The organism is Metallosphaera tengchongensis (genome assembly GCF_013343295.1).
GTDB lineage: Archaea > Thermoproteota > Thermoprotei_A > Sulfolobales > Sulfolobaceae > Metallosphaera > Metallosphaera tengchongensis.
The window spans coordinates 477,501-535,171 of the sequence record NZ_CP049074.1 but is presented as its reverse complement, the minus strand read 5'-3'; the positions used below and the strand labels follow the sequence as shown (position 1 = coordinate 535,171).

The window sequence follows — 57,671 nt, the reverse complement described above, 5'->3', positions numbered from 1 at the left end:
AGGATCATGCGAGGTTAAGTCAAGCAAGGAAGTATTAAAAGGATTGGCTAACTCTTTCTCGTTTATTGAGTAAAAGAGATGTACCCCCTAGCCTAAAAGGGTAAGGTCTACCGTTATCTTATCAGGGAGGTAACTAGACTGGGGAGATAATTAGCTTGGCTAACCAGTCCTAGCTCCTAGCCTGCTCATGAACTTCTCCAGCTGGGTTAGAAGGTTATCCCTGTCCTCCTCTTTTAATCCAACCCTCAAGCTCACCACGCAACCCACAACAGCCTGGTACCCCCTGTACGTTCTCAACCATTTCAGCCTTTCCTTTACGTATGCTGAGTTGAACACCCCTCCAACCCCAGCTACTCTGGTCACCTCCCTTTTCATCCTTTCCAGGACTGCGCTGATGTATTCCACAGTCTCGTTCATGATTTGAACTGCTGTAGGATCTCCTTCCTTTGCTAGTCTATCCACTACCTTCGCGAACGAGGCTATCCTGCTCTTGTCCGGTCTCCTCGTAAACATCTCAATTATGTCCCTAATTTCCATCCCGTAAAACCGCTCCAGTTCTCCGGGTAACCTACTCTCCAAAAGGCCGTCCAACGCCCTAGTTGCCATGGTAATTGCCCTCTTGCCTATATAGGACGCCGAACCCTCATCCCCGAAGAACCACCCCCATCCCCCAAGCCTCCTCATTGACCCTCCCCTCTGGATATATCCTACGCTCCCGGTCCCAGCTACTACTGCTCCACCGTCCTCAAAGAGGTGGGCAAGCCTGACTGCAGCCTCACCGTCGTTCATGATAACAGCGCCCTCCCTTATGCTCTTCACAAGCTCCACAACTTCCCTCGTAAAACCGGGGGAATCCCCGACCCCAGCTAAGGCGAAGGCTGACTCCTGGACTTCCTCCATCGACGTAGAAGCTTCACTCAACGCCTCACCTATGGCCTCCCTCAAGGCCCTCTCAGCTCTGTCCCTTCCCACCTCTACCAAGTTGGAGGAGCCGGCCATGCCTACCCCTAATATTTCTACACCGTGGAACACGACTGCAATGGTCTTAGTTCCTCCACCCTCAACGGCCAATCCTTTGGGCAAGCCTCTTTCCCTCTGGGATCTTCGTTAGCTTCGAGGGATCTTCACCGAGCTTTTTAGCCAACTCTACTGACAGGAAACCGGCTACCTGAATTAGAAAGGACACGTCCCTCATCCCCGTCACCTTGAGGACAAAGGCGTTAATCAGCTCTGCAGTGACCTGGTCAATCTCGCTCCCCACCAGGACTATTGGGGCTATCCCCTCTCCGTGGGTGTAGCTCTCCACCTCGTTGTGGTTCACCTCCGGTATTTCCCCGAAAAATGCAGGGTACTTAGCGTTTTCGTTAATTTCCTGCTTGAACCTCTTAGCTACACCGAGGTACTTGCTTCCATAAAAGACCGGGATCCTGCCCCCTATAAAGTCCAGTAGTTCCTTAGCCACCTCCACTGCTCTGGCGTTGTCAACCCCGCTCACTACCTCAGGAATCAGGTCAGGCCTCAACATCTTTACCACAGGAAGGAAGAGGTAGGGAAAGGAATACCTTGGCTGGTTACCCTGCTTCACTAAGATGACCTCTCTGGTCAACTTGGAGAGCTCTCCCCCGGAGGTCACAGCTACAACCCTTATACCCTGGGACATGGCCTGCTTAGCCCTCTCCACGGTCTCCCAAGTGTTCCCTGAATAGCTAACAGCTATTAGCACGTCCGGATCGTCAGTCCTCAGGGGATAAAACGCCTTTACTACTTCACATACTACCCCACTGCCCCCCATCCCCGTACAGGAGACCTTTCCTGCAAGGGAGGGTACGGTCAGTCCCATGGCTTCCCGGTACTGATGGCCCCAGTCATCGTACAAATTTCTCGACCTCCTGGGAAGCTTCCTCCATGTCCTTGATAGAGTCTATGGACCTCCAGTAAGCATCCTTGAACTTCACAGCCTTTAATAGCCCTCTCTCCGCGAGGTTGGGGAAGGTAGTCTTTTCCAGGTCCCCCTTATCTGGTAGGTACTCAAAGACCTCGGGAGTGAGGTGATACACACCTGCGTTGATCCAATGCTCGTATAGGACTGGTTTTTCAATAAACCTAGTGACTTTACTGTCGCTGACCTCTACTACTCCGTAGGGGCTCTTAAGTGGGACTAGGGCGATGACGTTCCCCTTCCCTGAAAGTTGGTTTACGTCAAGGTTGGTCAATATATCGCCGTTCAGCACCAGAAAGTCCTCAGCCAGGAAGTTCTTTACCCTCTTGATCGCACCCCCTGTCCCCAAGGGTTCGTTCTCCACCCCTAACATCACGTTCACCCCCAACCTGTCTGCGTTCTGGGAGCTCCAGTCCACTAAGACCTCCTTCTTGTACCCTGCCAGGATAAGGAAGTTTAGAATCCCATACTTCTTCAACCAGAGTATTTGCCACTCTAGGATGGGCTTCCCTGCTATCTCCACAAGGGGCTTCGGTTTATCGTCAGTGAAAGGTCTCAGCCTCTTTCCGTAACCTCCAGCTAAGATTATGGCTTTCATATTTGAGAATGATAGTTTCTTTATAAAAGGTTTTAAGGGAATTGACTGAGCCACCCATACAACAACAGGATCGTATTCTTCTAAAAACCAAAAACATTAAAGAACGATCTTTTCCTTAGACTAACATGGACAGAATAGGATATGCTGTCATCGCGATTATCTTGGACGTTGTCCTAGGTTCTTCCTCATTTCTCGATCTAGGCAATCTAAAACTTTTCGCTATAATATCCCTTGTCTTGGCCCTTTACTCCATCCTCCCCATGAGGGAATTTACATTTACTGCTCCCGTATCTTTAGTCCCATCTCTCCTTCTAGGAGGATCCCCTACCCCCTTAGTTTTAGCCTCAGTCCTATCAGTTTTATCATATTACTTGAGGGAGCACTCAACTTCTTTTCTCCTAGCCCTTTCCCTATCCCTAGCACTAGTTAACTCTGGTGATGTATTACAAGTCCTAGGTTTCTTGGTACTAACTGCATCCGTCCTCTACCTGAAGTTGGACTTGAGAGGGGTTGTGGTCAATGGTGTTCTTCTCCTTACACTGGCAGCCCTGTTCTACTCCATTTCCCAGCCCTCTCTTATGAGCCAGTTCTCTAACGTTGCTTACTTCTCCCTCCTCTTCGGCGTCTTAGGAGTTGCCGTCGAGAGGACCAGTCTCCCCAAGAGGTTCCCAAGGATACCCATGTTGTTCGTCCCCTATGCTTTGCTAAGTCTTACCGTTGGTTTACCACAGGCTTATTACTGGTGGGACCCAAAATCCCTATTTTTCCGTACAAGTCCTCTCTCCCTTTGGGCTCCTCTAAAGTACTTTCCTCAGCTCAACGGACTAGCGGGGAGTTGGCCCCTTTCACACCTTACCTTGAGGTTGGGCGTCCTAGGGGTAGACGCTTACATAGCTGTGTTAGTTTATGTGGCAGGACTAGCCTCATTCCTCATGTTTACGGGACTGAAGATGAAATATGCGCCTCTATTTAGCCTCATCTATCAGGTCCTTTCCCCATTCGACCACCCTTACCTCTTATTGGGTTATTCCATACTCCCACTCACTGTCTGGCTGATGAACAGCAATTCTAGGGCGTACTTGAAATATCCCGCCATAATGGTCACTTCAGTGATAGGTTCCTCTTACTTCCTTTTCCCTCTTCAGGCTTCCCTTCTGGGAGGGGTAACGTCTAGGAGGGGAATAGGCTGGGCAGTTGTTGGGATGATAGGAGCAAACCTCTTCTGGATAGTACCCTACACCCTTTTAGGGTCGCCGAGCGTTGGGAGACTAGGTAACGTTGTACCACTAGCCCTTCTTCTTCCCCTAATGGTCTCGGTGATCCACTTTAACGGAGAGAGGAGGGCTGCCATTCTCTCCATAGCTTCACTGGCCTATATATCATCCTCCCTACCTTATACCGAGGCCCTCTACCCTGTAGCCATACTGTCAACGCTCTTAGCAGTTAACAAAGGGAAGACCTTGATAACAGCGATTACCCTATTCATTCTGCTGTCCTCGTCAACCTATCAGTTCATATCCTTTCATCCAGTGAATATCCCATCTCCTCTATTGAAAGCCCAAGACCAGGTCGAGAACGCTACCCTAGTTTGGTGGAACGACAGTTTTCCACTACTTTCCCCGGTTCCATCAAATTGGACTCAACTACCCTTAAACTCCATCCAGTATATAGTGACTAACAACACCGCAAAGGAGAACCCAGACTACACCGGTTTCCCCATGTCCATAAGGGTAATACTTCCCTCCACTTTCGTTAGGATTAACGGGTCTTGGTATCCAGAAAGCGCACCGGTCTTTTCGGTTGGCCCAGATAACTTCACATATTCCTATAAGTCTGAGAACCTTTCCCTAGAGCGTACCAACAGTTTCGTCTTGGTGGACTCCAGATCTGGGGTTCAGTACTTGGACTGGAAGTTCTCCCCAGGTAACTCTTCCGCCTTTTCGATCTCTATATCAGGAGACTGGATACAGCTCTTTCCGCAGGTGTACCTAGCAATCGCCTACAACGTCACGAACACGACAGGTTTTGCACCAATCTCCTTTAACGCCCTAGCCTTGACCTTAGGGAACAGGAGCCCGTTCTTCCAATTTTCCTCATCTAAGATAAGCCTGTTGGGCTTCGGAACCCCGCTAGACTTAACCAAGAACTTTAGCCTTACCCTTTACTTCCAAAACGCTAATGGATACGTAGAACTCTACGGGGAGCGGTTCAACGGAGAGCTCCACCAACTCTCCTTACCATCTAGATTCCCATGGAATAACGTAACCGACGTAATTCTAATACTCCCCCTGGACAATAGAGTGGAAATAAAGTCCTTCTCCATATCCACGTTACTCCCGTTGGACATAACCCAGAGCTGGGTGTCTTGGTACTCTACCTCAGCTTCAAATGTGACCTTCGTACCCTCTTCAACCCTGAACGGGACTGTGTACTTTTCCAGCCCGGAGCGGATTCAACTACACGCGCTCCTACTAAACGGGAGCTACCTCGACCTAAGATCTGGGGAGAGAGTGTCTGGGTTGAGGGAACTGACAGTATCTTCCCCTCCTGGTCTTGTCAATTTAACCTCTTTAGTAGTGTTAAGCAGTGAGATGGAGTACTACGTTGTAGGAAAGTTTAACGTATCTACTAATTACACGGTCAACCAAACTCTAGTTGCAGGGGGTATACTGGATAAGATAGACACCCCTGTGAAACTTAACGTTACGCTCCTCCCGTTGTCTGGACCTCTCAACTCCTCTGTCCAGTACATAGTTGACGGTAAGGTAGAGCACAACACCTCGATCATTTTACCCCCTGGCGACCACACAGTAATTATGTACTTCTTGGGACAAGGACTAGTCTATCCAAGCCTATACCTTTCAGTAATCTCATTCATCTTGGCTTTTGTTATCTCTGTTTTCTCCAAAAGGTTGGAACTAGTAGTATCTAGGATGGGTAAAGCTCTTGAAAAGTACGAAAAACCGGACCATGAGGCGGGGTAGCGAAACCGGTCTGCACTATAGTCTCCCCTTTGGATATAGTCGTTACTCCTCTTAAATAGACCTTAGGTAAGTCTCGTACTCGTTTGCAGTCCTATCCCAATCATAGTTCATGGATTCCTCCAAGGAACTCTTGGAGAGGCTTAACATGACGTCCTCCTCGAGCATGTACTCAAGTGTCTTAGAGGCCTTAACGTAATCCTTGTAGTCTATTAGGAAACCGTTTTTACCTTCCTTTATAATTTCAGGCATTGACCCAACGTTGTAAGCCAGTGCTGGTGTACCACAAGCGTTCGCCTCGACAATCGTCATACCCCATCCCTCAATAAACGAGGTGGAGAGTACCACCCACGCCCTCTGGTAAAGCTCTATCTTCTTTTGCTCACTCACCCTGCCTAGGTATTTTACGCCCAATGGCTCAGCTGCTCTCCTGAACTCGTTCTCCAGGTCCCCTTCACCTACTACCACCATCTCCGCCTTCTTGTTAAGCCTCTTAAATATCTCCACGGAGTCCAAGGGGTTCTTATACCTTTTCATCCTACCTACCCAGAGGACCAGGGGAGAAGAGGACTTCTTCCCGGGCCTATATTTAACGTGGTCTACCCCATTATGTATAACCTTGATCTTGTCTTCCTCCACCTTTATCTTCTTGACTAGATCCCTCTTGGTCGCATGTGAAACAGCTATGACATGGGAGTAATTCTTCAGATTTTTCTCCAAACTGCTTATCGCGAGTCTGGTAATTGGGTCCACCTCAAACTTTAGGACGTCCTGGTGAACATGGTGGACAAGAGCAACGCTTCTCTCGTTAACCAAATAGGAGAAGAACGGGACAGCGTGAGCTACACTATCTACGACTACCTCGTGACGTCTAGCTTCCAGCAACGAGAGAAGGTGAAGGGATATCCTGGTCCCTCTCCTTAGGACCCTGACCCCGTCTATTTCCTCCTCGTCACTCCTCCCCTTCACCCTCTCGGTAAGCCAAGTAACTTCGTTGGTCTTGGACAACCTTGTGGTAACGTGAAAAAGTACCTCTTCAGCGCCCCCAGCGTGAGGATGATAAATGTCCCTGTGGTTGACAAAAAGTAAATCCATCAGAAGAATAAATGAAAACCATAGATATATATTCAACGGACTGATTACATAACCGCTGAAGGAAGGGTTTCCTTCAAAAAGTTTTACTGTAAGAGACTTTAACGCCTACGTGCAACCCAAGGACATTTCGCTTTAAACAAGAAGCAGGTCGATGAAAACAAGTTCCCTCACCACTTGGAGTAGGAGCTACACTTAACGATAGAGTCACTCTAAGTATAAAGCTCTACCCTAGGTACGTCAATACAAACCTAGAAACAGAAAACTGTAGAATCCTCAGGTCCCAAGCGTTACGATAACCTTTAATCGCTCAGAGAATATTTCTGCGGGTATGGATAAACTAAACTACTACCTAACCTCTCTGCTGATAGACCTGACTACAGGAGTCCTTTCCTTGGTTATCCCCCTCCAGTACAGCTTCGGTCTGATAGCTCTCTCCTCCGCTGCCTTTTCCATACTCTCACCTGAGCTGTCGGTGACCCTTCCCCTCTCGCTATTGCCATATTCTCTAATTACAAAGAATTATTCAGTGATAGCGCTGTCTGGGCTGACCTCGATCACCTCCTACTACCTCAAGGAAAGGTCCACATCTTTCCTCCTCTTCTTTGCTATCTCCCTAGTGATGATGGACTTAAACGCCTACATGCAAGTCCTAGCCTTCGCGCTTGCCCTAGTCGCCCTCCTGTACCTGAAGCTCGATCTGAGGGGTGCAGTAATTAACGGGATATCCCTGCTCCTCACTGCCTCAGCGGTCTCCATCCAACAAGGGCTCTCGTCTCCCTTGGTCTCCTCGCTATCAGACGGGGCATTTTACAGCCTCTTTTTCGGTATAGTAGGGATGGCTATTGAGGGGAAGAGGTTACCTCGCAAGTTTCCTAGGACGCCCGTTCTCCTAGCGATATACCCTCTCGCCTCCCTCTCTCTCGGGTTACCTTACGCTTACTACTGGTGGTCTCAAAAGTCCTACCTCTTCAATGTAAGTCCCTTCAACCTATGGGTCCCTGTCAGGTACTTCCCTCAGCTGAACCAGGTGTTAGGTAGCTGGCCCCTCTCTCACCTGCTCTCCCATCTAGGCTACTTTGGTGTAGACGTTTACATTGCTTGCCTCTCTTACCTATCAGGGTTAGGAGCGTTCATGATGTTTAGGAAGTTGGGGTTAAGACATGTCCCCATGTTCTCCCTAGTTTATGAGCTACTTTCGCCCTTTCAGGACCCATACTTACTCTTCGGGTACGCTGTCCTACCTTTCATTATATCCTTGGTCTTAACTAGTCTGAGAAACTCCGTGAAATATCCAGCTGTTATGTTTATCTCCATCCTAGGTTCCTCGTTCTTCCCCCTGGTAGTCTCGGTAGCGTTAATGGGTCTTATCACGTACAGGAGAGGCTTAAGTTGGTTGGTCCTCTCCGTTCTGGGGGCAAACGCATTCTGGATAATCCCATATATACTTTACGGGACTCCTAATGTGGGCGAAGTTACTCCGTACATCACCTTTGTCCTCCTACTCCCAGTAGCTACCCTCCTTACTAAGTTTGGGGACAAAGCCTCTGCCATCATCTCGGTGATTTCCCTCGCGTTCCTAGTGTCTGGACTCCCTTACTCCGAAACGATGTACCCTGTAGCTGTCATGTCTACGCTACTGGCAGTGCGGGGAAAAGGAGTAAAGGAGGTGTTAATTGCGTTAGTCGTGGTCCTATTGCTCTCCAGTTCCTTGCTTCAGTTTGTTAACTACCAACCCACTTCTATCCCGGAACAGGTCTTTGAAATCTCAAACAGGGTAGAGAACGCCTCGCTAGTGTGGTGGAACTACTCTTTTCCTTACCTTTCCCCAGTTGCGACCAACAGCTCTCCCGTGGTCACTCAGGGGTTACAGTACGTTGTCACCAACACAGGAGAAGTTAAGAGTAACCCAGATTTCCTCGGTTTCCCAGCGTTCTTCACTGTGGTTATACCTAGTTACTTAAAGAGAGTGGACTTTAACGTCTCTCCAGAGGCTTTTCCCTTCCTAGAGATTAATTCCAGTAATTTCCACCCAAGTTACTCCTCAGGGCAACTCCAGGTTAACCTATCCCGCTCGATAGTCATCAAGTCTTTGTTAGGTTCTCAGTTCCTCTTCTGGAACTTGACCCCGCCGCCCACCTTCTCCGTGACCCTATCGGGTAAATGGGTCAACTACTTTCCCTATCCCTCTTTGTTCATAGGTAATGCCACAGAGGATAGCTCCGTGACCCCTATAAATTTCGCGGCATTGACAGTAGAACTTGGCAAGCCTACCGTCCTCCTCTACAGCAGGGAGATAAAGCTTGTAGGAGATGTGACCCCTTTTAATGTAAGTAGACCTTTCAACTTCACACTTGAATTCAGCAAGGAGGGTAACTTCACTTTCATCTCGGGCGAGATCTTAAACGGTAAGTTTACCGCACTTGACTTGAACACGTCACTACCGTGGCAAGACGTGAGGACCTTTGGCCTCATACTTCCTATCGATAATGAGGTCAACTTAACTGGGATAGAGGTGTCCCGGAACGTCTCAGTCAACATCACGGAGAACTGGATGTCTTGGAACTCGAGCACTCCATTTTACGTGAGTATAACCCCTTCAGAGGGACTGAACGGTACTCTATACTACGATAGTAACGTCCCAATTACAGTGGAGGCCCAAGGAGAAACGCTGCACAACGGGTCCTATATCTCAGGGGTAAAAGAGTTCACCCTTTACTCTCCCCCGGGTTTCGTTAACGTAACTAGGGTCTTTGTGGAGAACAATGGTGTTGACTACTACCTTGTAGGGAGATTCCCTGTAAACACTAGCTACACTGTAAAGGTAAAACAAATTTTCGGGGGAGAGGAGCTAATCATCAAGTCTAGCCTCTCCTTAAACATGACAGTGATCCCCTTGAACAATATAGGTCTAAAGTTAGACGGCCATCCCTTCAGTGGTCCGACAACAGAGTTGGGCCCTGGGACAAACTACTTGCTTATCGACTTCCAGGGGACGGTGGCTGTGGTTATAGGGATGTTCATCACGATTTACTCTTTCGCCATAGCTATCCTAAGTGACGTGATAAGGGACGCTTTAGAAAGAATTGCAAACTATCTCGAAAAGATTTAATTTTAACTAGAGTGACATGAAGAGGCGCTGAGGAAAGACACGATCCCCGAGGGTCCGTCGCACGGTGATGTTAACTCCCTCGTTGAATTGGAGGCTTACTTCGCCATGTTCAGGGCACCTTTGACGTCACTGTGAAGCCTGTAGTGTTGCAGGCAAATGACTGCCCCTCTGGGATCTCTTCTCACTGTGACGTTGTGAAAAGCGCAAGTTCAAAAGCGTTGTACTCAACGACCAAGAGCGTCTTTATACCTTTCTCATGGGGCTTGGACGCGAGAATCTCTGCTAGTTTTCGATAAGACTGTATGACCTTTGCTTCCTACCTAGCAAAAACTCTGTAGGGATTGCACTACTTAGTGTTCACATTCGACTTATTGTCGATTTTGCGAGATGTTGTGAGAGAAGCTCGAGTAAGCGTTTGAAACACCTACTTTTTTTAAAAAACCTACCCAGTGACTATTTGCACACTACCACCTAAAATTTCGTCTTAAAACTGCAGAGGACCTTCTCGTGTCAAGTAATAACGTGGTCTTTACCTTTCCCTCTATCTTTGTATATACTATAAATTAGATATATATAAAATAGGACAATTAGAAATTCACTGATAATATTAAAGATTACGGAATACGAGGTTATAATAAATGGTCTAATCCCAGAGCTAGATACGACCTCTAATTGACCGTTATAGTTTACCTGTTTATAACCAAAGACTATAGCCCCCGTCCCTTCCCCTACTGGGGTGATGATTGAATTCGTCCTCTCCTCCGGTATTATTTTGACCCCGTACCACTCTTCCTTGACCTCATAGGCAGGTGGCGTATTCACCTTTATTACTAGGAAATTATTATTTTTATATATTATAGAAAAATTCGAGTTATTAAAGACGCTCACCTCTGGAATGTAATAAACGAAGGAAGTTAAGGCGGCATATACACCAGAGGGACTCGAGGAGTTAAGATGCGTAGTAAAAACCTGTGCGTAACCAAAAAACAAGGAAGAGTTTGCCCATAGGATAGATCTAACATCAAGTTCCTTGCTATAAAATTGTACGCCAGATATATTACCTGATAACAGGTAAAAATATAGAAAAGTGTAGGGGCTTTGAGGTGAACCCAAAGAGTCTATTGTTATGGCGTTATCAGAATACGTAAAGACGTTAATCCCAGGAGAATAAGGCGCAGTGTAACTAAACCCAAGAACGGTCAAGTTCAGGAAATACTTGGAAAGAGGGATCTTTATAACAGGTGGTAATATAAGGACAGATCCCCCTTTACCACTGTTGTATAACTCATCATATGTCTGGATGACGTAATTAGGAACTTCAAACTGGTGCCATATCATTGCGAAATCGACTGTTGATACAAAGCCCGCTATAGATACTAGGATAACAACGGTGACTAGAACAACCCTACGGATATGATTTAGGAGGTGTTTAGGGTTCACTAAATCCCCCTTAGATAAGTTAACTACCACAAGAGTGTAGAGCATAGCAATCAAAGGTGTGTACTCGTACGGATCGACCCCGGAAAATATGGGAATGAACTTATGTACTAGATTGTAAACACCTAAGTAGTTATTCTCGTAACTTACCAGGGAGAGGAGAAACCCAGCAAAGATCAACGGAAAAAATTCTCTCTTTAGTATAAAGTTTATTGTCCCTGCTACGAATAATAATATAAAAAGCCACGAGAAAATATAGAGGATTGCAGAGGGGAACCATCTATCAGACAAACTATAGAAAAATAAAACTTTAGATGAAACTAATAGAGAAACCTCCTGTAGAAGGTTAAATGCGCGGTCATAGCCCCCATTAAAAAAGTACTCCTCGGCAAAGCTGTACGAGGATACTTGGGAACCGTGGCTCAGGACGAGGTAAAGGACGTTTATATGCGTAAACGAAAAGAACAGTAAGACCTTAGTTGAAGAGGTCAGAGTGTTCAACAGCTCCCCGCTCCCCCTCTTTATAAGGGAAAAGAGTTCCACAGATAACAACGAGACAATTAGAGCGGGTATTGGAGGTCCATACACCCCTAAGACAGTGAGGGGAGCTAAGGACAGGAGGAAATCTCGTCTGTCCCAGGTAATGACCCTGTACTTGTAATAGAAGGCCACAAACCATGGTATTGGGGCGACATACAACGTCAGAGGGCTGTCTATGATAACTGATATAGTCCCGGGATTTAGTAGTCCTATCAACGCCCCAAGGGTAGTAAACACTCTTTTCTCGGTAAAAACTAGTCCTAACTGTCTTAAACCTAAGGCGAAGAAAAGGAGGTAGATGAAGTAAACCAGGTTAATCCCATACCCCCCGAAAAGTAGGGAAAACAGGGCCTCAAAAACGTTGAGGCCTGGGTTGAGATTAATACTGAATATGGGTGGAGAGTTGATCACACCGGTTAAAATTGAGGGGTTAAAGGAGGTGTCAACGAATGGGGGGTTCGTACTCATGTCAAAGTATGAGACGTAATAGTTTAGCAATAGTTCATGGAACACTAAAAATGTTACCAAAAATATCACTATCACGTCCAAATACTTTTGGAAAATCCTCAAATTATAGAATAGAACTGATCTGTACCCCACTGGCTGAAGATGTAACCTGTGGATAAAAAGGTATTGTTGATACTGACTAGCCTATGCTAGTGGAGGATGAGAGATACCGTCAGCATTGATCTTATTTCTTTAGATAGTTATGTAGAGTTCAACAGGTTACTAACCCTTACCTCATGGGGGATCTCACGTTATGTCCACAAGACACCTTTCTTACAAGCTAGGTTGTATCTTACACAGTACTTTGGAACTACGTTGTTTAGGTTCAGGAGTGACAAGTGGTGGAGGAGGACACCGAAAGGCTAATGAGTGTAGTTAGGAAGAAAGGTGTGTGCTCTAGGTTTTCATCAACCAAACAAAAGAAGGAGTTAGAAAATTAGGTGTTGGGTCTCATCTAATTTCATGTCGTCCGATATCAATCCTCAATTTTTAGCTTACGAGAGTCAAGGTACCGACTCGTCCTTACCCCCTGCTGGTCTAAAGGGGGACTCCAATCCACCTAGACTGTAGGATATCTCGAGCATCTTGGACTCTCCATAGCGCTTATCAGCCTTCCGAGATACATACCCACATCCTGGGTAAAACTTCCTTGCGGTATGTAAAGTGCTCAACAACCCAGATTGTATAAACTTAATGTTCAAACAAAATCTGTTGACTATGGGCACTCTAGAGAGAGGGTAAACTGTATAAGGTACTGCTAATCTCTTAAAATTCGTTTTATCTCATAATTCCTAACTATAATCCTAAAAAGGGTAAGGTCGTAACTTAACGAAATCCAGACCAAAAGAGCAATAATACTCCCATCTTAGAATGTAAAATCTAACTTTTATGAATTTAGAGCGAATAACTTTTGATAAATAGTGTAAAATTTCTTCTATAAAGAAGAGCACCTCTGGTAAAACCTTTATGAATTTAGGTGGAAAAAAATTAACTTACCTTTCTAAAGAGTAGTATTAGTACCACTATTGAAATAATTATAGCTATGATGCTCACTGCCAGGGCTATATCCACGGTTCCAGACAGACCGGACAACGCGTTGACCTTACTGTTCAACGTTGTGTACTCGCTACTCAATGTGCTCACGCTCTGTTGCAACGAGCCTAAGGTAGAGTTCAACTTGCCTAGGGTAGTTGACAAGGAGGAGACCGTCGATGACAGGGAGGACACAGTAGACGATAGGGAGCTTACAGTTGACGAGAGTGACGTTACCTGTTGACTAAGGGAAGTGACAGTAGCGTTTAAGCTCTCTATCACTTTCTGCTCGTTGAGGTTAACGGTCAGTGGTAGCACAACAGGAGTGGATGTCATTCCTGAGTAAGAGGCCGTAAGGATCAAGTCGGTCTCATACTGTACGTTAGGAACAGATATGTTCACTACGTAATAACCGTTCATGTAAGTAGCCGTGTAGTTCGTCCCGTTATACATGGCGATGACAGTAGCTGTAGATATTGGAGCTCCAGCGAAAGTTACAGTGCTCCAAATTGTAAGGGTAGTCCCTCCAGTCATGGTGATCCCAGTACCGGAAGTCAGGTCCTGTAGGTTAACGTTAGGTGAGACAGCCTTAACCACGGTCAAGGACAGCTCCTGGATCTGTACTGTTACAGTGAAACTATACATATTCGGTGCTACTACGCTTATGGACTCGCTAGTCGGGGCATAAGGCGAAGGTGGGACCACCTTTAGGGTGTAGTTCCCTGTGGGTAGAGATAGCACTGCTACCCCGGAAGAGTTAGTTGTCGCCGAAACGCTATCTGCTGTGACAGTAGCCCCGCTAACGGGGACTCCCTGTGGGTTAACTACCAAAACCCTAACTGTAGCAGTTAGAGGGAGGAACTGGAACGTAGTGGAGTTCGTGAACCCAGTGCTCGTCCCAACCTGTACAGTGTAAGTGCCGTAAGGTAGAGTCGTAGTAGCCTGACTTGGGAAAGTAAAGGCCTTTAGGGAGTACACACCGTTGGCGTTACTGGTAGTCACGTTAGAGAAGACAGCTTTACCCTGTGGGTTATATATTGTCACTCCGACCTGAGTGTTAGCCGGCGCAGTCCCCTCTATGAAAACCGTCTGTCCAGGATGGTACACCGGTTGCGTCGTAACAGTTATGGTAGTAGCTGCAGATAAGGCCAAAAGCGGGGAAGCTATCAACACCAGTAATACTAAGGGAAGGAAACTATATTTCATTCATTTTCACCTTTCATAATTTTAAAAATAATATAAAAATTTTTTAACTTGCGCTTACGACCTCAGTCAGTCCCTGGTTGTAGGGTATGCTAAGTAGGTTGTTCTGGAAGGGTATGAATACTATGGTGTAGTTACCGGGCATTGTGGGAGTGAACAGGGCACCTACCTGAGTACTCTGTCCTGGGGCTAATGTAACTACGGCAATGACCTCTGGCTGGACTGGTGTTCCATTAAGAAGTACCTCTAGCGTTCCGTAGACCGTCTCATTCACGTTCCCGTTGTCAGTCACGTTGAAGAGTATACTGTAGGTCTTACCTACCATCATGCTGGTCGTTGGGGTCCCGTTGTAGGTCAAGGTGAAGTGGGACACCAAGACGCTAACCTTGATAACTCCCACGTAGAAGTAGGTGGAGGACTTCATAGTCAGCTGTTGTTTTAGACCATTGTAGTTGAAGTATGTTCCTTCTACCACGTTCATGTTTACTAGAACCTTATTGACTAACCCAGGAGAGGCTGATATCTCACCTGACACTCCAGGAGTGAACACATCAGGCTCCACGACTTTCAATTGACCTGTGTAGTAGGGAGTGCCGATTGGAACACCTGAGACTATCTTGGTCTCTTGGCTGAGGACCAAGGTCGTAGTCTCACCGTTCGCTGTGTTCAGTATGGTAACGTTGAAGGTCGACCCTGAACCAGGTACGTTGGGGTTATCCACTGCATCTGGGGCGTAAACCGTGATGTTTACGAGTTCACCTGCAGTGGTGTTGGGGTATGGGACTGCTCCTGCTGCGGACTGAGTTATGTTCTGGTTGTTAAAGTAAACGGATATTATAGGTTTCACCAGACCGTTGATCTGGAGAGTGGCAACTTGACCAGACACCGATGGGACTGCGTACGCTGAAACTATGCTCACAGTTCCGGTGGACACGTTGGGGACCTCGACGGTATGTACCGTGTAGACGTTATGAGTGACCTGCAACAAGTCAGTGAGGTTCACGTTGATGGGGACACCGTAACTCCCAGGAGTTCCGCTCCACAAAGTCATGGGGACACTAATCACCCATATGGAGTTGTTGTAGTAGAAGCTGGTGTCACTTGAGCTTATCAAGGCGGTTCCAGTTATCAATTGCTGGGACTGCTGAGTGGTTACCGTGGATATTATATTTTCCAGTAAGAGTTCGGCTCCCGATCCAGATATTGAAGTATAGTTGCCAGGAGATGGGTGAGAATACAGGTTAAATAACGTGGAGTTCAGCTCAATCTCAAGCTTGGCGAACGGGGATGCAGGGGACGGGTTGAGGATAGACACTGTCAAGGACGGGACATTAATTGATATTGTCTGCTGCTGATAGTATGGGGTAATTGAAGAGGAGGTACTCGTCGGACCTATACTCGCGTTGGAGTTCACTAGGACTACTGATCCTGGAGCCACAGTATAACCGGCCATGTTAATTATACTTGTGAGGTTATTCAAGGTCACCACGCTGGAGTTACCTAGGACCACAGTTCCAACGAACAATGGAGATCCTGCACCATCTTCACTCAAAGATATTGGGGCTACTGACGGAGTTAACGTCGAGCTATATCCGTTCCAAGGTACGTATTGCACGTAGGCAGTGAGGTATCCAGTGTACCTCATATTGGCCCCCTCCACAAGTCCTGGGCTATTAACTGTCACTTTCACATAAGCGCCAGGGTTAGCTGACGTCTGGTTTACTGTAAGAGTGTAGGTAGAGGTCTTCAACGATGCAGTTGCGTTAACTTGCTGGTTGGAAGACGGAGAGGTATAATTGAACACTAAGAAGCCGTTTATAACGTTCTCAAGGTTTGTTACACTTATACCATTAATATCTAGATAGTAACCGTTACTATTTTTCACTACAGTGTAGTAAATCTGACCAGTGAACAAGCCTGTGCCAGGTCCGGTCTCCGTTAACGTGACGAGAATTGGTGAAGTTCCTTTTATTGCCTTGCCTGAGGCATTTTCAACAATTACATTCAACGTGGCCTGGAGAGCCGTGGAAGGTATGCTATTTGCGTATAACTGATCCGTAACGTTGATCAGTATATAGTGTTTCTCTGGTAGAACGTTATACGGCAGAGGAGGCAGGTATGCGACCTCACCAGAGGAGAAGGAAGTTGATGTAGGGGTCTCTATGGTAATGACCGGGGCAATAGTCTGGAACTTGTAGGTCACTGTGAGGGTCTGGGCTGCAAACTCGTCATATATCTTGAAGGTTAACTGAGTCCCGGAAGGTATGTAGCCAAGTTTTAGAACTTCGGTTACTATCGTAGTCCTCGGTAGGTTTATGAAGAACGTCCCGTTCCCATTAGCGGAGGACAATATGTTGATGCCTGCATTGGATAGGGGTACCGTGTTGGAAGTTCCGTTAGGTAACACATAAGTGATATTTGCCAACGCTATAGTAACTCCATTATACACTATATCGTCGTAAGTTTTAGTTGCCACGGGCTGCACATTAAGGGTCGTGGGAGTCCCAAAGGCTAGGTTAGGCTCGTAGTAGGCTAACTCTACACCAGTGCTGACATTAGGTAACACTGTCACCTGAGGTACAGGCTCCAGACTCGGCTGTCCCACAACTATCTGGCCTGGAGTGGATACGTTAACCGGTTTATTTTGTCCTAGATAATAGAACGAAGCCCCAATATCATTGGTAGCAGTAACCAAGATTGATGTATTGCTGAAATCATAGGGTGGCAATGTGATAACGATCTCCGTGCCCGCAGAATTGGGGCCTATACTATAATTCATACCTATTTCAAGCACTGCAGGCATACTAAATACTCCTGAACCTGCGTAAGTCTCGCTCAAATTTATTACTTTACTACTAAATGTCTCACCGTTTTGGCCCAAGAGTGAAACTTTAACCGGTATGGCCTCATTAACGCTGAAGTTGGATATGTTGTCAAATGCGTCAACTGTGAGGTTCTCCCCCTTAAGTACGGATAGCTTCAACGGTTGTGGCAGAGTCTCCTTAATTGTCCCGGTTACGGACACGGATGCGTTATTTGCTAACCAATCGCTAAAGTAAATCGTGATCGGGGTTGAGGTGGTGAAATACCTATCCCTTATCGTCAGGTTATAATATTGATAAGGTTCAACTTTGGACGGAGAGTAAGAAGGTGTTTTACCTCCAGGTGTTAACGTGGCATAGGTACTGTTAGTAACTACAGATGAAGTGTACATAGTATAGTTACCGTTGTATACATTGCCGTAGCCGAACATTGATAGTGCATTGGATATGGGGTTATCGGAGAATATGGTCGTGTTTACATACACACCGTTCTTAATCGCTACGTAAGACACGTTCTGTATGATTGGGGAATACACACCGGGATAATTATTCATCACATATACTGTATAACCTCCATTGCCGCCCACTAATGGGTCAGCTTGCATTATCTGGTCATTTACCAATACTGTCCAGGTCGAGTTCAGCGGTACTGTAGACTGTGAACTAATAGCCGTTACTTGATAGTTGCCGGAGTTAGCCTCGTAGTTGTTTATGGTGACGCTTGCACCTGTGCTGTACTGGATAGTTATGGTCTTGCTAGTACTAAAGTAATACAGGCTTGTAACGTTAACGTAGCCACCTCCTTTCACTGTCATACCATAGATACTTATCAGGTTATCTGGGAACGAAGAGGGTATCGTAAAATGCAGTACGTTTTTAGTTCCCATGGACGCAACTAAATTGTTGTTCACTAACATAACATTACTAGTGCTCCCGTTTATGGTCAATTTTTTAGTTACAGTTACATTATAAGGAGTTACGGTCACTGTAGGAGTACTCATGACTGGAGTCATGGTGATAAAGAACCAGAAGTAGTGACCTCCGTTTTGAAGGTAGTAAACAGATGAAAGGTTCTCAAACTCAGTACTGTTCAAGGGTAAAGTCACTGTGCCGTTTGAAATGGTGATGTTACCCTCTACATATTTGGCACCTACAGCGCTTTGGGGGACGTTGGGGTCATAGACAGACACTAAAACCACTTGACCATAGCTCACCCAGTTCGAGCTGACCGATATTGTTACACCTCCGGCTGTTCCGCTAGTCTGCGCTTGAGTTATAACACCAGATAGGAATGAACCTCCCATCAATAAAACAAGGAGGAGCGATAGATATCTTATCGCCTTAGAGTTCATACTTTTTTCACTGAAATCACCATAAGGGGTAATAATATAAAAGATGATTGACTACATCTGTATACAGACCCCAAATGGGTAAAGGTAGCTACGTCACCGTCCTCCTCGTTGGGGAGTAACAACAGGCTTTACGCCGTTGACGGTAGGGTTGGACGTGGGAATATCATCGAGGCAGCCGTTATACTTAGTACAGTATAACTGAGAGTTGTCCAACGGTATTCATTTTACCCTAGTCTCTCCGTTAAGAGTGACCGCTTCCAGAGAATGGTTGCCGTACTTTACAGACTGAAGTGAGTCCTGAGAACCTCCAGGGACCTAACGCTGGAAACTGGGCGTTGGAGTAGGCCCTTCACCGGACTTAACCTTGAACCTACTTAGTAGTACGGGACTTTTGCTACCCCACCTAGCAAGAACGTTAGTGGATTAGGCTTAGAATAGGGGCTGTGTAGGAACTCCCATTGAGACCGTAGCTCTGGTTTTGTTCCCACTCTTTTAGCCCATCTGCCGTGATGAAGAAGTATAGGGAAAAAGAGTTTACAATTTGTCATCCCAGCCTGAAGGACGGGGCTTTCCCCAACTTTGTACTAACTACCTCTCCCGCTATGACAGTCTCAAGGGATGTATGTAGTCACCTCGTGGCTGTCCTACCTAGGGAGGTGACTCATCCCACCCGCCTATCTCGGACCCTTAGGTACCCTCAGCCCATACCAGACGGACCGATCTAGACCACGGAGCCCATTTCTGGTGTAGGTCACAAGTTAGCAAAAGACCCAAGAGCCCAATTCCCTGACTAACCTGAACCCCAAGACATAGCACGTGTCACGAGTCCAACGGACAAGGGAGAAACATGTTACTTAACTTACCTGGATCACCGTGCCGGGTTGTACGAACTGGTATACCACCACCATGACGTACACTTCGTATTGGCCGTTGCCGTAAAGTGGGGCCATGGATATCTGGACTGGTTGGAAATACTCCATCCTCACTTGGGGTAGAGGTGACCCCAGGTTCACACCAGTACTCGTTATCCCTCCAGAGAACGGTGCCACCACTGGGTAACCCTGTACTTGGAGACCTTCAACGAACATGTTGACTATCAGGGACTGGTAAGCCCTATGGGTCCAAGCGAATGGGAAGGAGTTACTCACTAGCCCTACCAGCTGTTGGGCTAGGGTTGGGTTGGACTGGAACTCAGTCGCTATCTGGGTCTCAGTCTGGTTCAACAGGGTGATGTTCACGTAGTCCTGGACGGGGTAACCTGCGATCACAGTCATAGCCCCCATTGCCTTCCCTATATCACCCAGGCTAGACGTGTACCCAAGGAACTGGCCCCCGAGGTTGGTCGGGTAGCCCAGGAAACCCTCCCCCCTGTACACTGTGACCGCGTCATATGCGACTATATATGTTGGGATAGTGTAGTTCTGGCTCCCGTAAGGGTAGACGTGGAAGTCGTGCTCAAGGACGTAGGCAGCGTAGGTCTCGTTGTTCAGGAAGATCTCGGCCATGAGCCTTATCTGTGTACCGTTGAGGGTGTTGTTCTCGTCTATTACCGTCTTGTTCCCCAAGACCTCTATCCAGTAACCGTAGTCCCACCAGCTCAGGACAAAGGCGTGGGAGGGTGTGTCGTACCTCAGCCAGTCCAACGTGGTGACCCAGGCGTAGTTCGGGATGGGGTAAGGTGAAGCTGAAGTGATAATGGCGTTAGGGGTGTTGCTCGCAACTATGGCTGACCCCGCGTCAGCTACCAGGGACACCCCAACGACCACGAGCAGCAGTATTGGGGCGACCCTCACGTTGGACTGCCTCAGCCTAGACACAACGTAGTAGACCCCAGCTCCGGCGAGGGGAGCTACCATGTAGGCAGTGTAGTTAAAGAGGTAGGGTTGCTCAGAAGTACCGTAAATGCTGGCAACTCCCAGGACTAGTAACCACATGCCAGCTAGGTTCCCCTCCTTTATGAAGTAGTACATCCCAATGATGGACAAGAAGATGGCGACCCCAAAATCCACTAACATGCTAGTTATGGACTGGGGGATGTACTCTGCCACCGTCCTATCGATGGGTACCGTGAACTGGAAGAACGGGTCTACGATAGCGTAATACCTTGAGGGTATTGGCGTCTTCCCTAAAACGGACAGACCGTCCATGGCCAAGACGAAGATAAACAGGATCAGGGATGAGAGTATCAAGGACTTGCTCATGACCCTCTCCTTAGGGATGACCTTCTTGAGGTAGATGTCCAGGAAGAGGAGAAGGGAGATCAAGACCATTGAAAGACCGTGTGCTGCACCTGAGAGGAAGCCTATGTTGTTCGGGGCAAAGGACGTTAGGAACCCAGTGAAGACCCCCATCAGGGTAAAGGACTTCGCTGTGACCTCGTCGTTCCTGTTGAGGAGGATCAGGAGGAAAGCGGCAGCCAGGAGGCTTATGTCGATGTAGGTGTAACCGCCCCAGGATACCTCCGCTAGGAACAGGGGTACAGAGGCTAGGGCCCCATACCACGGTTTCTTCCTCTCTATGGCAAGGTTCAAGAGGTATATGGAGAAGAGGACGAAGACGCCCCCCCAAGAAGTCTTGGGGAGTCCGCCTATCAAGTTCTTGTAAGTCAACGCAGGGGAGACAGCTATGATTAGGGAAGCAACTATTGCACCGACCTTGCTCTTGGTGAGCCCTTCAACAGCCAGGTAGGTCGCCACGACGCCAAGACCTGCTAGCGCTAGGTCTAGAAAGAGTACAACTGTATACACGGCGTTTGGGCCATAGGTTGAGTAGAAGGGTAGGGCGAGGAGTGCCGAAATGAATGGCAGGCCTATGGTGTCCCCGAGCTCTATAAAGAAACCTGAGGGGAACCAAGAGTGGACGTCAGGAGGGACTGCGTACCAGTTACCGTGGGCCTGGGCTATGAGTAGGGCGTTGTAAAAGAGGTACCATGAGTCGAACCCGTTGATGGAGAGGGGGTAGGCAGCGCTCAGGGCGCGTATTACCATGGAGACTAGGGAAATACCTAGTACTGAGACTAGGTCGACAACAACAGTTTTCCTCAAGGCGTTGGAGACTTCCTTAAGAGCCATTGAGTGAAATAGGATGACATATAATTAAGCTTAATCCAGATTTCCGTCTAAGGACTTGATCCCTTTTATGAAGTTTTACAGTTTAGGTCTATCGAGATAGGGGATGGAGAGCGTTGAGCGCATGCCCATACCGACTTCTTCCCAGCTTGTGCGTGGTACCCTCTCCGATCTAGATCGACATCTCTTGGGGTGGAGACGCTAAAAACCCACTTCAGGATTGACCAGAGGTGTATGAACATGAATAGGAGGATCCACGTGAAGATTAATAGTAGGATCCACGTGAAGGCTCAAAAGGGAAATGTGAAAGCTCAAAAGTTAAGTTTGTTTATGTATCCGTTTTAGGATGGAAAGACCGCGCGATTCTGCATGGTCAGTGTTACAACTTTAGCTTAACACTCCCTCCCCCTCTTCGCTATGACCCTGTACCTCACCATCCTGTCCTGTGGCGAAAACCTCGGTGGGTGTGCAACCCTGGTCTCCCCACCGCAGACGGGGCAGTTCTCCTTCAAGGTGTACCTCCCGTCCCTCAGGCACTTCCTGATTAACCTCATTTTGCGACCTCCGCTGAGACCCCCTCCTCCTTCGCCCTTTCGATTATCTTCTGGACAACTTCCTCTAGCCTCTGGGCGACCAACTTGGGGTCAGTCCCAGACACCTCGACCCTGTACCTCGGTGCACCTATGGTGAAAATCTTTATGTCACCCTCGTCCTCCAGGTCGAAGACCTTCCTTATCTTCTCTACACCCTCTGGGTCTAGGGTCTTCAACAGGACCACCTTGCTGTCCTTGACCTTCTTCTCCTCAGTGTGCTTTGACGCCTCCTCGAGGAGGGGTTTCACCCAGACCTCAGGGACTCCAGCGTCAAGGAGTACCTTGTCCCCCTCCTTCAACGCCTTCTGCAGAGCGTTGAAGACGTCCCCGTACCTGTCCTCAAGCTTCCAAGCTACTTGCTCCCAAGCGTCCTTCTCGCTCTTCTTCAGCTTCTGTGCAACTAGCTCGAGGATCTTGTCCGTCTTCTGTATCCTCTTCCACTGGGCGTTCTTCTTCTTCCTGTCGTCGTCATTCACCTTCTTCAGTGAGACGTCTACCGTCCCCTTCCTCCTATCGACCCTAATGACCTTGACTACTATCTTCCTGTCCTCCTTGACCACGTCCCTTATGTTCTTTACCCACCTGGTGCTGATCTCGCTCCACGGTAGGTAAGCCTGGAGGCCCCCGTACTCGTCCAAGGAAACGTAGCTACCGTAGTCAAAAACCTGTTTGACAGTAGCTATTAGGATCTCCCCTTCCCTGGGAAGTTGGTACTTGTTGTATATCATGCTAACCTAGTTGTCTAAGTATCTCCCCGGCTATTTTTGCTTTACCACCGTTGGGGAAGACGAGTTGAGTCCCACAGGAGAGACACCTAGCTGGGAAGGAGGAGTTGGAGAAAACGACCTGCTCGTTGTTGCAGTTGGTGCACTTGACCCTCAAGAAGCTCGAGGAAGGCTCCGGTATTAGGATTCTCAGCTTCTTCATTTGATCACCTCAGCCAACTCCAACTTCTTGACCCTGAGCCCATGTTTCATGATTGTGTAACCACACTTCTGGCACTTGTAGGTAAGGACCTGTTTCTTGGTCACCTTTGCGTACCTCTTCTGCTCTGGCTTCCTTGTGCTCCCGTAGCCCAGGTTCTTCCTCTCGTACCTCCTCTGACCCTCAGAGAGGGCCCTCCTCTTACCTCCCTTGTAGATGGAGACCGAATGGTCAGTGTGGGCCTTGCACTTAGGACAGTAGACCTTGACTAGTTTAGGGAACTTCATTTCAATGGAGTTATGACGGAGTAGTTAAAAAGTGTACTGTTAACTCCAAGGATTTGAGTTTTGTGGAGTCATTAGCCACGATTTGCTCCTCTCCCTCGCGTTGAGACTAACTGGACTCGGGCGATGCATATCCTACTTGCTCCACGCCCTGCGAGGCTCTCCTCACTTTGTAAAATCAAATTAATACTTGGGAAACCCCTTTAATCTCGGGCTATGAGGTCCGATGGGCGGCTAGAGCTGTGATGAGACACTGCAGCACTGAGCCCTTGGTTTCCGGTTTCCAATTTACACGGCCCCTTTACCTGCATTAAGGTAAACGGTTCTTATCCGTAAAGCCCTCGACGGGCCAACGGGGCGTGGTAGAACAAACCTCTAGGTGTTATCCTCTAGTCGGAGTACTTCAGAGCGTAATATGAAGCCAAGTTGTCCTGGACTGCCACCCCAACGCTCTTGAATATTGATGGTCTCACAATACTACCTCGCTCTAACACCTCTCCCAGCTCAGTGACTTCCTTACCCTGGAGGAGGCCCTTCGCCTTGGGCTCAATGAAGTCCCCGCTCTCCCTGGACACCGCGTCAAGGGAGTCAGCCACAAAGGTCTTTGCCCTCCTCACCACGTCGTCGTCAAGTTCCCTCGCTTCCGGGGTGTGGGCCCCTATGCTGACCACGTGAAAGCCGTCCTTCAAAAGAGCACCCTTGACCACAGGGGTTGTGGAGGAAGTTGTAGAGAATATGACGTCAGAGTTCCTCAGGAGGTACTCCAGGTCCACAGCCTCACCCCCTACCTTCTTCGCTAACTCTACGTGGCTCTTCCTCGCTGAGATGAGCACCCTCCCCACGGAGAGGTAACCCAGGGCGGTCCTGACGTGGAACTCGGCCTCCATTCCACCACCTATGACTCCAAGGGTCTCAACCCTCCTACCCACTGCTAGCTCTGTGGAGAGGACGCTGGTAGCCGCCGTCCTTATGGCGGTGAGCGTCGACCCGGGGACCAGGGCTAGTGGTTCAGCGGTCTCAGGGGACATGACCAGGACTGAGCCGTTGACTGCCGGGAGGCCCCTCGCCCTGTTCTCCGGGATCACGGCCACGACCTTTACTGTGAACGCGTACTTGGTCTTGCAGGGCATAACGCCCCACCAGTTCCCGTTAACCGTGAGGACGGCCCTGGGGGGTATTTCAGCCTCCCCCTTCTTGAGGAGGGAGAAGGCCTCCCTCATTGCCTCCACCGCAGTAGCCGGGGTTAAAGCCGCGATGAGGTCCTGATCAGAGAATACCCTCATGAGACCATATTGTTCTGAGAACTTAAATGTTGAGATGGACAGCGCCCAGGAGGCCTTGAGAAGTCGTAAAACTTAGCTCCATGGACTTATCTAGAACTAGGAAGAGACAACTTCCTAGTAAAGAGGTATGGGGTATCCAGCAGAGCGTTAAGTCCTAGAGTTAAAGCCCATCCACCCTGCTATACTCATAAGGTCGACTGTACCCTCTCCAAGTAACCAGATAAATACGACACTACCTCCATTTCCTGGGCCAAGGAGAGCTGGTGCCCGTAGAAAGTAAAGTCAGCCTCAGCGAACCCCCTGTGTACTATTATCAAAGTTGTGTTGGTCTCGTTCATTACCTGGGTGTAGTTTGAGGAAACTACCTGGCTTGGGTTTAACAACAAGACCACGAGGTAGAAGTGATAGTCCGACCCATTGACGTACTCCACGTAACCGCGATTAATCATGTAAGCCTGGTAGATCACGCCCAGGAGGGCCGGGGTAGTGTTCACTGAGTCGCCTCTGACCTCGTGCACTACTAACTGGCCCTGAGAGACTGAGAGATACCCGCTCGTCGGTAGGACTTCTCCAGGGCCGAAGGTGGAGTTAATGAAGCCCTCCCCCATGGGCTGGGGTAGACCATGACCCCTTGCTAGGAGGAGGACTAGGAGTGACACTACGAGTATTATCCCCACAGGAACCCAAATCCATCGCTTCATGGGACATGATAACACCAGGATATATTAAACGTTGATCACAAGTCCTCGATATCCCAGCCACGTCTTCAGAAATTGCATGGCCCCCATATCCAGGTGTGCCCCCAGGGGGCTCTGACTACCAGGACACTAGACGACATGACAAAATTTGCAAACCCTAAGCTTTACTCATAATTAACGAAAACCTCTCCCTCTACTACTTGGAGGAAGCCAGGAGCCTCTCCAGCTCCCTCTCAACTTGGTCAGCTCTAGGCCTCCTCTCAGGGTCTGGGTCCACCATGGCCTTTATAACCCTTAGCAGGTCCTGGCTCACGTTGGACACGTAAATGTTTGAGTAGAACTCCCTATAGACCTTGAACGCCCTGTCCAGGGGCTCAGAGTAGTTTCCCCTGTTCATGAACCTCTCCACTGCTACGTCCATGAGCTCTACTACCTCCTGTGGGTTCAAGGGGGAACTGGTGAGCAACTTGTACCCTGTAGCCCCTAACGCGTATATGTCCATGGATGGGCTAGCCCCCTTCCTCAGGAGCATCGCCTGGACCTGGTCGACAGGGCAGTACTCGGGCGTGTACTGGTCGAAGGTTGACCCTACCCTCCTCGAAGCCCCCAGGTCCCCAAGCTTTACCTTGACCTTACCCGAGAGCAGGTTATTCAAAACCTCCTCTCCACTCCTCCCGGGAGGTGACGTGAAGAACACGTTCTTAGTCTTTACGTCCAGGTGGACGTACCCCTCGCTGTGTACGATGGAGAGGGCCCTCGACACCCTCCAGAGTATGTAAGCGACTACCTTCTCCCACTTCTCCGAGTAGAATACTGCCTGCTCCTTCAAGAGGCCCTCCGCGTCTCCGCCCTCCATGAGCTCCATTACCATGGCAGGGGGCGACTTGAGGTAGACCAAGGTCTTCCCCGACATGATCTCCTTTATTGCAACCTTGTCCACGAATACACCGTACAGGTTTACCATGTCCTCAGTCTTGGAGGATATCTCCTGCAACTTTGAGGATTCCCCGGCCATGTCGGTGAAGGCTAGGCTACTCATCCTGGTCCTCTCGGAGGAACCAGGAGGAGAGACGAAGGGTACCTTCACGGCGAACCTCTTGGAGTCCCTCTCCGCCATGAGGACGTATGCTGTGCCCCCCTTGCCTAGGACAGACTTCACCTGATAACCGTAAATCTCCCGACCAACCCAAAGGTTTGGGTCCCACTGGGTCAAGGGCGGTAGGTTAAGGTCCTCCCTGACAGGGGCTGGTGAAGGCACCGGGACTGAGAGTACCTTCTTGGCTATGTCCCTAGTCCTCTCGTCTCCTGACTTGACTAGGACTAACCCGGCTAGTCTTTCTTTGTAAACACTGTCCCTCTTGGCTAGGACTTCCAGGAGAGTCCCGACGTCACTTGGGAGCTCGTCTCCCCTCATTATGCAGTCCGCGAACCCCACTAGGTCCTGACAGCTCTCGTACTGCACCTTGTAGTTCTTGACTATCCACATCAGGGCTGAGCAGTCCCCCTGCCTGGAGAGCTGACAGGCCACCTCAGTAGGGGTCACGCCGACGGTGTTGAGGAAAGAGATGTACCTCTTAGCCATGGAGTAGTGCTTGGCCCTCAAGGCCTCGGACAGCTTAGCCTTCACCTTATCCGGGTCCGTTAGTCCCCTCGGGATAACTGACGCACCTGCCCCAGCCACGACCAGTGAGGTAGCCACTAGGGCCAGTGAGGTAGCCGCTAGGGTAGGGCTTGGAGTAAGTGAGGGGCTTAGAGTAAGTGAGAAGAGAAAGACCAGTGCTGATGAGATGAGGGAGGCAGTGGAGATCGAGAGACCTAGGAGTACTGACTTCGCCTTAAGAGCAGGGACTAAGGAGAGCGGTATGGAGACCAGAGAGACCGCTGCGGTGACGAGTAGTGGGGTCGTGTATAGGTTAACTTGATCCTCGTATACCAGGACGAAGGCCAAGATAGAGCTCAGCACTGGAATTGCAGGATAGGTCAGTCCAACAGATCTTAGCGACATGTAAGGCTTATCGCGGGGGGAGTAATACGACATCATTATGAAGGAGATTAGGCTCAGCGCGGCGAGCGTAAGCCAGAACTGACCTTGCTTAGAGGAGGTCATAGGGGAAAAGAGGGACTGGATGGACCCAAGTCCTCCATGGGTAAGACCACTGACGTAATCTTGGAAATTCTCCCCTAGGTAAGTGACCGTGAGGAAAGTGAATGTCGGGAGTACTAGAAATAGGTAGACCAGGACCGAGGCTAAGTACCCTTTCCAGGTCTTGGCAGCATTATAGATTACCGGGGATGAGATGAGCAGGAGGAGTAGAAGACCTATTGAACCTGGAAGAAGGCTCTCCTCGGTTGAACTCGTGTTTGAAGAGTTACCCGTGGAGTTGGTAAAGATCGTGCTTAAAGCTACTAATACCACTACTATCCCCACCCACAGGGATAGAGCCAGACCGTAGTTCTTCGCTCTATGCTTTGTGAACGCGATCAGAGCCACGACCCAGAGGAGCGAGATCACTAAATAGGTTACCAATGACTTGGGCGATCCAAGGATGGGGCCCAAAGCGGAAAGTCCCTTAAACACATGGGTGTAAAGGTAAAGCCCGAAGACCAAGGAGACCTCAAGCCCTCCCACTACCTTCAAGATCCTAGACCACTTTGCCTTACCCCTGTAAGTCAGTCTCATGGGTTAAGTAAAGCCCTCATTTCCTAATAAAGGTTGAGAACAAAGACGAGACGCAGGAGTGCAATTCCTTGGAAACCCACCTGACGATGGGGTGCAGATAGACCTCGAATCTCAGTTTTTCTGAAGACCTCTCACCCAGGGTAAAGGTACCCCGTCCTCTCGTCCTAGAGTTCATTTTTAAGTCTAGGTGCCGTCTCTCAACATGGTCTGCTAGTTCCTTGAGACTACTCCAGGCTTGGGGGTCTGGGTTTCATCGGATCTTATATAACTTGATACCCTTGGGCTTCACGGGGGTCGAACAGGTCTTGCTTCACCCTCCTCCGCCATATTAGCGGGGTAACCTCGACCCACCTAGGTGGGATACCGTCTAAATGGGGAAAGCCGCACATCTTGGGCTGTCCATATGCAAGCCTTTCGGGATACATACCCACACCTGGCATTACGCAAAGATATTAGCATCGAGTTATACATAACTTAACCCTCTCACTGGAACTGCTTACCACGGCTCTCTCGAGACTAGGTATTGGAACCTCCCATCAAACTGAAAAGGGTACCAAGGAGTATTCAAGCCAGGTCCCCAGTCTATGGCGTTGAAACCATCTTCAAGGAGGGTCTGGGTCTCACCGGATTTCATGTCGTTTAATATAGGCCCTCGGCCCTTGACACGGGGTTGAGCAGGAAACTCACTCTCACCCCCCCCCCAAGCGGTGACCTCGGCCTACCTAGACTTTGGGAGAACATACACCTCGACTGTCCTTGAGGTTAACCAGCCTTTCTAGTTAAAGCCCACAGCTAAGGCAAGACTTATTTGTGATGTATAAAGCCTTCAGGAGTCTATTTGTATAAACTTAATAGTCTAACGGAAACTGTTAACTACGGCGAACGTGTCGACCTAACCTTTCTACACAGCACGGTAATTAGTGGACGGACAAAAGATTTAAAATAAAATTTCCTCAAATTGTGGTAAGGGTACTGAGGCTTTGAGCCAAGTGCCCAGAGGGCCCGTAGCTTAGCATGGTCAGAGCGCCCGGCTGATAACTACAGGTCAGATACCGGGAGGTCGAGGGTTCAAATCCCTCCGGGCCCAACTCTAGTCCACTGGCACTCCCCGACCGCGAGAGCGACTGACTTTTAATCTAGTCCCCCATTCATTTACTTATGAAGTTTAAGGTAATTGATGCCCTGTCCATAGCCTCCATATTCAAGACCCTAGGGAGCCTAATGCCTGAGGTCACGGTCCTAGGTCTCAAGGAGGGCTTGAGGATAAGCGGTATCGACCCGGCTAGGGTGGCGTTCGTGGACGTGTTCATCCCCCAGGGCTACTTCCACGAGTACGAGTCTGGGGAGAAGGAGCTGGTCACGGTAAAACTGGAAGAGGTCATTAACTCCCTGAAGTACGTCAAGAAGACTGACAGCCTCTCCTTCCAGACCACTGAGGACAGGATGCTCATCAACCTCGACGGGGACTTCGAGAGGACCTTCCACCTGCCCCTCCTCTCAGGGGAAGAGCCCAAGACGCCCTCCATCAAGCTGGAGTTCCCCTTCAAGGCGAAGTTGCTGACCTCGACCTTCTCCGAGGCGTTGACGGTACTGGCAGATATGGGGGACTCGGTAAACTTCTCGTCCCAGGAGGGGAAGCTGGCCCTCTCGGTGGAGGGTGACGTCGGGAGGACAAGGATTGAGCTGTCTGAGGAGGCAGGAACCCTACTGGAGGCCTCAGGGACCGAGTCGTCCAGCAGTTACGGTATGAACTACGTGTTTAGCACAGCTAAGATGAGGAACTCCTCCGACGTAGTGGAGGTGATGTTCGGTTCACAGCTCCCCCTCAAGCTCAGGTTCCAGCTACCCCAGGAAGGGTACGGTGATTTCTATATTGCCCCCAGGGCAGAATAAGATAATTAGGACACTTTTCAGGGAATACTACGAGAGGGCCGAGCTCGAGCTACCCTTCGATATGGAGCTCAGGGAGTTCGGCTTCCAACCTTTGAACGGTGGGAGTTACGTTAGACACATGTCCTTCGCCTCACCACTAGAGCTCAAGATGTTCCTAGTCAGGGAGACCCCGGGGCACGTCTTCTACTCCTCAGCCAAGTACCAGAGGCCCTCAGCTAAGGACATGGAGGAGAAGGGGTGGATGGGGTCGGACCTCCAGTTTGACATAGACGCGGACGACCTGTGCGAGGTGAGGAGGATCGTCTTCTGCCCCGTGTGCGGTAGGGAGGTCGCCGACAAGTGCCCAGAGCACGGGGTCGAGTCCAAGGAATACGTGGAGATAGGGGAGGAGTGCATGAGGAAGGCGTGGGAGGATGCCAGGGACTTGAGGGATATACTGGAGGAGGACTTTGACCTGAGGCCAAGAGTTTACTTCTCAGGGAACAGGGGGTTCCACGTGCTGGTGGAGTGCACAGGGGACTGCGCGCTCATGGACTCAGAGGACAGGAGGGAGGTGGTGAAGTACGTGAAGGGGGAGTCCTCACCCGAGGCAGGGCAACAGGGGGACCCAGGGTGGCCAGGGAGGAAGGCTAGGGGTGTTAAGGGTGTAGAGGTAGACCAACAGGTGACCGTTGACGTACACAGGTTGGTCAGGATACCTGGGTCAATACACGCAAAGAGCTCACTGGTGGTAAGGGAAATGGAGGAGTTCAGGTACGACCTCTCCCTCTCCCCCTTCACCGGTGTCGCCGTGTTTAAGCCCTACCTGTCGGGGGAGTTTAACCTGTTGGACAAGAAGTTTGTACTGGAGAGAGGTGTACCAACGGAGATGCACGCCGGTTACGCCCTTTTTGGGTACATGAAGGGCCTAGGTGAGGTGACCTACTACGTTAGATGACGTGCTAGCTAGGGAACTTAAGGGAGAGGAGGCTGAGGTGATAACGGAGGAGGAGGCTGAGGAAGCCATCTCTGCATTCAGGAAGGTCAGGGGGAAGAGGGACAAGGTCCACGACGCCGAGCTGAAGGTGTACTCAGAGATAGCAGAGTCCCTGTTCGAGGTGAGGCTGATGAAGGTGGTCGAGGGGAAGAGGCTTGACAGTAGCTTCGACTCGTGGATACAGGAGGTAGTGACAAAGATGAGGGAGTTCTACGTCAACTTACTGACTGGAGGCTACGTGACCAAGGGGAACAAGGTACTGTGCCACGTGAAGACAGAGGTGGCGCACGGGGGGATTTCCTTGAAACCTGGTGACTACCTCTTGACTCCAGCTAAGACCGCTCTCTACCTCTGGCTACAGGACTTGGTTGAGCCTGCTAGGTCCTCTTGAAGTAGAAGGGTTTGTTGGAGGGGAGTACAGAGGGGAGAGTAGCCATGGAGATGCGTGCGGATGACCCTTTTTTAGACTTAGAGTTCCTTTTCTTAGGACTCAAAGTCCCTGTTGGAGAAACCTAGTAAAAATAGAATCTAGTAAAAATAGAATTATATTAAAAAAGACTTTGTTTAGTATTGGTTCATGAGTTACTTAACAGTGGCGTTCAAGACTCCTTGCAACGTTAGGGTGGGAGATAGACTTCCCTCGGACAGAATGATAGTTATTGGGACTGAACCGCCTATGTTAGTAGGAGTTAAAGTACCTGGCAGATTATTGGAATAAATGACTATGGACAATGGGCCGTCAAAACCTCCTGGGATATTGCTTTGTAATTTTCCATTATAATATAACTCTGGCGAAGTGTTTGTAATGTCACCCACTGAAATGCTCGTTATTGACGCTTGAGTGGTACCAGAGTTCTTGATGTCTACGGTGACAGTTATCTTGTATGGAGCCATACCATTCGTACCAGTAACGTTAACTATAGGGGTCGATATTGCCTGTACTTGTCCGCTACTACCGAAGGTGCCAAAGAGGCCGAAGGCGAAGACGGCTACTGCTAAGGCTAGCGCTACGCTGACTATTACTAGGATTAGGGCTGTTACTGCGCCTGAGATTGCCCTCTTAGACTTGAGATACCTTCTCATGTTGTATCTGAAAATAATGAGAAATCATCTATATAAACTTAATGTCTATGTAAGTCCTGTTATTTGCGTCATGACACCCCCCTAGAGTGAGTGAGAGTACCGGTGACTCGGTTAAGCGTTTTAACGCTCAGGACAGACTTCGCTTTAAGGCCCAACGGAACTAGGCTGTTCCACCTAAAGCCCACCTTGGCGCTACAGCTTCAGGGCGATCAGGTCAGATACGTCCACCAGTTTCACGTTGTCTTGAGGCACAACTGTGTTTACCCCAACCAGGTCTCTCACCCCAGCTTCCTTAAGCCTAGTGAGAGTGTCCTTGACCATGAGGAGGTGGACAGCTGCTGCATATACGCCCTCCGCCCCAAGGGAGTAAGCTACCTTTGACGCCTCGACGAGCGTCCCGCCCGTGCTGACTATGTCGTCCACCAAGATGACGTCCCTCCCTTTGAGTGAACCTATGGAGATCCCCCTCACCCTTATTTCACCCGTGATCCTGTCCCTCTCTTTCTCCAGGTAGGTGTAACCACACCCTAGTTCCCTGGCCAACCTCTCCGCCCTGTCCACTGCTCCCCTGTCCGGGGCTAGAACGAAGGGGCTGTTCACCCTGCCCCTGAGCTCCCTACCTAAGGCCGGTATGGGATCCACTACCCTAGCCTCCCCCGGAAAATAGGAAAGGGACTCAGGGTGGTGTGGTTCCACCACCACCAGTGTAGAAGCCCCGGCAGCGTAGATCAAGTTGAGCACGGTCTTCACACTTATCGCCTCCCCGTCCAGGAACCTCCTGTCCTGCCTGGAGTAGGCCAAGTAAGGTACAACTGCAGTTATCTTTGTGGCCCCGGTGTCCTTCAAGGCCTCGAGGACGAGGAGTAGCTCGACCAAGTTCTTGTTCTGTGGGGGCTGCGTAGTCTGGACAACGGCAACCTCCTCCCCAGTCAATGGCTCAGGGACCCTGACGTAGGACTCCCCGTCTGGAAAGACCTTATGGACTACCTTCACGAGTTTAGACTTGGTGATCTTGGCCAACCTCTCGTCTATCCCGTTGGTCGCAGTTCCTCCTACTATTATCATTAAGCAAAATGTAAGGGTGAAGTTTTAAAGGTTAAGCGGTCATGTAAACCCATGTATTACGTTTTCTTCACTGGGACTGCTGGCTCCGGGAAGACCACCATGGTGAAGGAGTTCCAGGGTTACCTCCTGGACCAGGACATGGACGTGGCGGTCATCAACATGGACCCGGCAGTGGAGGGACTGCCGTATTACCCGGACCTAGACGTGAGGGAATACGTGGACGCTACCGAAGTGATGCGGAGGTACGGACTAGGGCCCAACTCTTCGTTGATAGCGTCGATAGACCTCCTGCTCACGAAGGCAAGCGAGATAAAGGGGGACCTGGACAGCGTGGAGGCAAATTACGTGCTGGTGGACACCCCAGGTCAGGTGGAGCTCTTCGCTTACAGGGAGACCGGGAGGTACTTTTCCTCCCTACTCGTGGGTGGGAACAAGAGCGTGAACGTCTTCCTCATGGACTCCTCCCTGGCCAAGGAGGCTAGGAGTTACGTCTCCCTGCTACTCCTCTCGAGTTCAGTGAGGTTTAAGCTGGGTATGCCCCAGGTTAACGTGCTCTCCAAGGTCGACTTATTATCAAGGGACGAGCTGGACGCCCTGATGAGGTGGGGGGAGGGGGAGGAGATAGTAGACCACCTAGGTGTAATTGATGAATACTCCTTTGAGTTGGTCAAGGCCCTCCTGGAGAACATGGAGGTCCCCCCGGTGCCAGTGTCCTCAAACTCCGGGGAGGGCTTCGACGAACTTTACGCTGAGATACAGAGGGTCGTGGCTGGAGGGGAGGACTTCGCCACTGAGGAGAACAACAGCAGGCAGTAGGGTGAAGGAACAGAGTGGTGGGATCTGTATAGAACCCTGTGTAATAAATATGGATCGTTAATATGGGTACAAAAAAGATTATCTTCTAGAATTTTATTAAAAATAGAAAATAGCTTTATTTAGGGTGCACTTGTGTCGTTGAGGACTCCCTGTAGCGTGAGCGTGGGTGATAGGCTCCCCTCGCTAAGCACTACAGTTATGGGCACAGACCCGCCTACATTAGTCTTGGTGAGTGAGCCAGGAAGATTCTGCAGACCAGTCAGTTTAACAGTCACAATGCCGTCGAAACCTCCAGGGATTGTAGAAGGAATAACGGTAAAGCCAGTAGATTCAGTGATATTTCCTATAGAAATGCTAGTTATCGAGGCTGCATTGGTGCCTGAGTTCTTAAGATCAAGAGTTACCGTAACATTGTATTTACCATTAGACGTGGTAACATTCACTGTTGGGGTCCCGATTGCCTGTACTTGTCCGCTACTACCGAAGGTCCCGAAGAGGCCGAAGGCGAAGACGGCTACTGCTAAGGCTAAGGCTACGCTCACTATTACTAGGATTAGGGCTGTTACTGCTCCTGAGATTGCCCTCTTAGACTTGAGATACCTTCTCATGTTCTATCCGAAGAGAGATGGGAAATCATCTATATAAACTTAATGTCTATGTAGGCCCTGTTATTTGCGTCATGAGACCCCTAAAGTGAGTAACAGCACAGGTTACTGGGTTTGGCTTATAACGCTCAGGGCAAATTGTGAAACTCTCAAAAAATGGTAACTTTGTTTTAAAGCTCTTGCGTACCTCTATAGCTTAGAACTTAGTGGAGTTAAGCACTCCTTGTAGGGTCAAGGTGGGCGAGAGACTCCCCTCACTCAGGACTATGGTGATTGGTACAGAACCACCTATGTTAGTGGTGTTGAGAGTCCCTGGCAGCTGGCTTGGAGTAACGTTGAACAAGACCGTGACCTGACCGTCATATCCTCCTGGTATGGTGGCTGGGATTACCTTAAAGCCTGAAGAGTTGGTAAGGTCTCCTACAGTGATGCTGGTTATGGACGCAGCGTTAGTACCTGAGTTCTTGAGGTTAAGGGAAACGCTGACTTCTGCTACTCCTACGCCAGCTTTATTGTTGACACTATAAACGTTCACTACAGGTGTGCCGATTGCCTGTACTTGTCCGCTACTACCGAAGGTCCCGAAGAGGCCGAAGGCGAAGACGGCTACTGCTAAGGCTAAGGCTACGCTCACTATTACTAGGATTAGGGCTGTTACTGCTCCTGAGATTGCCCTCTTAGACTTGAGATACCTTCTCATGTTCTATCCGAAGAGAGATGGGAAATCATCTATATAAACTTAATGTCTATGTAGGCCCTGTTATTTGCGTCATGAGACCCCTAAAGTGAGTAACAGCACAGGTTACTGGGTTTGGCTTATAACGCTCAGGGCAAACTTTAATTCAAAACTAAGTGCAGACAACAACTTTTTTGATATAAATTGAATTTTCTTTACTAGGAAAAGTTTTATGGTAAGGCCCTCCATTTGGCGAGGATATGGGTGGGGCTACCATCTCTCCAGCGCACGGTAACCTCTACCCTTTTAAAGTAGGGTCCTGATAGACCTTAGCTCCCAGGACGAGGTTGCTTTAGCCTTGACGTCTCACTTGCTTTTTCGGTCCGTGGACGTTATTTTCTGACACTACCTCGCTATATTGCTTTCATGAGTTGGCCCGTGTCGGTTACGGTGTTAGGCTGACGTCGGGGACGGGAGACGTCAGCTGTAGGCGGACTAAGGTCTTTGGGGCTGATAACCAGCAGTACTACCTTGGTGTTTGGCATCCCAGGTCTGGGCTAGTAGTGCCCTACACGTTAACTAGGCCTATCTCCCTATGTTGATACACGTTTGGGATAGTCTAACTACTGTTCTGACGACCGCGTATTGCGGGAGAGACCGGTTCCAGCTCCTCATCCATGGGGTCGACGAGAGGGGAGTTCAATAAAGGGGACTGTCCCCTGGAATATACCTATGTCTAAAACCCTTTACCCCACCTTGAAAGACTAGGTTACATTTTTTCTATTAAGGGCAACGTTAAAACTAAATAGAATTGAAATTTTTAAAATATTCTTTTCAAAATCCAAAGATATTTAGTCCTAGAATGGAGAACGCCGACCGCTAGAGACTAAGAAGGATTGACCTCACTTCTCCACTACGTATATTGCCCTAGATAAGCTCTTGTGTAGGTAAATGTAGTGGGTGCTCAAGACCCTCATACCAGCAGACCTTATCTGGTCCCTCCAATCTAGGTTAGAGTCGGTGGCGAAGACCAACCTCCCCTCAAGGATATCCGGAACCGCGTAGAAGAAACCCTCGTAGAGCTCACGGAGTTTCATCCCCCTAGCGTTACTGGACCTCCCATAAGGTGGGTCTGTGACGACCGCGGACTTCCCACTAAAGGGGAGGGAGGTAGCTGACCCTAGGCTCAGCTCACAGTTTAGGCCGAAGAAATTGAGATTTGTCCTGGCCTTCTCCAACGCCCTGACCTCCACGTCTAGCCCGTAACAGCTAAAGCCCATCCATGAGGCCTCTATTAAGATAGACCCCAGGCCCGCAAAGGGGTCTAGGACCTTACCAGATGGCTTAGCTAGGTTGACCATCAGCCTGGAAGTATAGGGGTCCATGGTCCCTGACTGGGAGAAGGGCTTTCTGGAGTGGTCCAGCAGACTTTTGCTGTCCCTCTCCTCTTCCCTTAACCCGGCTATTAAAACTCCGTCCGTATAGATCAGGTCCAACTTCTGGCACTCCCTTGACGTCTTAACGCCTTCCACCAGCTCGCCGTAGAGGGACTTAAAGGAGGCCTTGTCTACCCCCAAGATCACATCGGGCTGTATCGAGAAGCACTTCCCCCTCAACTCCTTGTTGACCTCCCCTGGGTCGCTGGAGATGGAGACGACCTCCCCTACAGCCTTGATCGTTGAGGACCTCCTGGCTATACCTCCCCCAGCCTGGAAAAGACCGACTCCCGTAAGGAAGTGGACTTCCCCCTCTACGAGGGCTCTAAGTTCAGCCATGGAGGTGAACATCTCGTCGTTGCTGAGTTTAGCGTATTTCACGGGTATACGACAACAACTTGTGGGAAAAGTTTCACTTAAAGCTTACCCAGAGAATCGACCGTGTTTAACGGAGGTACTGGATAGCCTGTCTTCTGTTCACATGGAGGTCGAAGATACAAGTCTAGTCCACTGGTTTGAACTCTAACCCCTCCCAGCCCTAAGCTAACCCCTCCCAGCCCTAAGGGGCCTCCCTTTCCGTCGTCAAGGACGCTAGGTCGCGTATAAACCTGGCGTTAGCAACGTAGAGGAGAAAGGGGTGGAAGACCAGCGGAAAACTTAAACCCGACCGAGCACACTAATGACCAGCTCGTTCTAGGTGGACTAAGTGATCAAGGTAGTTTTCGTGGGCACTGGAGGAGGTGCACCCTCAAGGAGGGGGCTGCCAGCCTTCCTAGTGAAGAGGGACGACTTCTCAGCCCTCCTCGATTGCGGGGAGGGGACCCAGATAACCATGGTCAACCACTCGCTCAACGTCATGAACGTGAAGCTGATAGCCATCACCCACCTCCACGCAGACCACGTCCTGGGTCTTCCCTCCCTGATCCAGACCATGGGGATGTACGACAGAAGGGAGAAATTGACGGTCATGGGACCTAAGGGGCTGAAAGACTTCCTGGAGACTGTTTTCGAGAGGACCTACTTCAGGCCCAACTTCCCCATAGAGTTCGTTGAGTCCTACGAACAAGGTAACGTTAAGGTGACCCCGTTCCCCACCTGTCACGTAGTCCCCTCCCAGGGCTACTTGGTCCAGGAGGCGGACTCCTTCAACCTCGACGCTGATAGGTTGAGGAGCGAAGGGGTCACTGACTGGAGGGTCATGAGGGCCCTAAAGGAGGGCAGGGAAGTCAGACTCGGGGAGAGGACCCTGAAACCGGAGGACTTCCTGATCCCCAAAAGGGGGGTAAAGCTCGCTTACACTGGCGACACCAGACCGTGCGAGAAAGTGGTGAGGGCAGTCTCAGGCGTGGACCTGCTCCTACACGACTCCACCTTCGAGAAGGGCATAGATGCGGGCGAGTACGGTCACTCCACCTCAGTGGAGGCAGCTGAGGTAGCCCTAGAGGCTAAGGTTAAGAGGCTAGCCCTAGTCCACGTGAGCTCCAGGTACCCCGACCCTAGCGAACTGCTAAAGCAGGCCAGGAGGGTCTTCCCCATGACAGTCCTCCCAGACGACCTGTCATTCCTCAGTCTTCAGGCATAGGGTTCTCCCAGAGGGGCCTGCCCCTGGCAGTCCTGGGGGCTAACCAGTCCACCACAGCCTCCAAGTCCCTGTGGAACAAGGTGAAGGTTATCGGCCCTAGGGGGGACTCACTCTCGCTGTCCACGAACGTGATCCTCCCCACTGTCGCAGCCTGCTTGTGCAACATGAACTGTAGCCTGTCGCCCTGGAGCCCTCTCCTGAGGTACCTCCTGGCCGCGTCCAGTATCCTCTCCTCCCTTAAACCCCTGTGCAACTTCGACAGACTACTCAAGGTCCTAGACTCAGCTACTAGGAGGCTGTACTTCCCCTCCTCCACCTTGACTGCCTCAGGCGTGAAGAAGTTAAACATAGCTACCCTTACCTTGTCCTCGTCCTCTGAAGGCCTTAGCTCTGCCGTGACCACTACCCTAGTCAACCTATCTTCCCCATTAGCTCAGCTACTCTCCTCTTAAAGTCCTCCTCAGTCCCATCGTTTACCACCACGTAGTCCGCCATGGCTATTACACCCCCTATCCCCAGGGATATCTCCTCCATGTCTCTCCTCCTCAGGTCCTCCACCCTACTGGAGTCGTCTGCCCTCAACCTCTTCATCAGCCTCTCGTACCTGACGTTTGGGGGGGAGTGGACAGCTATGAGTATTGGGTTCCCTAGCCTTGAGAACTCCTCAACTTCAGCCAGGTTCCTCACCCCGTCGAAGGCCACCCTGTCCTCCGTCCCCCTCAGTTCCTCAATGCTTAGCCTGGCTACTATTCCGTCTCCGTAAATTTCCCTCATCCTCTTGGCGTAGTCCATCAACCTCTCGCCGTGTCTAGCCTCCCTCTCGAACCTCTTCCTTACTGAGTCGCTCATGACGATTACTCTGAACCCCTTCTCCTTTAGGAGGGATGAGAGGAGGGACTTCCCTGAACCTGGCATACCAGTTATGAGAATGACTTTAATTGGAGACCACCTTTCCTTAGGATTGAGGGGTTAAAAAACGTGAGGTTATTCGTGGGTATACCAGTGGAGGACTCACCGTGGCTCAGGGAAGCGCTCTCCCTAGTGGAGAGGACGGGGGTAGACATCAAGTTGGTTGAACCCCAAAATGTCCACGTGACCTTAGCCTTCCTAGGTGAGGTCCCTGAGGGTAAAGTAGGACTGGTCAAGGAGAGCCTTGAGGAGCTAAGTTTCAGCCCCTTCAAGATGGCTTTCAGGGGGATGGGGGCTTTCCCCAGCATTTCCAGACCTAGGGTAGTGTGGATAGGGATAACTGAGGGCTCAAACGAAATTAGGAGGATGAGGAACTCACTGGTTAAATCCCTGTCCATGAGGAGGGTCAGGGTTGAGGAGGAGCAGTTCGTCCCGCACGTCACCCTAGGGAGGATAAAGGGGCCTAGGGGCGTCCAAAACTTAGCCCTCCTGGTGGAGCAGATGTCCGACCGGGACTTCGGTGAACAGGAGGTCAGGGAAGTCGTCCTCTTCAAGAGCACCCTCACACCCAAGGGGCCGATATACGAGGAGGTACACAGAAGGCTAGCAGAGGAAAGAGGAGCGAAATGACCGAGGAAGTTCAAGGGATCCTTAACGAGGTCCTGAGGAGGGTAAAACCAGGGAAAGATGAGGAGAGGAAGCTGTCCTCAGCTGCGGACAAGGTATTAAACCTGCTCTCAGGCCTTGACGCTGAAGTCCACGGGTCTTTCAGGAAGGGGACCTGGCTGAAGGGGGACACTGACGTGGACGTCTTCGTGTTCTTCCCCAAGGAAATGGGGAAAGAGGGGATTAAGGACAGGGGGCTCGCCCTCATTCACGAGAGGCTCTCCAAACTGAACACCAGGTTAGCCTATGCTGAACACCCATACCTTATAGTGGAGGTGGACGGGGTGGAGATTGACGTGGTCCCCGCCCTGAGGGTGGATAGGGGAGACCAGGCAATTACCGCAGTGGACAGGACACCATTCCACACTAAGTATGTTGAGGGGAAACTCAACGAGGACGGGAGGGATCAGGTCAGGATACTCAAGAGGTTCCTGAAGGGGATAGGGGTCTACGGGGCTGAGATAAGGGTCATGGGGTTCTCAGGTTACGTGTCCGAGCTCCTGACAATATACTACGGCTCCTTCCTTAAGGTCCTAGAGGGCAGTTCCAAGTGGAGGGAGAGGAACCTCATAGTCCTGGAGGGGATGGAGAGGGAATTCGACTCCCCTCTGATTATCCCAGACCCTGTTGACCCAAGGAGGAACGCTGCAGCGGCCGTGTCCCTAAAGTCGCTCTCGACATTCTCCATAGCCTCTAGGGCTTTCCTGAGGAGCCCGAGCCTTAACTTCTTCTTTCCAAGGCCTCCTGAGGGCCAAGAGGTACAGGGGGAGGTAATAGTGACTGAGGTCAAGCTAAACGAGCCCTATGTGGACGACGTGCTCTGGGGCCAGCTTAGGAGGACAGCTGAGAAAGTCAGGAACTCCCTGACCTCAGCCGGTTTTAAGGTCATGGATATAGGTATCTGTCAAGGTGAAACCGTAAAGATCTTGGTACAGTTGGAGACATCTAAGGTTGGGGAGTTCTTCCTCTCCCAAGGACCTCCCTTCTACCTAGAGCAGGCCCTCTCCTTCGTGGACGCCAACGATAAGGTCTGGGTTGGAGAGGACGGGAGGCTATACACCCTGAGGAGGAGGAAACAGCTCAGCCCCGAGAGGGTTATCCTGGAATCCATCTCCCTTAAATACGCCCACACGGTATCCCAATACACACTCCAAGAGGCGGAGGGCAATTGCGAGAGGTCCTTCCTAAGGAAAACGCCGACCTGGTTGAAATAAGGAACTTCATCTTTCCTAGGTACAGCGAGGAAATAGAGGAGGAGCTACTCTCGCTCGGGATAAACGCAGCCTACTCCTTCGGTGGGACCATCCTGGGGAAGCTCAAGGTCCTCGGTAAGGGCAAGACTGGGGTCGTGGTTCTGACCCAGGAGGGGCTAGCCCTAAAGATAAGGCGCACCGACTCCCCCAAGGAGAGCCTCGAGATGGAGGCTAAGATGCAGGTAAGGGCTGGAGAAGTAGCCCCCAAGGTAATGAAGTACGGTAAAAACTTCATCCTCATGGAGTACGTGGAGGGGAGGCACTTGGAGTACAGGGAGAGCCCTGGGGTTATAATTGACCTACTCACGAAGGCGAGGAGACTTGAGGAGGTGAACTTGGAACACAAGGAGATCGTCCACCCTTGGAAGAACGTGCTCGTGAGGGGAGAGGAGACCTACATCCTAGACTACGACTCAGTCTCCATGAAGGAGAGGGCATTTAACGTCAACAGGGTGTTAAACGCCTTCGGTTTCCACGAACTGGCTAAGGAGTACAAAAGAGGGGGCTTATCCATCCAGGAGGTAGTGTCACGGATAAGGTCCCTGTTCTGACCTCCCCAAAAGGGCGAGGGTCCCACCAGGTCTTGGGCGTTCATCTCCCTCACGGGAGTTACTCCGTTGACGGGGACTAGGAGAGAGGAGCTTTTCAACGTGCCTATAATTTTCTTTACTCCAAGGTTCATTAGGTTGAGGGCGTCGTTGGCTTCACTGACGAAGGACAACGGGGCGTGATCACCTCTTTTCTTTGCTCAGACATGGCGTCCTATGCTGACTTCCTCCCAACCATGCGAGGGTTTCCTCGCTTTGTAACTCATAGAGGTTATAGTGCACGAACTCTACGGGTATGGTATAAAGGTATTCTTAGTGGTCGAGTATAACACTTCTAGATCCTGTGCTTTCCACGACGTCGGAGTGAGAAGGAACCCAAAGGAGTCATCAACTGCCCTCTAGGCCACAGACTGCACAGTGGCGTTAACGGTGGTTTTAACATGATGAAACTGGGCATAAAAGAGTTGCATGTAAACTGAAGAAGTCCCCTTTCCTTTAAAGTATCTTCCAAAGGAGTATCCCCCACAGAGGGGAGTAACGTTCAGGCCCCAGCAAGACCCTCCCCCTTTAGGGGAGGACCTCAGGACTAAACTCAGTACCTTATCAACCTCTTAGTCTTCTTAAAGCTCACCTTTATCTCGTCTTCCCCGGGGACCCCGAGTCTCCTTCCGCACTTGGGGCATTTCCCACCGTAAATGGAACTTATCTCGGATGGAGTTCTAACTCCGTAAAAGTCTTGCCCCACTTTCTCAAACCTGTAGAGCTCATGTGAACATTCCCTACACCTGTAAACAACCGCCAAAATCCCACCTGATAGTGAAAGTTATCCTCCACAACGCTTAAAGGCTCTGGGCGTGATACCCCTAACGACCTAGAGGAGAGGTCACCTTGAAATTCACTTTCGGTTAACTCCCTCCCCTATTTTTACCATTTAGTATTACCAGGAGATTAACTTATAAACCTCGCAAACCTAATTCCGGCAAGGGGGCCGTAGTCTAGCTTGGACTAGGATGCCAGCCTGGGGAGATATCCCTAACCACCAGAACGCTGGTGGTCCCGGGTTCAAATCCCGGCGGCCCCACCTACTAGTTACCTCAGAACAGTGTACTCAAGGGCACGCACACCCTGCAGCGTGAGTTTGTCTTGACATAAGTAGATGAGATGACCCTTAGTTACCCGACCTCAATGGACGGGAGTCTCACCGAGGTCTTGGGCTTCACTCCCATTACGGGAGTTACTCCGTCTGAAGAGAGCGGGAAAGAGATGAGCTCTCTCAACACGTTGATGATTTTCTTCACCTTACCCTCGTGAGTCCAGAGCAGAGTTAACGTCACTGGTTAGCCTGAACATAAAGCCCAGTCAGGTGATCTTGAAGTTTAACACCTTTAGACCTACCAATAAAACTAACCCGACCAAGATCATGACTGCTGAGGCCGAGATGGCAACCTGAGGACCGTAGTAGCCGTAGTAGTTGTAGATCTGGATAGAGGCTGGGGAGACGTCCTTGAATGGGCCCCCCAGGACGTAATAGGCTATGATAGCTATGGAGCCGAACTCGCTTAAAGCCCTGGAAATGCTGGTCAGACTGGAGAGTATTACCCCCCTAAGCGACTCGGGCAACACAACGTAAATGAACGTCCTTAGAGGCCCTGCGCCTAGGCCCATGGCGTACCTCTCGTAGGACCTAGGTAAGGCGTCAAAGTAGGACCTCATGCCCCTGACGTATATGGGGGCTGAGACTATGACAAGGGCTGCGACTAGGCCCTGAAAGGTGTCGAAAAAGTTTATCCCAATGGACTGAAGAAACCTGCCCACTGGTGAGAAGCTCCCGTCTAGAAACACTAGGGCTACACCCACAATGGGGTGCGGTATGGAAGCTGGGACGTCAGCTAGGGCATCTACAACAGGGTCCCTACTCCTAGATAGGTAGTAAGCTAGGGGAGTGAAGGCTATTACGTCAAGCACCCCAGCCACAACTGAGGATAGGAGGGAAAGCTCAACCCCGTCCAGGAAGTAGGACGAGAAGGCCTGTTGTGACCTGAAAATTGTGAAGCCGACGATCAAGATGAAGAGCACTGGTGCTGAGAGGAGAAGAACGGAAAAAACGGAAATTACCTTTACCCAGTTCAAATGGGACCTCCTTCCACTAGTTTACCTTGAGCCAGTAATGAGGCTATCTGCTGTGGAACAGCTGTGGAGTTGAACAGGATAGCTGGGGAGAGAGGTAGGAGCCCGAACTTTGAGAGGGCCTGGGAGTTCTCCACCACGTATACCACAAAGTTCAAGGCCTCAGTGGGGTTATTGGTGTTCTTAGGGACAGTAATGAACAAGTAGATGGGAGATCCTTTCACTGGTCCAGTGGAGAGGTTGTACTCAAACTCGGAGTAGAGCGAGGCGTACTTGGGGTCTCCTTGGTTCACTTGTGGGGGCAACTGCACGTACTGGAGGCCCTTTGCGATCGCTGCTGACTTGTATATGAAGAGGAAGTTGATCTGCCCAGCCTCGAGCGGGGATACTAACTCAGCTGCGTTAGCAGCCGTGACGTTTCCACTGTTCTTTAGCATGTCATTGTAGAACAGAAAGGTGTTATTGGCGTATTCGTAACCTGCCAACTCCAGGGTTATCCAAGCCCTGAACCCAGCTGGGTCTGTGTTTGGGTCAGATATCCCTACCTTTACCTTTCCGCTACTTAACACGTTGAAGAAGTCGTACCAAGCCGAGGTGTTACCGGCCTCAGCTTGCTTAGCGTAAGCGAGGGCTTCCTTAGCATACTGGTTGTTAATGCTGGAGTTCGTGTAGGCAATGGTCAACTGGTCAGCGACAAAGGCTATTGCCCACCCTGAGGAGTAGTTCCCGAGGTACTGAGAGGACGCTGCTGAGAGCGCCACAGGCAGGAAAACCGTAACTTGGGCGTTGCTACCCTCAGACGCTATCTCCCTAGCTAGACCGAAGGACCCTCCGCCCTTAGGAGTAGGGACTGATATTCCAGTGGAGTTCTGATAGGAGGAACCTAGGAACTGCGCCTCGGCAGTGTATGCGTCGGCTACCCAGATGTATAATGGGGTAGAGGACGTAGTTGGAGGGGTGGACGTGGTAGTGTTGGTAGTGGTCTTACTCGGGGAAACGTGGTGGCTCATACCAACCTCTACATAGGCTAAAACGCCTACTATAATTATTATCAATACAACTATTCCTATTATTAGACCCTTGTTCATGCTTTACCACGATAAAGTGAGATATAGTTGTTTATAAATATTTTCCACGGTTCATATTTAGCATATCTTAAAAAATTTTAAAATGGGGATAGGTTCTAAATGCTCTACGACGCCCATTGTCACTGTTCAGGCCTTAAAACCGACTACGACGTGTTCGTGGCATCAGTGTCTATGGACCTCAAGTCGTCACTGGAAACGTTGAAGATGGGGGGTAAGGTCCTCAGGGGAGTTGGGATACACCCCTGGAATGCAGGAAATGGCGAGCTAGAGAGGGTAAGGGCCCTAGTGGAGGAGGCTGACTTCATAGGGGAGGTCGGTTTAGACTACAGGCTATCCAAGGCCGACAGGGAGACCCAGGTCGCGTACTTTAACGCGTTCTTGGACTGGCCAGATAAGACGGTGAACGTACACGCTCTAGACTCCTGGGAGGACTCCCTCAACCTACTGTTGAGGAGAGGGATAAGGAGAGCGATATTCCACTGGTACACAGGTCCCCTCCACTTGATTAAGGACATAGAGGGGGCTGGATACTTCATTTCGGTGAACCCTTCTGTAACGTTCCAGGAAAAACACCAGAAGGTGGTGAGCGAAGCCCCTATGGAGATCCTGCTGACAGAGAGCGATGGGGGTTACGTGTATAGGGGTAGGCTACTTGAGCCCTGGATGGTGAGGGAGTCCATATCCTTTATCTCGAGGGCGAAGGGGTTGGAGGAAAGGGAAGTGGAAAGGGTTATTGAGTCAAACTTTAAGAGGGCGTATAACATCGTGGAGGTATAGGGTCATGTTAGCCTTAGTTACAGGGGCTTCCAAGGGTATAGGAAAGGCTACCGTGGAGCTCCTCATGAAGGAAGGGTATGAGGTAGTAGCGACTTCGAGGAGCGAACCTGAAGTGGGGCACCACAGGATCAAGTTGGACGTGAGCGACAGGGGTAAGGTTGAGGAGGTTGTCAGGAAGGTAATGGAGGAGATAGGGGAAATAGATGTACTGGTAAATAACGCAGGTTTCGGGGTTTACGGATCATTTCTGGAGACTCCTGTGGAAGAGGAGGAGTACATGGTCAAGACCAATTTCCTGGGTCCAATCTACACAACTAAGATGGTATACCCCCACATGGCAAAGAGAAGGATGGGTTCAATCGTCAACGTTGTCTCAGAGGCAGCATACGTTAACTCCCCGGTTTTACTTGTGTACTCTGCTACCAAGGCAGCTCTCTCAAGCTTCACCAACGGCCTATGGAGTGAAGCCAGGAAGTACGGAGTGAAAGTGTCCGGGGTCTACCCTGGACCGGTCAAGACGAACTTCAGCTCCCACCCCTCCTTTAAGGGTAGGGAGATTACCCCCAAGTACGCTGTGGAGCCAGAGGCAGTGGCGAGGGCAATACTGAAGGGAATTAGGACTGGGAAGAGAGAGATCTACGTCCCCTCCAAGTTAAGGGTAGACCCCTACTTCTTGAAGTTAGCCAACGTCGCGCAGGAGATAACCTACAGGTTAGTGGATAAGTTCTCTCTGTAACCGGGAAGTCCAGATAACTGTTGAAAACGGTTACCCTTGAGGCTAAGCAGTTAGGTAACGGGTCTCATCTCTCGGCCACTTTCACTGGGTTTTCTAGCCTCCCCAAACCCTCAACCTCCACACTCAATACTGCTTCCTTAGCCTCCAGCTTGTACTCCGAAGCCTCCTCCGCATTGGAGTAACCTATTGTCCCAGTTGTGACAAGGCTGAACTTGGGTACAGTGAGCACCTTTGACAACTCCCTAAGAAGTTCCTCCGCACCGTACACAAGTTCGTCGCTATTGCCCATTTGTACTACGGCGTTTCCGTAGGTACTTCTCATCTCGAGCCCTGAGATGTCACTCATTTCATCTGTAGTGACCACGAAAGGTCCCATGGGGGAGAAAGTGTCCCTGTTCTTGTTCCTAAAGTGAGAACCCCTCACTGCCATCCTTTTGACCTTTCCGTCAGCTGGGTCCCTCCTGTAGGCGTAGTACATGTCCTCCTTCATCTCCCCGGGTGCAGTCACATCGTTGAAGGCTACGTAGCCCAAGATGGAGTCCCTAACCTCCTGTGTTGAGGCGTTCTTGATGGGTCTTTTCACAACTATCCCTATCTCTACCTCAGGCCTGACCCCAGACCTTGGAGCTAGTATCGTGTCCCTGTACCCTATGACCGTCTGCGGTAGCTTGATGAAGAACTTTGGGGACCCTAGCATATTCCTGGCCTCCTCCTTACTTTCAACTCCCAACATCCTGGGGGAGTTGACCAAGGTACAGAATATAGCAGTAGGATAAATGGGGAAGGTCAGGGAAACGTCGCTCAACTTGAGAGTCTCTCCTGTCCTCCTCCCGTTGAAGCCTTCAGTCACCTCTATTTCCCCACCCTCCAGGACCCCGAACTTGACCTGCTCTCCGACCTTAAAAGAGACTAGCTTCATATGTCTCACAATTGGAGAACTAGGCTTTAGGGTTTGGCATCTGATCCATGATGTCCCTGACCATCTTCACGAATTCGTGCTTCTTATCCCTGTAGACCTCAGTGTACATCTGTGCCCACCTTATGGTTGGGTCACCCCTACTAAACCTGTCGTACTGCTCATACCTTATCCCGGTCTCCGACCCAATGGTGTCCCAGAGCACGTTAAACAGCTTCACCCTTTCTAGGGCAGGCAGACCCTTGGAGGCCATATACTTCTCTAGGAGAGGCCTCTCCTCGGGGTTCTCAAAGTCCCTGATTCCAGCTGGGACAGGGATGGAGGAACCGGCGCTAATGGACCTCAGTATCTCGTTTATCCTGGGCAATGCCTTCATCCCCATTGAGCTCACCGCAATGGCTATCTGGGGGTTGGGCCTGTAAATGCTGTCGAGCTGTTCGCCCAGCTCCTCAGAGGCTACCATCCCGGCCTCATACATGGCTAGGTATATGAGGATCTCTCCGAGCTTTTCCTGGACGTTTATGAAGTTATTAATCCCTACAGCCTCCGCTATGGCTATGGCAAGTCCAGCTAGGAACTTAGTCCTGGAGTAGTGCTGGATTACGAAGTGCCAGTTAAACCAACCCCTGAGGTTAACGGTGTGCCACATGAACCCTTCGATCTCTTCAGGTTTCTTGTAGAATATCACCCTATCCCAAGGGATCAAGACGTTGTCTAGGACCATTATTGCGTCTGGTTCCTCATACCTGGAGGTTATAGGGTACTCAAACTCTCCTAGGTTATCTCTCGGGTAGAAACCCCTCCTGGATACGAACTTCACGCCCTTACTCTCCGTCGGAAGGGAGAAGAACACGGAGTACCTCGGATCGCTGTCCCTCCTTATGTTGGGCAAGTACCACAACCTCTCAGAGTACGGACCTGCCGTTGAAAGTAACGCCGCACCCCTGACCACTAAACCCTCGCTGTCCTCCCTGACCACTCCAACTTGAATGTAAGGGTCTTCCCACTGGGAAGGTGGTCTTGACCTATCGTACATGGGAGCGACTATAGCGTGGGTGTAGAACAGGTCCTGCCTGGCCGCTTCCTTGTAGATCTCGATGACGTTCTCCATCATCCTGCTTCCAAATACCTTTCCGAAGTAGTCCTCGGCGTGCGCGTAGAACAGCATGGTCCAGACGTTGAGGTAGTCGGGGCTCCTCCCGAAGAAGCCCTTGTAGAAGTCATATATCTTACTTATCCCAATCCTCAACTTCCTGAGGTCGTCCTTATTCCTAGGCCTGAAGAAGGTGATGCTGGTTTCCTCCCCGACGTCAGGGTTGTAAGTCTTGAGGTATTCCTTGTACTCGTCCTTCCAATGGAGGTCGTAGTAGTCCGCCACAGTGCGGACCGCAGCCCTGAAGGCAGGGTGCTCCGTCACGTCTTTTACTCTCTCTCCGTTGTAGAATATTTCTCCGTGGTGCCCATCCTTCATGCTCCTTACGAAGTCTATTCCCTTTCGGATCAAGAATTCCACCCCCTTAATTTACCCGTGATGTCCTCCACGGGAACCCACTCCTTCAACCAGGACTCGGGGACGTCCTTTCCCCAGAAGTCGGCCCTGTACTTAAGCTGATCCCAGGTCCAAGAGATTGGCTTCCACTTATCTGGGTCGAGGACCAAGTAGTCTCCAGTGAAGAACTCGAGCCTATTCCTATCAGGGTCTCTCAGATACACGTAGAAGCCTTGAGTCACTCCGTGCCTCCCAGGTCCCCTCTCTAAGCTGTCCCAGAGTTGGGCTGAGGAGACTAAGTCCGCAGCCCTGAGTATATCCCTAACCTCGTGAACGTAGAACGTCGCGTGGTGAAATCCTGGAACGTTCTTGGAGCTCCTGGCTACTGCAATTTCGTGTGAATGGCCGATCTTTGTCATCCAAGACACCATTTTGTTGCCCTCCTTATCCAGGAAGTTCTCGGTCTCCGTGAACCCAAAGATCTTCGTGTAGAACTCGATCTCGGCGTTCAGGTCCTTGACCATGAAGTTTATATGATCCAACCTGACTGGGGAAACTCCCCTATGAAGATGAAACCTAAGCCTGATGTTCTCAACGTACTCCATGTCGTAGTAAAGCATGATGGGAATTCCCTGAGGATCCTCAAATAGTACAGCGTCCTCGACCCCCCTTTCCTTATGCCTCCTATACCTAATCCCCATCTCGTCAAACACGTTCCTGGCCTGATCCAGGACCTCTGGTCTCCTAACCCTAAGGGCTGCGTAAGAGAGACCTGGGGAGCTCGCCCTCTTAAGCACAAGACTGTGGTGCTGCCCCTCCTCCACTCCCCTGAGGTAAGCTTCGTCCCCGTTCCTCTCTGTCTCTACGAATCCCAAGAGATCCCTATAAAAACGAAGTGAAGCCTCTAAATTGGTCACTCTGTAAACGACGTGGGAAACCCTAAGTATGTCTATCATAGTCTCTCATGTGGACACTGCTATTGATAAACTGCAAATGAAACGGATTTCAGCTCCTAGATCTCCTGAACTCCACGGAGGGATTAGACTTCCCCTACGGACAGTCTTAGATCTCGACCTGTATTTCTTGAACTCGGTCTTCATCACTTTCATCTAATTAAACGTAGTAAACATGGCATGAAACCCTGCAAACTAACCCTAAACTCTGGTCTTCAACCCTATGATTCAGCTCAGGTCTACGGAAACGATCTTCTCCTCACTTAAGGTCAGCATGGTGTTCCTTATCCCCTCCCTACTCCCCAACCCGCTCATGCCAACTCCGCCGAAGGGTAATGAGTCCCACCTTAACCTAGTGCTATCGTTTATTATCACAGCTCCAGCTTTCAATTCCCTTGCCACCTTCAAGGCTAGCTTCACGTCAGAGGAAAATATGGACGCCTGAAGACCGTAATCCGTTGCGTTCGCCATTTGTACCGCCTCTTCAACATCTGAGAACATCGCTATCGGAGCTATGGGCCCAAAGACCTCAGTTCTCATGGCGACCATATCGAGGTTCGCGTTTTCAATTACCGTCGGTGGGAAGTAGAAACCGTGGTCTGGCTTAGAGCCTTCATAGACCTTCCCTCCTCTCTGTATGGAGTCCTTAACTACTCTCTCCATGTCCATCACAGCGTTATGGGATATTACAGGCCCCAAATCCGTGCTCTCCTCCAGTGGATCTCCCACCTTCAGGGACTTGACCTTTCTCGTGAACTCCTGGACGAACTTATGGTAAACACTCTCGTGGACGATTATCCTCTTCCCCGCATTACAGTTCTGACCCGAATACTCGAACCTGGCCCTCACGGAAACGTCCACGGCCTTCCCCAAATCAGCGTCTTTCATGACGATAATGGGATCCGATCCACCCATTTCCATCATAATCCTCTTTCCCGTTAACACGGCCCTTGAGGCTATTCCTACACCCACTGCAGTGGAACCAGTGAAAGTTATTCCCTTTACCTTTCTGTTCTCAACTATCTCAGAACCCACCGTTTCCCCTCCCCCGGGCAGGACGCTCAGAACACCCCTGGGTAGTCCTGCCCTATACATTATCTCTCCCAACATGAGGCTAGTGATAGGCGTAGAGGTGGACGGCTTAACTACGATGGCGTTCCCAACTGCAATGTTCGGTGAAACCTTGTGGGCGAAGCTGTTGGCCGGGAAATTAAACGGGAGTATCGCTCCCACAACCCCCAGAGGCTCCCTCACCGAGAAGACCAGCCTCCTCTCGTTACCCGGTGGGTACTCGTAACCGTCTACCCTATAGGTTTTACCCTCTAGGATCAGCTTTGCTTCCTCAGCGGTCGACCTGAAGAGATGAATCGCCCTGGTCACTTCAACCCGCGCGTCCCTGATGGGTTTCCCGGACTCCTTAGAGAGGGTTACCTCTAGTTTCTCCCTATCTTCCTCAATTAAGTCCGCGACCCTTAGGAGGATCTTAGTCCTATCCTTAAGGGGGAGCCTTGAGAACTCCTGGAACGCTTCTTCAGCTACCTCAACCGCCCTCTTAGTCTCCTCTCTACCTGCCACGCAGACCCTATCAATGACCTGCCCGTTTGCAGGGTTGACCACGTCCACTGAGGCCTCCGTTTCCACTTTCTCTCCGCCTAGAATTATAGGCAACATAAACTTCAAAATATAGCCCCCTTTCAAGGTCTAAAGTATTTCCGTTAACCCGTTTCATGACAGTTTTAATATAATACCTTGCACAATGTCACACTCCCTTGATGTCTTTCATGAAATCAAACGTGTAGTTTTCCCAACTAAGTGTCACGGCCCAGCCCTGGTCATCTATGCGTCCCAACGTGAGGGCTCAGGCATCCATAAAATGTTAGAGACGTCTGTCGAGTCAAGAAGAAGGTACAGGCCTCAATCCTTAACAGTTGATAAATAGTAACTTGTGAGCTTTCTATAAGCGTTTCTCAGGTGATGGAGGAAGGTCACCTTGCTGAGCCCTAAAAGCGAGGAGACCTCATCTGCGTCCGCCCTCCTGGGATACTCGAGGTAACCGTTGGCGTAAGCAGCCTTCAAGACTTTCTTCTCCGAGGGGGAAAGCCTTGGCCCAAGGCTCATCCTGAAGTCGTCAACCACGTAGTCCACTACCTTTCCGTGGGAGGAAATTTCCCTCAGCACCTCAGATATCCTGTCCTTCGTTAGGGCAAAGCTCCAGCTCTCGATCCCTCCAAAGATCCTATTGTAAATAATCATCACCTCCATGTCGTACAGTAAACCTGCCATAGACCCCTTATACTGGTTGAGGAAGTCAACGAGAAACAGACCGTCCTGTTGAACGACCTTGTTTACACCTATTACTCCTGCTGATTTCTTAAACTTGTTGAGGACACTCTTCCCTCCATTTTGAAAGATTATCCTAGACCTAAGATAATTCCTCTCCGGGTAAACCTGATAGTTCAGGGTGCTGGCTTCAACCTCCCTAACTTCACTAGTCCAGCAGTCCTCATGTTGGACTGAAACTGTCATCAGCTTTAAGGTTCCCATATAAATTATATGAATAACTTATAGTTTAAAAGTGTTGATGGTCCAATATATATCTTAATAAAATTATAATGGTCAAAAAAGCTCTAATGGGGAGAGATCTCATCAAGACGTCTATTGGCAGTTTTTATCCCTGCTATAGAAATTAAGGCAGAGATTAGCTGGAAGGAGACCATTAGTGTCAAGACTTCTAAGCTGACGTGCCCACCAGGGTTGTGGAGTATTATGTTCCCTATCTCTAGAGATACTCCGAAGGCACCAATCCCTCCTCCCACATGCCCCAAACCGTCCGCCAAGCCAAATGCAGTCACCCTAGCCCTGGTTGGGAAGTTCTCCGTAGTCCACGTATAGGAGACCGGAACCCATAGGTCTATCCCAAAGAACAGGAGTATAGCCCCTAACACTTCCAAAGGGAAGTTGTTTGAGCTCGCCATGACTAGCACTCCCACCAAGCTCAGGACAGCTGAGATGGGAACCCATGTCTTCCTCTCCAACTTATCCCCAAAGAAGATTAAGAACACTGGGACAGCTATGAATCCCAGCACCCCAAGGGACGCTATCATCCCCGCCTCGGGTACTGGGTAACCTAAGGCTGAGAGTATGGTGGTTAAACCCGCAGCGTTGGTGTAGACTGTAATGTAGCCGAAGAACCATAGTCCAAGGAGGATGAGCCACCTCTTTAAGTATACCTTGTTCCCTATGACTGTCTTCATAGCCTCTTTGAAGGAGACCTCAGTGTTGGTCTTAACCTCAATGTATTGGGGTACCGGGGGTAACTCGCCGACCTTTCCTCTAGCTATCTCCTCCATTCTCTCTACAATCCTTAACGCATCCTCTATCCTCCCCTTGGAGACCAACCACCGTGGGGACTCTGGGAGCTCATACCTCAAGAGTAACCCTATTAACGCTAGGAGGGATCCAATCCCATACATTATCCTCCACCCATCGTGCTCGAATATCCCAGAACCACCCAAGGCAAAGGGAAGACCTAGAGGGAAAGGAGCTGGTGGAGTGGTCAGGAGAAGCCCTACCCACAGTCCTAGAAAAGCTCCAAGAGTGGCGAAAAGGAAGACCAGGGAAGTGAACTTAGCCCTACCGTTTATGGGGGACACCTCGTTTATGTAAGTGTTCACAATTGCCAGGTCAGCTCCAACGCCTATACCTGTTATTGTCCTTGCAACTAGATAGTTGAGGTAGTCAGGGGAAAGGGCGTTGTATAGCGACCCGAGCCCAGTGATAGCCATGGTTAGCATGAGCATCCTCTTCCTTCCGTACTTATCCGCAAATGGGGTTAAGCCTAAGGCGCCAATGACGTACCCCACTAGGTTCCAAAGAACCACAGGCCCGAGTAACTGTGGGATCAAGGGAGAGGAAGGGGAATTTGCTCCGAAGGTAGTTATAGCTGTCTGAACGAAAGACACGTTTACGTCAAAGATATCAAAAAAGGTAAAGAGGAACCCAGTTCCTAGAATACCTATGAAAAGTGAGGGGAGGGACCAGACAGAGAGTCTGTCCAGCCTAGCTATAACCTCTGAAGCGGTCTTGTCCATAAGAGATCAAAGACGGTTTGAACGTTAAGATAATATTGAGAACATTAAACTGTTTTCATCTGACATGGGGAGTGGTTAAGGGGTTTGGGTTTCATCGGGTCTCATATAACTTGATATCAACCCTCAACCCTTGGGCTTCACGGGAGTCGAGCGGGTTTTCCTTCACCCTCCTCCGCCCCATTAGCGGGGTAACCCCGACCCACCTAGACGGGGTAGCGTCTAAGTGGGGGAACCCGCACATCTTGGGCTGTCCATATACAAGCCTTTCGGGATACATACCCACATCCGGCATTATGCAGAAATGTCAGTATGGAGTTATATAAACTTAATACTCTCACTGAAACTGCTTACCACGGCCCAGTCTGACCTCCTCACTGCCCTGAAGGGCGAGGGTTCCACCAGGGTTAAAGCGTTACTCCCCTTTGTGGGAGCTACTCCGTTTGACGTTACTAGAGGAGAAAGGCTTCTTTAGTGAGCATACGGTTTTCTCTATTCCTTTCTTCATTACGTTTAAAGCTCCGTTGACGTCGCTGTGAAGTCTGTTACCTATTGGGCAGCTGACGACCTCCTAGGACGTCTCCTCACTCCAATGTCGTGGAAAGCAAAGAGCCTAGAAGTGTTATACTCGACAACGAGGAATACCTTTATGCTACACTCGTAGAGCTTATTAATCCTTAAGCTCCTTGACGCACTCCTTCACCTTCTCGTACTTATTGCTCCCCACCCCGTACAGTTTCTCGCTGAAGGACAAAAGTGCACTGATCAAGTCCTCTACCAGCTCCTGCCCTAGCGTCTTGTCCTCCTCCAACACTTCGACTTCGCAGTTGTGGGCCCCACACACCTCCTCCATTACCTCAAAACCGAACGTGAGTAGCCTGTCCCTAGACGCAATGACTACCTTAGAGACCTCGTTGTCGAGGACCATCCTTAGAAGTTTTTGGAACCCCTTCCTCTTCATGTCGAGGCCTGAGCCGACGTCAGTGATGACTAGGTCGTACTCCTTCACCTTTTCCTGGAGGAAAGAGACCTGTCTGACTAGCTCGTCCTTCTCCTTGTTTGAGGACACCCTAGCGTAGAGGACTACCTTCCTCTTCTTCACCACACCCATCAACCTCTCCACGTCCTCCTCCCTAAACCTCCACTTACCTGTCTCTAGGACTACTGGCTTAATCTTACCCTGTTTGACGTAAGTCCAGAGTGTGGTGTAGGTTATGCCTAGCCTCTCGCATACCTCCTTTGGTCTAAGCATCGTATAAGATAGCGATATGAGACGATATAAACTTAATTAGATCACTGAAACTGTTGACTACGGCATCTCATAAGCAAAGCCCCTCATGACCTAATAGGTGTAACTCTCCTTAGCTCTCAGGTGGAAAAGCAGGTCCACGGCTCTGGTTAACCCAAAGTCCCGACCCACCTCTCTCCACATCAGACCTCACTATGAAGCCAGGCCCGTGCCATACCCCCTTTGGAGACAAGGAGAGGTTAACAGTGTCATTGGAGATCCTAAGACTCTCTATTTTGGATATTACGTCACCCCTCCAGTTCACCGGGTAGGTTATGGGGTGAACCCCGATTTCTGTGGGGGTTTCTCAAGAACTCAGCAATCCCAACTCTGTCCCAACACGGTCTCTTTGTCGTGCAAGTAAACAAGGTTCTCTTCCTCGACTCCCTCACTTCCATGGTGTACCGGAGAGCTCTAACCTTAAACATGCTACCGTTTTTCGTCTCATACCTCCCTGGGAACTACAACTAGACGAGAGGTCTCGCCTGCTCTCTCCTTAACCCCACTCTCTGACCCCTCGTCTAGAACTATCCAGATCTCGTGGGGCACTCTCAAGGAGTACCTGCGCTCCAGTTCCCTATGCCAGAAGTCCAAGGATTTCACCGTTATCTCGACAGTCTTGACGTTCTTTCCAGAGGTCACCACTTGATGGATCGCCTCCTAGCCCAATTTCAGGTTCCTCAGTTCCTTAACGTTATTTTCAGGGCTCCGCTCTGAAAGGACAAGTTTAGACGCGCCAACCTTCCTGCTTTAGGAAGGGTCATGAACCAACCTGACTTCACTAGATCGAGCTCTTAGTTAAACCCCTAGCTCGGGTACAGGAAGGCCATGAACGGGGACGATGGCAACCCTACAGACTCGTACTTAGACGTAAGCTTAACTCTCCTCACCACCTCGTTGTAGACCTCTACAGTAAAATTCTCGTAGATAGGTAAAAGTTGCATAAGATGGGAGGTCAGAATTACATAAAAGTTTGCCAGAACATATAATCTCTGTAATAATGTGACCTCTCCGTGAGGTATAATTTGAACGGACGACTTCAAGAAGTTTACATCAAACAGGGACGCAACTCTGCGTTGAGGGTCTTCTTTCCTAACGTCGTGATGGGATCCCCTTCAACTGGTGATATGAAAGATAACGTTACCTTAGGTTAGATTAGAAAAGGTATTAAGCTTAGACTCGAAATCCAAATGGTGAAGTTGACCACTTTAGCCCTCATCTCCTCGGGTATTTCAGTACTCCAGATAGTTATTGGGGCCTTGATTGGCCTAGGGTATGACCTACTTATCTTGCACGGGGTAGTTGGAGCTGTGCTTCTGGTACTCTCAATAATTTTCGCAATGAGTACCAAAGGGGTAGAAAGAAGAATGTCGCTGGGCAACGCCTTCCTAGTGATAGCTAACGGAATAATAGGGGCTCATCTGAACAGCTTCCTCCTCATAGTTCACTTAATTTTCGCGTTAGGGGTTCTCTCCAATTTTTCGGTCATGTACGGAATGGAGAGGGGCAAGAGCTGAACCCTACAGTTTCCATGAGCCTTCCGTTTTTTGTCTGAGGTTAATGCCCACAGAACGAGGACCATACGAGTAAGTTCATAACAAACTGACCTCTCTGCCCTGAAGGGATTTTGCTTAAGTCTAAAGCTCTACATTCTAAGGTTACTTCGTTTGAAGGGACTAGAAAGGAGAGAGGTTTCCTTTACCCGTTAACATCATTTATTATCCCTAACTTCATCTCGTTGAGATTGCCGTTTACGTCACTGCAAAGTCCGTGACATAGAAGACAGTCTACTACTCTCCTAGGCTTCCCCCAGCCTTGACGTATTGACAAGCACGGAATGTAGGAGGCCTCTACTTCCAGGAAATGCACATGCAATACTCATTATACAACACTTGACGAGAAAACATGACCTTACAGAACAAAAAGCACTTCAAGAAGCAGAACCGAAAACTATCCATCAAGTTGCCAGAGGCTAACCGTGACCAATTACACCCAGCCACCTAGAGACGTTGCGCTGGACTCGCCCGATTGGGAGTGGCAGACTAAACCTCTCGGACTTTCGCCCTCGAGGCTCACATCCCCACCCCATCAACCCCCTGTTCTTGGGGAGGGCTCCCGCATGCCAACCTTGCGGCTGACATGCACCGCCGCCTCTTTTTGGGGAGGGGTTCCCGCTTAGATGCTTTCAGCGGTTACCCCCTAGGGCGTGGCTGCCCGGCACTGCCCCATCGGACAACCGGCAGACTAGAGGCCCCGATACCCTGTTCCTCTCGTACTAGGAGTACCTTCCCCTCAGGCGGCGTGCACTCCTCACCCTTAGAGTCCGACCTGTCTCGCGACGGTCTAAACCCAGCTCACGTTCCCCTTTAACGGGCGGGCAGCCCTACCCTTGGAGGCAGCTGCACCTCCAGGGTGGGAAGAGCCGACATCGATGTAGCAAACCGCGGGGTCGATGGGAGCTCTCGCCCGCGACGACCCTGTTATCCCCGAGGTAACTTTTCTGTCATGCCCGGCCCCCACGTGTGGGGGCACGAGCGTTCGCTAGGCCGCGCTTTC

The 57,671-nt window shown here is 50.0% G+C and carries 54 protein-coding genes, 2 tRNA genes and 1 rRNA gene (2 of these 57 cut by a window edge); 16 read left to right on the top strand and 41 right to left on the bottom strand.

Annotated elements, in window-relative coordinates; genetic code table 11:
• The 4 genes from GWK48_RS02740 to GWK48_RS02725 all read right to left on the bottom strand — a co-directional run.
• Window positions 1-8 carry the start of an ABC transporter ATP-binding protein gene (locus tag GWK48_RS02740; RefSeq protein ID WP_174629356.1) on the bottom strand. Its footprint begins 829 nt before the window's first position, so only the first 8 of its 837 coding nucleotides appear in the window; its start codon is at window positions 6-8; its stop codon lies beyond the left edge, outside the window.
• A gap of 151 nt (window positions 9-159) precedes the next feature.
• Window positions 160-1,083 carry a BadF/BadG/BcrA/BcrD ATPase family protein gene (locus tag GWK48_RS02735; RefSeq protein WP_174629355.1) on the bottom strand — a complete coding sequence of 308 codons (924 nt, stop codon included), beginning with the start codon at window positions 1,081-1,083 and terminating at the stop codon, window positions 160-162.
• Window positions 1,061-1,876, bottom strand: a complete 816-nt coding sequence (locus tag GWK48_RS02730; RefSeq protein WP_246263879.1) for an SIS domain-containing protein — start codon at window positions 1,874-1,876, stop codon at window positions 1,061-1,063. The genes GWK48_RS02735 and GWK48_RS02730 overlap by 23 nt, the downstream gene beginning before the upstream one ends.
• Complete coding sequence (locus tag GWK48_RS02725; RefSeq protein WP_174629353.1) at window positions 1,866-2,537, bottom strand: nucleotidyltransferase family protein; 672 nt, start codon at window positions 2,535-2,537, stop codon at window positions 1,866-1,868. Before GWK48_RS02725 ends, GWK48_RS02730 begins: the two co-directional genes overlap by 11 nt.
• Window positions 2,538-2,662: 125 nt before the next feature.
• On the opposite strand from GWK48_RS02725, the gene GWK48_RS02720 reads away from it, so the two are divergent.
• Complete coding sequence (locus GWK48_RS02720) at window positions 2,663-5,521, top strand: hypothetical protein (RefSeq protein WP_174629351.1); 2,859 nt, start codon at window positions 2,663-2,665, stop codon at window positions 5,519-5,521.
• A 51-nt stretch (window positions 5,522-5,572) separates the two neighbouring features.
• Here the strand turns inward: GWK48_RS02720 and GWK48_RS02715 are convergent, their stop codons facing one another.
• Window positions 5,573-6,613, bottom strand: a complete 1,041-nt coding sequence (locus tag GWK48_RS02715) for a glycosyltransferase family 4 protein (RefSeq protein ID WP_174629349.1) — start codon at window positions 6,611-6,613, stop codon at window positions 5,573-5,575.
• A 328-nt stretch (window positions 6,614-6,941) separates the two neighbouring features.
• Between GWK48_RS02715 and GWK48_RS02710 the strand changes: the two genes are divergently transcribed.
• Window positions 6,942-9,722: a hypothetical protein gene (locus GWK48_RS02710; protein WP_174629347.1), complete on the top strand. Its 2,781-nt coding sequence runs from the start codon at window positions 6,942-6,944 to the stop codon at window positions 9,720-9,722.
• 510 nt (window positions 9,723-10,232) lie between these two features.
• Here GWK48_RS02710 and GWK48_RS02705 read toward each other — a convergent pair.
• From GWK48_RS02705 to GWK48_RS02645, 13 genes are all read right to left on the bottom strand, one after another.
• A complete protein-coding gene (locus tag GWK48_RS02705; protein WP_174629345.1) occupies window positions 10,233-12,299 on the bottom strand; it encodes a hypothetical protein in 2,067 nt (688 codons plus the stop codon).
• Between the two features lie 410 nt (window positions 12,300-12,709).
• The gene (locus tag GWK48_RS02700; protein ID WP_174629343.1) at window positions 12,710-12,880 is read right to left on the bottom strand and encodes a hypothetical protein; all 171 of its coding nucleotides are present in this window, start codon (window positions 12,878-12,880) and stop codon (window positions 12,710-12,712) included.
• A gap of 313 nt (window positions 12,881-13,193) precedes the next feature.
• Entirely contained in the window at window positions 13,194-14,444 is a 1,251-nt protein-coding gene (gene slaB / locus GWK48_RS02695; RefSeq protein WP_174629341.1) for an S-layer protein SlaB, read from the bottom strand.
• A 43-nt stretch (window positions 14,445-14,487) separates the two neighbouring features.
• Window positions 14,488-18,615: an S-layer protein SlaA gene (gene slaA / locus GWK48_RS02690; protein ID WP_174629339.1), complete on the bottom strand. Its 4,128-nt coding sequence runs from the start codon at window positions 18,613-18,615 to the stop codon at window positions 14,488-14,490.
• An 854-nt stretch (window positions 18,616-19,469) separates the two neighbouring features.
• On the bottom strand, window positions 19,470-21,686 hold the full coding sequence (locus GWK48_RS02685) for an STT3 domain-containing protein (RefSeq protein ID WP_174629337.1): 2,217 nt from the start codon (window positions 21,684-21,686) through the stop codon (window positions 19,470-19,472).
• Window positions 21,687-22,075: 389 nt separating this feature from the next.
• A complete protein-coding gene (locus GWK48_RS02680; protein WP_174629335.1) occupies window positions 22,076-22,237 on the bottom strand; it encodes an RNA-protein complex protein Nop10 in 162 nt (53 codons plus the stop codon).
• A complete protein-coding gene (locus tag GWK48_RS02675; protein ID WP_174629333.1) occupies window positions 22,234-23,004 on the bottom strand; it encodes a translation initiation factor IF-2 subunit alpha in 771 nt (256 codons plus the stop codon). Before GWK48_RS02675 ends, GWK48_RS02680 begins: the two co-directional genes overlap by 4 nt.
• A 1-nt stretch (window position 23,005) precedes the next feature.
• A complete protein-coding gene (locus GWK48_RS02670) occupies window positions 23,006-23,203 on the bottom strand; it encodes a 30S ribosomal protein S27e (protein ID WP_174629331.1) in 198 nt (65 codons plus the stop codon).
• Window positions 23,200-23,487, bottom strand: coding sequence for a 50S ribosomal protein L44e (locus GWK48_RS02665; protein WP_174629330.1), 288 nt, complete (start codon window positions 23,485-23,487; stop codon window positions 23,200-23,202). Before GWK48_RS02665 ends, GWK48_RS02670 begins: the two co-directional genes overlap by 4 nt.
• A gap of 386 nt (window positions 23,488-23,873) precedes the next feature.
• On the bottom strand, window positions 23,874-24,767 hold the full coding sequence (locus GWK48_RS02660) for an ornithine cyclodeaminase family protein (protein WP_174629328.1): 894 nt from the start codon (window positions 24,765-24,767) through the stop codon (window positions 23,874-23,876).
• A gap of 185 nt (window positions 24,768-24,952) precedes the next feature.
• Window positions 24,953-25,468 carry a hypothetical protein gene (locus GWK48_RS02655; protein ID WP_174629326.1) on the bottom strand — a complete coding sequence of 172 codons (516 nt, stop codon included), beginning with the start codon at window positions 25,466-25,468 and terminating at the stop codon, window positions 24,953-24,955.
• 193 nt (window positions 25,469-25,661) lie between these two features.
• A complete protein-coding gene (locus GWK48_RS02650; RefSeq protein WP_174629324.1) occupies window positions 25,662-28,145 on the bottom strand; it encodes a protein kinase domain-containing protein in 2,484 nt (827 codons plus the stop codon).
• A gap of 260 nt (window positions 28,146-28,405) precedes the next feature.
• Window positions 28,406-28,585 carry a hypothetical protein gene (locus GWK48_RS02645; protein WP_174629322.1) on the bottom strand — a complete coding sequence of 60 codons (180 nt, stop codon included), beginning with the start codon at window positions 28,583-28,585 and terminating at the stop codon, window positions 28,406-28,408.
• 558 nt (window positions 28,586-29,143) lie between these two features.
• On the opposite strand from GWK48_RS02645, the gene GWK48_RS02640 reads away from it, so the two are divergent.
• From GWK48_RS02640 to gins15, 4 genes are all read left to right on the top strand, one after another.
• Window positions 29,144-29,232, top strand: a tRNA-Ile gene (locus GWK48_RS02640).
• Window positions 29,233-29,303: 71 nt separating this feature from the next.
• Window positions 29,304-30,038 (top strand): DNA polymerase sliding clamp, encoded by a 735-nt coding sequence (locus GWK48_RS02635; protein WP_174629320.1) that lies wholly within the window; start codon window positions 29,304-29,306, stop codon window positions 30,036-30,038.
• Window positions 30,007-30,975: a DNA primase small subunit PriS gene (gene priS, locus GWK48_RS02630; protein ID WP_174629318.1), complete on the top strand. Its 969-nt coding sequence runs from the start codon at window positions 30,007-30,009 to the stop codon at window positions 30,973-30,975. Before GWK48_RS02635 ends, priS begins: the two co-directional genes overlap by 32 nt.
• A 1-nt stretch (window position 30,976) precedes the next feature.
• On the top strand, window positions 30,977-31,405 hold the full coding sequence (gene gins15 / locus GWK48_RS02625) for a DNA replication protein Gins15 (protein WP_174629317.1): 429 nt from the start codon (window positions 30,977-30,979) through the stop codon (window positions 31,403-31,405).
• 191 nt (window positions 31,406-31,596) lie between these two features.
• Here gins15 and GWK48_RS02620 read toward each other — a convergent pair whose 3' ends face one another.
• Window positions 31,597-32,097: a hypothetical protein gene (locus tag GWK48_RS02620; protein WP_174628443.1), complete on the bottom strand. Its 501-nt coding sequence runs from the start codon at window positions 32,095-32,097 to the stop codon at window positions 31,597-31,599.
• 192 nt (window positions 32,098-32,289) lie between these two features.
• Window positions 32,290-33,162 (bottom strand): ribose-phosphate diphosphokinase, encoded by an 873-nt coding sequence (gene prs / locus GWK48_RS02615; protein WP_174629315.1) that lies wholly within the window; start codon window positions 33,160-33,162, stop codon window positions 32,290-32,292.
• Window positions 33,163-33,213: 51 nt separating this feature from the next.
• On the opposite strand from prs, the gene GWK48_RS02610 reads away from it, so the two are divergent.
• On the top strand, window positions 33,214-33,978 hold the full coding sequence (locus tag GWK48_RS02610; protein ID WP_174629313.1) for an ATP/GTP-binding protein: 765 nt from the start codon (window positions 33,214-33,216) through the stop codon (window positions 33,976-33,978).
• A gap of 119 nt (window positions 33,979-34,097) precedes the next feature.
• On the opposite strand, the gene GWK48_RS02605 is transcribed toward GWK48_RS02610, so the two are convergent.
• The 3 genes from GWK48_RS02605 to GWK48_RS02595 form a co-directional block, all read right to left on the bottom strand.
• The gene (locus tag GWK48_RS02605) at window positions 34,098-34,586 is read right to left on the bottom strand and encodes a hypothetical protein (RefSeq protein WP_174629311.1); all 489 of its coding nucleotides are present in this window, start codon (window positions 34,584-34,586) and stop codon (window positions 34,098-34,100) included.
• Window positions 34,587-34,779: 193 nt separating this feature from the next.
• A complete protein-coding gene (locus tag GWK48_RS02600; RefSeq protein WP_174628441.1) occupies window positions 34,780-35,283 on the bottom strand; it encodes a COG1361 family protein in 504 nt (167 codons plus the stop codon).
• An 878-nt stretch (window positions 35,284-36,161) separates the two neighbouring features.
• The gene (locus GWK48_RS02595) at window positions 36,162-37,076 is read right to left on the bottom strand and encodes a TRM11 family SAM-dependent methyltransferase (RefSeq protein ID WP_246263878.1); all 915 of its coding nucleotides are present in this window, start codon (window positions 37,074-37,076) and stop codon (window positions 36,162-36,164) included.
• 325 nt (window positions 37,077-37,401) lie between these two features.
• Between GWK48_RS02595 and rnz the strand changes: the two genes are divergently transcribed.
• Complete coding sequence (rnz, locus tag GWK48_RS02590; protein ID WP_174629309.1) at window positions 37,402-38,277, top strand: ribonuclease Z; 876 nt, start codon at window positions 37,402-37,404, stop codon at window positions 38,275-38,277.
• On the opposite strand, the gene GWK48_RS02585 is transcribed toward rnz, so the two are convergent.
• Both GWK48_RS02585 and GWK48_RS02580 read right to left on the bottom strand, forming a co-directional pair.
• Window positions 38,261-38,692: an RNA-binding domain-containing protein gene (locus GWK48_RS02585; RefSeq protein WP_174629307.1), complete on the bottom strand. Its 432-nt coding sequence runs from the start codon at window positions 38,690-38,692 to the stop codon at window positions 38,261-38,263. The two genes, rnz and GWK48_RS02585, sit on opposite strands and share 17 nt — an antisense overlap.
• Window positions 38,689-39,216 carry an AAA family ATPase gene (locus GWK48_RS02580; RefSeq protein ID WP_281360012.1) on the bottom strand — a complete coding sequence of 176 codons (528 nt, stop codon included), beginning with the start codon at window positions 39,214-39,216 and terminating at the stop codon, window positions 38,689-38,691. The genes GWK48_RS02585 and GWK48_RS02580 overlap by 4 nt, the downstream gene beginning before the upstream one ends.
• Window positions 39,217-39,255: 39 nt before the next feature.
• On the opposite strand from GWK48_RS02580, the gene thpR reads away from it, so the two are divergent.
• The 3 genes from thpR to GWK48_RS02565 are packed head-to-tail and all read left to right on the top strand — an operon-like array spanning window position 39,256 to window position 41,656.
• Window positions 39,256-39,816, top strand: a complete 561-nt coding sequence (gene thpR, locus GWK48_RS02575) for an RNA 2',3'-cyclic phosphodiesterase (RefSeq protein ID WP_174629303.1) — start codon at window positions 39,256-39,258, stop codon at window positions 39,814-39,816.
• On the top strand, window positions 39,813-41,066 hold the full coding sequence (gene cca / locus GWK48_RS02570) for a CCA tRNA nucleotidyltransferase (protein WP_174629301.1): 1,254 nt from the start codon (window positions 39,813-39,815) through the stop codon (window positions 41,064-41,066). The genes thpR and cca overlap by 4 nt, the downstream gene beginning before the upstream one ends.
• The gene (locus GWK48_RS02565) at window positions 41,054-41,656 is read left to right on the top strand and encodes a serine/threonine protein kinase (protein WP_174632454.1); all 603 of its coding nucleotides are present in this window, start codon (window positions 41,054-41,056) and stop codon (window positions 41,654-41,656) included. The genes cca and GWK48_RS02565 overlap by 13 nt, the downstream gene beginning before the upstream one ends.
• 589 nt (window positions 41,657-42,245) lie before the next feature.
• Here the strand turns inward: GWK48_RS02565 and GWK48_RS02560 are convergent.
• Complete coding sequence (locus tag GWK48_RS02560; RefSeq protein WP_174629298.1) at window positions 42,246-42,455, bottom strand: hypothetical protein; 210 nt, start codon at window positions 42,453-42,455, stop codon at window positions 42,246-42,248.
• Window positions 42,456-42,637: 182 nt separating this feature from the next.
• Here GWK48_RS02560 and GWK48_RS02555 point away from each other — a divergent pair.
• Window positions 42,638-42,734: transfer RNA gene (locus tag GWK48_RS02555), tRNA-Pro, on the top strand.
• A 91-nt stretch (window positions 42,735-42,825) separates the two neighbouring features.
• On the opposite strand, the gene GWK48_RS11650 is transcribed toward GWK48_RS02555, so the two are convergent.
• The 3 genes from GWK48_RS11650 to GWK48_RS02545 all read right to left on the bottom strand — a co-directional run bounded on the left by GWK48_RS11650 (window position 42,826) and on the right by GWK48_RS02545 (window position 44,868).
• Window positions 42,826-42,951 (bottom strand): hypothetical protein, encoded by a 126-nt coding sequence (locus GWK48_RS11650; RefSeq protein WP_281359995.1) that lies wholly within the window; start codon window positions 42,949-42,951, stop codon window positions 42,826-42,828.
• Window positions 42,952-43,012: 61 nt separating this feature from the next.
• Window positions 43,013-43,783 carry an ABC transporter permease gene (locus GWK48_RS02550; protein ID WP_174629296.1) on the bottom strand — a complete coding sequence of 257 codons (771 nt, stop codon included), beginning with the start codon at window positions 43,781-43,783 and terminating at the stop codon, window positions 43,013-43,015.
• Entirely contained in the window at window positions 43,780-44,868 is a 1,089-nt protein-coding gene (locus tag GWK48_RS02545; protein ID WP_174629295.1) for an extracellular solute-binding protein, read from the bottom strand. The genes GWK48_RS02550 and GWK48_RS02545 overlap by 4 nt, the downstream gene beginning before the upstream one ends.
• A 99-nt stretch (window positions 44,869-44,967) precedes the next feature.
• Between GWK48_RS02545 and GWK48_RS02540 the strand changes: the two genes are divergently transcribed.
• Together GWK48_RS02540 and GWK48_RS02535 are read left to right on the top strand one after the other, a co-directional pair.
• Window positions 44,968-45,645, top strand: coding sequence for a TatD family hydrolase (locus tag GWK48_RS02540; protein WP_174629293.1), 678 nt, complete (start codon window positions 44,968-44,970; stop codon window positions 45,643-45,645).
• A 4-nt stretch (window positions 45,646-45,649) separates the two neighbouring features.
• Window positions 45,650-46,381 carry an SDR family NAD(P)-dependent oxidoreductase gene (locus GWK48_RS02535; RefSeq protein ID WP_174629291.1) on the top strand — a complete coding sequence of 244 codons (732 nt, stop codon included), beginning with the start codon at window positions 45,650-45,652 and terminating at the stop codon, window positions 46,379-46,381.
• A gap of 64 nt (window positions 46,382-46,445) precedes the next feature.
• Here GWK48_RS02535 and GWK48_RS02530 read toward each other — a convergent pair whose 3' ends face one another.
• From GWK48_RS02530 to GWK48_RS02495, 8 genes are all read right to left on the bottom strand, one after another.
• Window positions 46,446-47,300, bottom strand: a complete 855-nt coding sequence (locus tag GWK48_RS02530) for a fumarylacetoacetate hydrolase family protein (RefSeq protein ID WP_174629289.1) — start codon at window positions 47,298-47,300, stop codon at window positions 46,446-46,448.
• 19 nt (window positions 47,301-47,319) lie between these two features.
• A complete protein-coding gene (locus GWK48_RS02525) occupies window positions 47,320-48,801 on the bottom strand; it encodes a 4-hydroxyphenylacetate 3-hydroxylase family protein (protein ID WP_174629288.1) in 1,482 nt (493 codons plus the stop codon).
• The gene (gene hpaD, locus GWK48_RS02520) at window positions 48,798-49,742 is read right to left on the bottom strand and encodes a 3,4-dihydroxyphenylacetate 2,3-dioxygenase (RefSeq protein ID WP_174629286.1); all 945 of its coding nucleotides are present in this window, start codon (window positions 49,740-49,742) and stop codon (window positions 48,798-48,800) included. Before hpaD ends, GWK48_RS02525 begins: the two co-directional genes overlap by 4 nt.
• Window positions 49,743-49,748: 6 nt before the next feature.
• On the bottom strand, window positions 49,749-49,895 hold the full coding sequence (locus GWK48_RS02515; RefSeq protein WP_174629284.1) for a hypothetical protein: 147 nt from the start codon (window positions 49,893-49,895) through the stop codon (window positions 49,749-49,751).
• A gap of 72 nt (window positions 49,896-49,967) precedes the next feature.
• Complete coding sequence (locus GWK48_RS02510) at window positions 49,968-51,410, bottom strand: aldehyde dehydrogenase family protein (RefSeq protein ID WP_174632452.1); 1,443 nt, start codon at window positions 51,408-51,410, stop codon at window positions 49,968-49,970.
• A gap of 243 nt (window positions 51,411-51,653) precedes the next feature.
• Window positions 51,654-52,283 carry a helix-turn-helix domain-containing protein gene (locus tag GWK48_RS02505; RefSeq protein ID WP_174629282.1) on the bottom strand — a complete coding sequence of 210 codons (630 nt, stop codon included), beginning with the start codon at window positions 52,281-52,283 and terminating at the stop codon, window positions 51,654-51,656.
• 83 nt (window positions 52,284-52,366) lie between these two features.
• Entirely contained in the window at window positions 52,367-53,830 is a 1,464-nt protein-coding gene (locus GWK48_RS02500) for an MFS transporter (RefSeq protein ID WP_174629279.1), read from the bottom strand.
• Between the two features lie 91 nt (window positions 53,831-53,921).
• Window positions 53,922-54,122, bottom strand: coding sequence for a hypothetical protein (locus tag GWK48_RS02495; protein WP_174629277.1), 201 nt, complete (start codon window positions 54,120-54,122; stop codon window positions 53,922-53,924).
• 9 nt (window positions 54,123-54,131) lie between these two features.
• Between GWK48_RS02495 and GWK48_RS02490 the strand changes: the two genes are divergently transcribed.
• On the top strand, window positions 54,132-54,302 hold the full coding sequence (locus GWK48_RS02490; protein ID WP_174629275.1) for a hypothetical protein: 171 nt from the start codon (window positions 54,132-54,134) through the stop codon (window positions 54,300-54,302).
• Between the two features lie 195 nt (window positions 54,303-54,497).
• On the opposite strand, the gene GWK48_RS02485 is transcribed toward GWK48_RS02490, so the two are convergent.
• The 3 genes from GWK48_RS02485 to GWK48_RS11350 all read right to left on the bottom strand — a co-directional run bounded on the left by GWK48_RS02485 (window position 54,498) and on the right by GWK48_RS11350 (window position 56,158).
• Window positions 54,498-55,079: an IS607 family transposase gene (locus GWK48_RS02485; protein ID WP_174629273.1), complete on the bottom strand. Its 582-nt coding sequence runs from the start codon at window positions 55,077-55,079 to the stop codon at window positions 54,498-54,500.
• Window positions 55,080-55,559: 480 nt separating this feature from the next.
• A complete protein-coding gene (locus tag GWK48_RS02480; RefSeq protein WP_174629272.1) occupies window positions 55,560-55,757 on the bottom strand; it encodes a hypothetical protein in 198 nt (65 codons plus the stop codon).
• 164 nt (window positions 55,758-55,921) lie between these two features.
• Window positions 55,922-56,158, bottom strand: a complete 237-nt coding sequence (locus tag GWK48_RS11350) for a hypothetical protein (RefSeq protein ID WP_217451758.1) — start codon at window positions 56,156-56,158, stop codon at window positions 55,922-55,924.
• Between the two features lie 150 nt (window positions 56,159-56,308).
• On the opposite strand from GWK48_RS11350, the gene GWK48_RS02470 reads away from it, so the two are divergent.
• Window positions 56,309-56,632, top strand: a complete 324-nt coding sequence (locus GWK48_RS02470; RefSeq protein ID WP_174629270.1) for a hypothetical protein — start codon at window positions 56,309-56,311, stop codon at window positions 56,630-56,632.
• Between the two features lie 491 nt (window positions 56,633-57,123).
• Here the strand turns inward: GWK48_RS02470 and GWK48_RS02465 are convergent.
• Window positions 57,124-57,671: ribosomal RNA gene (locus tag GWK48_RS02465) — 23S ribosomal RNA — on the bottom strand; it runs 2,511 nt beyond the window's last position.

Coding starts and splice junctions, on each gene's coding strand:
- GWK48_RS02725 (WP_174629353.1), bottom strand. CDS start 2,537: ATGAAAGCCATAATCTTAGCTGGAGGTTACGGAAAGAGGCTGAGACCT.
- GWK48_RS02720 (WP_174629351.1), top strand. CDS start 2,663: ATGGACAGAATAGGATATGCTGTCATCGCGATTATCTTGGACGTTGTC.
- GWK48_RS02715 (WP_174629349.1), bottom strand. CDS start 6,613: ATGGATTTACTTTTTGTCAACCACAGGGACATTTATCATCCTCACGCT.
- GWK48_RS02710 (WP_174629347.1), top strand. CDS start 6,942: ATGGATAAACTAAACTACTACCTAACCTCTCTGCTGATAGACCTGACT.
- slaB (WP_174629341.1), bottom strand. CDS start 14,444: ATGAAATATAGTTTCCTTCCCTTAGTATTACTGGTGTTGATAGCTTCC.
- slaA (WP_174629339.1), bottom strand. CDS start 18,615: ATGAACTCTAAGGCGATAAGATATCTATCGCTCCTCCTTGTTTTATTG.
- GWK48_RS02685 (WP_174629337.1), bottom strand. CDS start 21,686: ATGGCTCTTAAGGAAGTCTCCAACGCCTTGAGGAAAACTGTTGTTGTC.
- GWK48_RS02680 (WP_174629335.1), bottom strand. CDS start 22,237: ATGAGGTTAATCAGGAAGTGCCTGAGGGACGGGAGGTACACCTTGAAG.
- GWK48_RS02675 (WP_174629333.1), bottom strand. CDS start 23,004: ATGATATACAACAAGTACCAACTTCCCAGGGAAGGGGAGATCCTAATA.
- GWK48_RS02670 (WP_174629331.1), bottom strand. CDS start 23,203: ATGAAGAAGCTGAGAATCCTAATACCGGAGCCTTCCTCGAGCTTCTTG.
- GWK48_RS02665 (WP_174629330.1), bottom strand. CDS start 23,487: ATGAAGTTCCCTAAACTAGTCAAGGTCTACTGTCCTAAGTGCAAGGCC.
- GWK48_RS02660 (WP_174629328.1), bottom strand. CDS start 24,767: ATGAGGGTATTCTCTGATCAGGACCTCATCGCGGCTTTAACCCCGGCT.
- GWK48_RS02655 (WP_174629326.1), bottom strand. CDS start 25,468: ATGAAGCGATGGATTTGGGTTCCTGTGGGGATAATACTCGTAGTGTCA.
- GWK48_RS02650 (WP_174629324.1), bottom strand. CDS start 28,145: ATGAGACTGACTTACAGGGGTAAGGCAAAGTGGTCTAGGATCTTGAAG.
- GWK48_RS02645 (WP_174629322.1), bottom strand. CDS start 28,585: ATGCCAGGTGTGGGTATGTATCCCGAAAGGCTTGCATATGGACAGCCC.
- GWK48_RS02635 (WP_174629320.1), top strand. CDS start 29,304: ATGAAGTTTAAGGTAATTGATGCCCTGTCCATAGCCTCCATATTCAAG.
- GWK48_RS02620 (WP_174628443.1), bottom strand. CDS start 32,097: ATGAGAAGGTATCTCAAGTCTAAGAGGGCAATCTCAGGCGCAGTAACA.
- prs (WP_174629315.1), bottom strand. CDS start 33,162: ATGATAATAGTAGGAGGAACTGCGACCAACGGGATAGACGAGAGGTTG.
- GWK48_RS02610 (WP_174629313.1), top strand. CDS start 33,214: ATGTATTACGTTTTCTTCACTGGGACTGCTGGCTCCGGGAAGACCACC.
- GWK48_RS02605 (WP_174629311.1), bottom strand. CDS start 34,586: ATGAGAAGGTATCTCAAGTCTAAGAGGGCAATCTCAGGAGCAGTAACA.
- GWK48_RS02600 (WP_174628441.1), bottom strand. CDS start 35,283: ATGAGAAGGTATCTCAAGTCTAAGAGGGCAATCTCAGGAGCAGTAACA.
- cca (WP_174629301.1), top strand. CDS start 39,813: ATGACCGAGGAAGTTCAAGGGATCCTTAACGAGGTCCTGAGGAGGGTA.
- GWK48_RS02545 (WP_174629295.1), bottom strand. CDS start 44,868: ATGAACAAGGGTCTAATAATAGGAATAGTTGTATTGATAATAATTATA.
- GWK48_RS02540 (WP_174629293.1), top strand. CDS start 44,968: ATGCTCTACGACGCCCATTGTCACTGTTCAGGCCTTAAAACCGACTAC.
- GWK48_RS02535 (WP_174629291.1), top strand. CDS start 45,650: ATGTTAGCCTTAGTTACAGGGGCTTCCAAGGGTATAGGAAAGGCTACC.
- GWK48_RS02530 (WP_174629289.1), bottom strand. CDS start 47,300: ATGAAGCTAGTCTCTTTTAAGGTCGGAGAGCAGGTCAAGTTCGGGGTC.
- hpaD (WP_174629286.1), bottom strand. CDS start 49,742: ATGATAGACATACTTAGGGTTTCCCACGTCGTTTACAGAGTGACCAAT.
- GWK48_RS02515 (WP_174629284.1), bottom strand. CDS start 49,895: ATGAAAGTGATGAAGACCGAGTTCAAGAAATACAGGTCGAGATCTAAG.
- GWK48_RS02510 (WP_174632452.1), bottom strand. CDS start 51,410: ATGTTGCCTATAATTCTAGGCGGAGAGAAAGTGGAAACGGAGGCCTCA.
- GWK48_RS02505 (WP_174629282.1), bottom strand. CDS start 52,283: ATGGGAACCTTAAAGCTGATGACAGTTTCAGTCCAACATGAGGACTGC.
- GWK48_RS02500 (WP_174629279.1), bottom strand. CDS start 53,830: ATGGACAAGACCGCTTCAGAGGTTATAGCTAGGCTGGACAGACTCTCT.
- GWK48_RS02495 (WP_174629277.1), bottom strand. CDS start 54,122: ATGCCGGATGTGGGTATGTATCCCGAAAGGCTTGTATATGGACAGCCC.
- GWK48_RS02490 (WP_174629275.1), top strand. CDS start 54,132: ATGTCAGTATGGAGTTATATAAACTTAATACTCTCACTGAAACTGCTT.
- GWK48_RS02485 (WP_174629273.1), bottom strand. CDS start 55,079: ATGCTTAGACCAAAGGAGGTATGCGAGAGGCTAGGCATAACCTACACC.